General features: G+C 60.4%; 50 protein-coding genes and 3 pseudogenes (2 of these 53 only partly in view). 20 read left to right on the top strand and 33 right to left on the bottom strand.

Going from position 1 to position 57671, the window contains the following annotated elements:
• The 4 genes in view from LQK83_RS10145 to LQK83_RS10130 are tightly spaced (at most 2 nt apart) and all read right to left on the bottom strand, a layout consistent with a single transcriptional unit that may run on beyond the window.
• Positions 1 to 734, bottom strand: partial view of a 4-oxalomesaconate tautomerase gene (locus tag LQK83_RS10145; RefSeq protein ID WP_230837280.1) — the 5' portion only. It extends 325 nt beyond the left edge of the window; only the first 734 of its 1059 coding nucleotides appear in the window; the start codon lies at positions 732 to 734; its stop codon lies off the left edge, out of view.
• Complete coding sequence (locus tag LQK83_RS10140) at positions 727 to 1398, bottom strand: 4-carboxy-4-hydroxy-2-oxoadipate aldolase/oxaloacetate decarboxylase (protein ID WP_230837279.1); 672 nt, start codon at positions 1396 to 1398, stop codon at positions 727 to 729. Before LQK83_RS10140 ends, LQK83_RS10145 begins: the two co-directional genes overlap by 8 nt.
• A 2-nt stretch (positions 1399 to 1400) precedes the next feature.
• Complete coding sequence (locus LQK83_RS10135; protein WP_230837278.1) at positions 1401 to 2366, bottom strand: VOC family protein; 966 nt, start codon at positions 2364 to 2366, stop codon at positions 1401 to 1403.
• Positions 2363 to 3097, bottom strand: coding sequence for a PIG-L deacetylase family protein (locus LQK83_RS10130; protein WP_230837277.1), 735 nt, complete (start codon positions 3095 to 3097; stop codon positions 2363 to 2365). Before LQK83_RS10130 ends, LQK83_RS10135 begins: the two co-directional genes overlap by 4 nt.
• A 162-nt stretch (positions 3098 to 3259) precedes the next feature.
• Here LQK83_RS10130 and LQK83_RS10125 point away from each other — a divergent pair, with 162 nt between their 5' ends.
• The gene (locus LQK83_RS10125) at positions 3260 to 4156 is read left to right on the top strand and encodes an NAD(P)-dependent oxidoreductase (protein WP_230837276.1); all 897 of its coding nucleotides are present in this window, start codon (positions 3260 to 3262) and stop codon (positions 4154 to 4156) included.
• Complete coding sequence (locus LQK83_RS10120; RefSeq protein WP_230837275.1) at positions 4146 to 5306, top strand: LysR family transcriptional regulator; 1161 nt, start codon at positions 4146 to 4148, stop codon at positions 5304 to 5306. The genes LQK83_RS10125 and LQK83_RS10120 overlap by 11 nt, the downstream gene beginning before the upstream one ends.
• A gap of 46 nt (positions 5307 to 5352) precedes the next feature.
• Here the strand turns inward: LQK83_RS10120 and LQK83_RS10115 are convergent, their stop codons facing one another.
• The 6 genes from LQK83_RS10115 to LQK83_RS10090 form a co-directional block, all read right to left on the bottom strand.
• On the bottom strand, positions 5353 to 6756 hold the full coding sequence (locus LQK83_RS10115; protein WP_230837274.1) for a metallophosphoesterase family protein: 1404 nt from the start codon (positions 6754 to 6756) through the stop codon (positions 5353 to 5355).
• On the bottom strand, positions 6756 to 7478 hold the full coding sequence (gene ugpQ / locus LQK83_RS10110; RefSeq protein WP_230837273.1) for a glycerophosphodiester phosphodiesterase: 723 nt from the start codon (positions 7476 to 7478) through the stop codon (positions 6756 to 6758). Before ugpQ ends, LQK83_RS10115 begins: the two co-directional genes overlap by 1 nt.
• Positions 7479 to 7491: 13 nt before the next feature.
• Entirely contained in the window at positions 7492 to 8604 is a 1113-nt protein-coding gene (locus LQK83_RS10105) for an ABC transporter ATP-binding protein (protein ID WP_230837272.1), read from the bottom strand.
• Positions 8605 to 8609: 5 nt separating this feature from the next.
• Complete coding sequence (locus LQK83_RS10100; RefSeq protein ID WP_230837271.1) at positions 8610 to 9674, bottom strand: carbohydrate ABC transporter permease; 1065 nt, start codon at positions 9672 to 9674, stop codon at positions 8610 to 8612.
• Positions 9674 to 10585: a carbohydrate ABC transporter permease gene (locus LQK83_RS10095; RefSeq protein ID WP_230837270.1), complete on the bottom strand. Its 912-nt coding sequence runs from the start codon at positions 10583 to 10585 to the stop codon at positions 9674 to 9676. Before LQK83_RS10095 ends, LQK83_RS10100 begins: the two co-directional genes overlap by 1 nt.
• Positions 10586 to 10681: 96 nt before the next feature.
• Positions 10682 to 12055: an ABC transporter substrate-binding protein gene (locus tag LQK83_RS10090; RefSeq protein WP_230837269.1), complete on the bottom strand. Its 1374-nt coding sequence runs from the start codon at positions 12053 to 12055 to the stop codon at positions 10682 to 10684.
• A gap of 93 nt (positions 12056 to 12148) precedes the next feature.
• Here LQK83_RS10090 and LQK83_RS10085 point away from each other — a divergent pair, with 93 nt between their 5' ends.
• Both LQK83_RS10085 and LQK83_RS10080 read left to right on the top strand, forming a co-directional pair.
• Positions 12149 to 13285: an ROK family transcriptional regulator gene (locus LQK83_RS10085; RefSeq protein ID WP_230837268.1), complete on the top strand. Its 1137-nt coding sequence runs from the start codon at positions 12149 to 12151 to the stop codon at positions 13283 to 13285.
• 188 nt (positions 13286 to 13473) lie between these two features.
• Positions 13474 to 14169: a fumarylacetoacetate hydrolase family protein gene (locus LQK83_RS10080; protein ID WP_230837267.1), complete on the top strand. Its 696-nt coding sequence runs from the start codon at positions 13474 to 13476 to the stop codon at positions 14167 to 14169.
• Between the two features lie 390 nt (positions 14170 to 14559).
• Here the strand turns inward: LQK83_RS10080 and LQK83_RS10075 are convergent, their stop codons facing one another.
• From LQK83_RS10075 to LQK83_RS10055, 5 genes and pseudogenes are all read right to left on the bottom strand, one after another.
• Positions 14560 to 15441 carry an intradiol ring-cleavage dioxygenase gene (locus LQK83_RS10075; RefSeq protein ID WP_230837266.1) on the bottom strand — a complete coding sequence of 294 codons (882 nt, stop codon included), beginning with the start codon at positions 15439 to 15441 and terminating at the stop codon, positions 14560 to 14562.
• Positions 15442 to 15451: 10 nt separating this feature from the next.
• Positions 15452 to 15735, bottom strand: a pseudogene (locus LQK83_RS10070) (aromatic-ring hydroxylase C-terminal domain-containing protein); the annotation flags it as partial.
• A pseudogene (locus LQK83_RS10065) lies at positions 15715 to 15873 on the bottom strand (ABC transporter substrate-binding protein); the annotation flags it as partial. The pseudogenes LQK83_RS10070 and LQK83_RS10065, both read right to left, overlap by 21 nt.
• 44 nt (positions 15874 to 15917) lie before the next feature.
• Entirely contained in the window at positions 15918 to 16979 is a 1062-nt protein-coding gene (locus LQK83_RS10060) for a maleylacetate reductase (protein ID WP_230837265.1), read from the bottom strand.
• Complete coding sequence (locus LQK83_RS10055; RefSeq protein ID WP_230837264.1) at positions 16976 to 17830, bottom strand: dioxygenase family protein; 855 nt, start codon at positions 17828 to 17830, stop codon at positions 16976 to 16978. The genes LQK83_RS10060 and LQK83_RS10055 overlap by 4 nt, the downstream gene beginning before the upstream one ends.
• Positions 17831 to 17931: 101 nt before the next feature.
• Between LQK83_RS10055 and LQK83_RS10050 the strand changes: the two genes are divergently transcribed.
• The 3 genes and pseudogenes from LQK83_RS10050 (at position 17932) to LQK83_RS10045 (ending at position 19822) form a co-directional block, all read left to right on the top strand.
• On the top strand, positions 17932 to 18882 hold the full coding sequence (locus LQK83_RS10050; RefSeq protein WP_230837263.1) for a LysR family transcriptional regulator: 951 nt from the start codon (positions 17932 to 17934) through the stop codon (positions 18880 to 18882).
• A gap of 270 nt (positions 18883 to 19152) precedes the next feature.
• Positions 19153 to 19308, top strand: a pseudogene (locus LQK83_RS21845) (IS6 family transposase); the annotation flags it as partial.
• Between the two features lie 280 nt (positions 19309 to 19588).
• Positions 19589 to 19822: a hypothetical protein gene (locus LQK83_RS10045; protein ID WP_230837262.1), complete on the top strand. Its 234-nt coding sequence runs from the start codon at positions 19589 to 19591 to the stop codon at positions 19820 to 19822.
• A gap of 70 nt (positions 19823 to 19892) precedes the next feature.
• On the opposite strand, the gene LQK83_RS10040 is transcribed toward LQK83_RS10045, so the two are convergent.
• From LQK83_RS10040 to LQK83_RS09995, 10 genes are all read right to left on the bottom strand, one after another.
• Positions 19893 to 21551 (bottom strand): ABC transporter ATP-binding protein, encoded by a 1659-nt coding sequence (locus LQK83_RS10040; protein WP_230837261.1) that lies wholly within the window; start codon positions 21549 to 21551, stop codon positions 19893 to 19895.
• Between the two features lie 17 nt (positions 21552 to 21568).
• A complete protein-coding gene (locus tag LQK83_RS10035; RefSeq protein WP_230837260.1) occupies positions 21569 to 22690 on the bottom strand; it encodes an ABC transporter permease in 1122 nt (373 codons plus the stop codon).
• Positions 22690 to 23697 (bottom strand): ABC transporter permease, encoded by a 1008-nt coding sequence (locus LQK83_RS10030; protein ID WP_230837259.1) that lies wholly within the window; start codon positions 23695 to 23697, stop codon positions 22690 to 22692. Before LQK83_RS10030 ends, LQK83_RS10035 begins: the two co-directional genes overlap by 1 nt.
• A gap of 113 nt (positions 23698 to 23810) precedes the next feature.
• A complete protein-coding gene (locus LQK83_RS10025) occupies positions 23811 to 25892 on the bottom strand; it encodes an ABC transporter substrate-binding protein (protein WP_230837258.1) in 2082 nt (693 codons plus the stop codon).
• Positions 25893 to 26003: 111 nt separating this feature from the next.
• A complete protein-coding gene (locus tag LQK83_RS10020) occupies positions 26004 to 27455 on the bottom strand; it encodes an alpha-glucosidase/alpha-galactosidase (RefSeq protein WP_230837257.1) in 1452 nt (483 codons plus the stop codon).
• 1611 nt (positions 27456 to 29066) lie between these two features.
• Complete coding sequence (gene repB, locus LQK83_RS10015; protein WP_230837256.1) at positions 29067 to 30041, bottom strand: plasmid partitioning protein RepB; 975 nt, start codon at positions 30039 to 30041, stop codon at positions 29067 to 29069.
• A 63-nt stretch (positions 30042 to 30104) separates the two neighbouring features.
• On the bottom strand, positions 30105 to 31316 hold the full coding sequence (repA, locus tag LQK83_RS10010; protein ID WP_230837255.1) for a plasmid partitioning protein RepA: 1212 nt from the start codon (positions 31314 to 31316) through the stop codon (positions 30105 to 30107).
• A gap of 197 nt (positions 31317 to 31513) precedes the next feature.
• Positions 31514 to 31942 carry an RbsD/FucU family protein gene (locus LQK83_RS10005; protein WP_230837254.1) on the bottom strand — a complete coding sequence of 143 codons (429 nt, stop codon included), beginning with the start codon at positions 31940 to 31942 and terminating at the stop codon, positions 31514 to 31516.
• Positions 31932 to 32984, bottom strand: coding sequence for an aldo/keto reductase (locus LQK83_RS10000; protein ID WP_230837253.1), 1053 nt, complete (start codon positions 32982 to 32984; stop codon positions 31932 to 31934). The genes LQK83_RS10005 and LQK83_RS10000 overlap by 11 nt, the downstream gene beginning before the upstream one ends.
• Before the next feature lie 32 nt (positions 32985 to 33016).
• Positions 33017 to 33733 (bottom strand): GntR family transcriptional regulator, encoded by a 717-nt coding sequence (locus LQK83_RS09995; protein WP_269065426.1) that lies wholly within the window; start codon positions 33731 to 33733, stop codon positions 33017 to 33019.
• A 142-nt stretch (positions 33734 to 33875) separates the two neighbouring features.
• Here LQK83_RS09995 and LQK83_RS09990 point away from each other — a divergent pair, with 142 nt between their 5' ends.
• From LQK83_RS09990 to LQK83_RS09965, 6 genes are all read left to right on the top strand, one after another.
• Positions 33876 to 35399 carry a UxaA family hydrolase gene (locus LQK83_RS09990; RefSeq protein ID WP_230837251.1) on the top strand — a complete coding sequence of 508 codons (1524 nt, stop codon included), beginning with the start codon at positions 33876 to 33878 and terminating at the stop codon, positions 35397 to 35399.
• 68 nt (positions 35400 to 35467) lie between these two features.
• Positions 35468 to 36217, top strand: coding sequence for an SDR family oxidoreductase (locus LQK83_RS09985; RefSeq protein WP_230837250.1), 750 nt, complete (start codon positions 35468 to 35470; stop codon positions 36215 to 36217).
• Between the two features lie 34 nt (positions 36218 to 36251).
• On the top strand, positions 36252 to 37793 hold the full coding sequence (locus LQK83_RS09980; protein WP_230837249.1) for a sugar ABC transporter ATP-binding protein: 1542 nt from the start codon (positions 36252 to 36254) through the stop codon (positions 37791 to 37793).
• Positions 37794 to 37816: 23 nt separating this feature from the next.
• A complete protein-coding gene (locus LQK83_RS09975) occupies positions 37817 to 38797 on the top strand; it encodes an ABC transporter permease (protein ID WP_230837324.1) in 981 nt (326 codons plus the stop codon).
• 85 nt (positions 38798 to 38882) lie between these two features.
• A complete protein-coding gene (locus LQK83_RS09970; protein ID WP_230837248.1) occupies positions 38883 to 39830 on the top strand; it encodes an ABC transporter substrate-binding protein in 948 nt (315 codons plus the stop codon).
• Between the two features lie 76 nt (positions 39831 to 39906).
• Positions 39907 to 40758, top strand: a complete 852-nt coding sequence (locus LQK83_RS09965) for a fumarylacetoacetate hydrolase family protein (protein WP_230837247.1) — start codon at positions 39907 to 39909, stop codon at positions 40756 to 40758.
• Between the two features lie 71 nt (positions 40759 to 40829).
• Here LQK83_RS09965 and repC read toward each other — a convergent pair whose 3' ends face one another.
• From repC to LQK83_RS09930, 7 genes are all read right to left on the bottom strand, one after another.
• Positions 40830 to 42122: a plasmid replication protein RepC gene (gene repC, locus LQK83_RS09960; protein ID WP_230837323.1), complete on the bottom strand. Its 1293-nt coding sequence runs from the start codon at positions 42120 to 42122 to the stop codon at positions 40830 to 40832.
• A 171-nt stretch (positions 42123 to 42293) separates the two neighbouring features.
• On the bottom strand, positions 42294 to 43313 hold the full coding sequence (gene repB / locus LQK83_RS09955; RefSeq protein WP_230837246.1) for a plasmid partitioning protein RepB: 1020 nt from the start codon (positions 43311 to 43313) through the stop codon (positions 42294 to 42296).
• 495 nt (positions 43314 to 43808) lie between these two features.
• Complete coding sequence (locus LQK83_RS09950) at positions 43809 to 44435, bottom strand: isochorismatase family protein (protein ID WP_230837245.1); 627 nt, start codon at positions 44433 to 44435, stop codon at positions 43809 to 43811.
• Positions 44436 to 44445: 10 nt separating this feature from the next.
• On the bottom strand, positions 44446 to 45786 hold the full coding sequence (locus LQK83_RS09945) for an amidase (protein WP_230837244.1): 1341 nt from the start codon (positions 45784 to 45786) through the stop codon (positions 44446 to 44448).
• Between the two features lie 10 nt (positions 45787 to 45796).
• Positions 45797 to 47341, bottom strand: coding sequence for an amidase (locus LQK83_RS09940; protein WP_230837243.1), 1545 nt, complete (start codon positions 47339 to 47341; stop codon positions 45797 to 45799).
• Between the two features lie 3 nt (positions 47342 to 47344).
• Positions 47345 to 48427, bottom strand: coding sequence for a pyrimidine utilization protein A (gene rutA, locus LQK83_RS09935; protein ID WP_230837242.1), 1083 nt, complete (start codon positions 48425 to 48427; stop codon positions 47345 to 47347).
• A 230-nt stretch (positions 48428 to 48657) separates the two neighbouring features.
• The gene (locus LQK83_RS09930; RefSeq protein WP_230837241.1) at positions 48658 to 49455 is read right to left on the bottom strand and encodes a GntR family transcriptional regulator; all 798 of its coding nucleotides are present in this window, start codon (positions 49453 to 49455) and stop codon (positions 48658 to 48660) included.
• A 147-nt stretch (positions 49456 to 49602) separates the two neighbouring features.
• On the opposite strand from LQK83_RS09930, the gene LQK83_RS09925 reads away from it, so the two are divergent.
• From LQK83_RS09925 to LQK83_RS09895, 7 genes are all read left to right on the top strand, one after another.
• Entirely contained in the window at positions 49603 to 50835 is a 1233-nt protein-coding gene (locus LQK83_RS09925) for an MFS transporter (RefSeq protein ID WP_230837240.1), read from the top strand.
• Between the two features lie 292 nt (positions 50836 to 51127).
• Positions 51128 to 52228 (top strand): sugar ABC transporter substrate-binding protein, encoded by a 1101-nt coding sequence (locus LQK83_RS09920; protein ID WP_230837239.1) that lies wholly within the window; start codon positions 51128 to 51130, stop codon positions 52226 to 52228.
• A 34-nt stretch (positions 52229 to 52262) separates the two neighbouring features.
• Complete coding sequence (locus LQK83_RS09915; RefSeq protein WP_230837238.1) at positions 52263 to 53825, top strand: sugar ABC transporter ATP-binding protein; 1563 nt, start codon at positions 52263 to 52265, stop codon at positions 53823 to 53825.
• A complete protein-coding gene (locus LQK83_RS09910; protein WP_230837237.1) occupies positions 53822 to 54832 on the top strand; it encodes an ABC transporter permease in 1011 nt (336 codons plus the stop codon). Before LQK83_RS09915 ends, LQK83_RS09910 begins: the two co-directional genes overlap by 4 nt.
• Positions 54832 to 55038: a hypothetical protein gene (locus LQK83_RS09905; protein ID WP_230837236.1), complete on the top strand. Its 207-nt coding sequence runs from the start codon at positions 54832 to 54834 to the stop codon at positions 55036 to 55038. Before LQK83_RS09910 ends, LQK83_RS09905 begins: the two co-directional genes overlap by 1 nt.
• Complete coding sequence (locus LQK83_RS09900) at positions 55035 to 56456, top strand: amidase (protein ID WP_230837235.1); 1422 nt, start codon at positions 55035 to 55037, stop codon at positions 56454 to 56456. Before LQK83_RS09905 ends, LQK83_RS09900 begins: the two co-directional genes overlap by 4 nt.
• 15 nt (positions 56457 to 56471) lie before the next feature.
• Positions 56472 to 57017 carry a flavin reductase gene (locus LQK83_RS09895; RefSeq protein ID WP_442966731.1) on the top strand — a complete coding sequence of 182 codons (546 nt, stop codon included), beginning with the start codon at positions 56472 to 56474 and terminating at the stop codon, positions 57015 to 57017.
• Between the two features lie 400 nt (positions 57018 to 57417).
• Here the strand turns inward: LQK83_RS09895 and LQK83_RS09890 are convergent, their stop codons facing one another.
• A protein-coding gene (locus LQK83_RS09890; RefSeq protein ID WP_230837233.1) for an SDR family oxidoreductase crosses the window boundary here: on the bottom strand, positions 57418 to 57671 show its 3' portion. Its footprint extends 607 nt past the window's final position; 254 of the gene's 861 nt are visible here — the last part of the coding sequence; its start codon lies beyond the right edge, outside the window; the stop codon is at positions 57418 to 57420.

The following is a 57671-nucleotide window of genomic DNA, read 5'->3' as shown; positions in this document are numbered from 1 at the left end:
ACATCGCCGAGGTTCATCATCGGCGCCGCCCGGAGACGGATGGCTTCGACCCGCGCTTTCAGGTCAGCGTTCGCCTCTAGGTCATCGCGGGTTTCGTTGCCCGAAACTTCGAAATCGGAGGCCCGCAGGATCACGCATGGCATGCCGTTATCGATCAGCGTCGCCTCAATGCCATCGATCACGTCCACGGCATTGCCCGTCGGCAGGAGCGCGCCGCACATCGAACCCGCTATGTTGGCAAAGAGCAGTGGCACGGCGGCATGTTTGCCCGGGACACCGGCAATCTCCGTCTCGCCGCGATAGGTCACGCGTCCGTCCGGTGTCGCCACGCGGGCCACCGCGACCTCGCCCGTGTTGACCATATTGATGCGAACCTCGGTCTCGCCATCTCGCGCAGTCACAAGCCCGCGCTCGATGGCCGCGGGGCCGACGCCGGCAAGAATATTGCCGCAGCCCTGCGCATCGCTCACCAGAGCCCGGTCCACGAAGACCTGCAGGAAGAGATAGTCCACATCCGCATCCGCGCGGCTGGATTTCGAGAGGATCGCGACCTTGGAGGTCAGCGGATCGGCTCCGCCGATGCCGTCGATCTGGCGCGGATCGGGTGAGCCCATGATGGAGAGCAATAGCCGGTCGCGCTCGCTCGGGTCCGCCGGCAGGTCCTCGGCCAGAAAGTACGCGCCCTTCGATGTGCCACCGCGCATCCAGAGGCAGGGAATGCCCGCTTCATACATATTTCAGTCCCTTGGCCGCGAGCGCGCCGCGCATGTCGTACATGTCGAGACCCAGTTCACCCGAAGCCAGCCGTTTGCGCTTCATTTCCTCGTTCGCCAACCGTTTTTCGGCGGCGTTCAGCACCAGTTCGACCTCGGCGTAGCGAACGACGCAGACGCCATCATCATCGGCGACGATCACATCGCCCGCCTCGACCAGCGCGCCGGCGCAGACAATCGGCACATTGACCGAGCCCAGCGTTTCCTTGACCGTGCCCTGCGCCGAGATCGCCTTGGCCCAGACCGGAAAGCCCATGGCAGTCAGATCGCGGATATCGCGCACGCCGGCATCTATGATCAGCCCGCGGCAACCCCGCGCCTTGGCGGATGTCGCAAGCAGGTCGCCGAAATAGCCGTTGTCGCAGGGCGAAGTCGGGGCGAGAACCAGAAGATCACCTTTGCGCACCTGTTCGATCGCCACATGCAGCATCCAGTTATCGCCGGGCGGCGCGGAGATGGTGACGGCAGAACCCGCGACGGACGCGCCGGCATAGATCGGCCGCATGTAGCTCGCCAGCATGCCCTTCCGCCCCTGCGCCTCATGCACCGTGGCGACACCGGCACGGGCAAGACCTTCGATCACCGCCGGATCGGCGCGGGGAATGTCCTGTACCACAACGCCCATGATCAATGATCCTTCTTCGCGGCCGGTGGCGTACCATGGGTGTGGAAGGTCTCGATTGTCTTCAGGCCCCAGGCCTGACCCTTCTTGCGCTCGGTTTCCGTCCAGCAGACGGGTTTCCAGTCGGGCGCAAGAATGAGACGCGCGCCGGAATTGGCGAGCTCGACGCGGTTTCCTGCCGGTTCCCAGACATAAAGGAAGAACGTGCCCTGGATCGCATGCTTGTGCGGTCCGGTTTCGATATGGACGCCGTTTTCCAGGAAGATGTCGGCAGCACGCAGAATGTCCTCTCGGGTGTCGGTCGCGTAGGTCACATGATGCAGCCGGCCCGAAGCCCCGCCATGCTCTTCCGTGCAGGCGAGATCATAGGTCTTGTTGTTGACGGTGAACCAGCAGCCGCCGATGCGGCCATTGTCGAGCTGGATATATTCGGTCACGCGAGACCCAAGACATGTGATCATGAAATCGCGAAATTTGCTGACGTCTTCGGCCAGAAGGTTGAGATGATCGAGACGGCGCGGATTGGCGCCCCGCCCGTGATAGCGCTGCGCAATGTTCTTCAGCGCCGGACGCTCTCCCTCAGGCGCTTCGTAGCGCACCGTGTCCCAATAGATCTCGAAAACATGGCCGAACGGGTCCTCGAACCGGAAAGCCCGGTCATGGCCCTTGTCGCCTTCCACCCATCCGAGCACCTTGTAACCGCTCGCCTCGATCGCCTTTACCCGCCGCTCCAGCGCTTCCGGTGAGGAGGCGCGATAGGCGATATGGCCGACACCGGTCGTGTGATGGCGGGTGAGTTTCAGCGTGTGGTACTCGTAGTCGTCATAGGCACGCAGATAGGCCGATGTCTCGTCCTGACCGGACACGGTGAGCCCATAGACGTTGACGAAGAAAGCCAGGCTTTCCTCGAATTTGTCGGTGTACATCTCGACATGGGCGAGATGGGCGATATCGAAACAGGGTTCGGTCATAGCGTATCCACCGTGCGCGGGAAAACGGATTGGAAGCCTTCGGCATATTGCGCGGCGCGCCCGCCCGACTGGCCGCCGGAATTGCGCTGGAAATGGTTGGCGCGGTTCTCCGCGACGCGGGTGTAGAAATCCCACAGATGCTCCTGCCCTTCCATGCATTCGATCGCCGCACGCTTCTTGTCCCAGACCGAGGTGATGTCGAGGAACACATCCGGCTTCCAGCCCATCTGCTCCGTCTGATGCGGCTCGAAGAGATAGAGCTGTGGCGCACCCAGCACCTTTTCGCCCGGCTTGTGGCCCCAGGCTTGCGCGATCATCCGCGCCTCCAGCGCCACCTGCGTCGCATACATGTGGTCGGTATTGTAGGGGTCGTATTGGGAATGGCTCATCATGAAGGCCGGTTGCACGGCGCGGATGACATCGACCAGCCGGAACTTGTCCTCGTCGCTCAGCCGCAGCGGATAGTCGCCGAGATCGAACGAGATGAGATCGTGGACGCAGAGCGCCTCGGCAGCCCTCTCAGCCTCGGCGCGGCGCGCGGCCTTGACGCGCTCGAGCGTCATATCCTTCTGCTTCCAGAGCTTGGCGGATTCGCCGCGCTCGCCGAAGGAGAGGCATACGACTGTCACTTCGTAGCCTTGAGCGGCATGAAGCGCGATCGCCCCGCCGCAGCGCCAGACGAAATCGGCGGCGTGCGCGCTGATCACCAGCGCGGTTTTCTTCTCTCCCATCAAGTCCTCCCGAAACTGCATGTCGGTCCTCAATGTCCGCCCGAACGCCGCCCATGCCAATTTCAAAGCGCGTGAAGCTTCATAAGTTTTTGCTATAGCCACTGGATTTACAGCACCAACCGGCGCATGCTCGACAGCAGAAAACGCGAGGTTGGAGGAAACATGCGGACCAACCATTTCAAGCTTGCGGTCATAGGCTTCGGCGAGGCTGGCCGCGCCTTTGCCACGGGCTGGGTGAGGTCTGAGGCGATGGCACTCGTCGCGTATGATCCCAAGGCCAACGAGGCGGCGACTCGTTCTGCTTTCGAGGCCGCTGCAGGCTCAGCCAACGTGACGCTCGCCGCGTCCAACGGGGGCGCGATCGAGGGTGCGGAAGCCATCTTCAGCCTCGTCACCGCTGACCGCGCGCATGAGGCGGCGCGAGAGAGTGCCGACCATATTGCGCCGGGTTCTTTCTTCTTCGACTGCAATTCCTGTTCGCCGGCCACCAAGACTGCTTCAGCGGCGGTCATAAAGGCGGCCGGCGGACGCTATGTCGATGTCGCCGTCATGGCTCCTGTCCATCAGAAACGACATGAGACGCCGATCCTGTTGAGCGGATCGGAGGCGGAAGCCGCTATTCCCTTCCTCACGCGTCTCGGCATGCAGCCGCGCGTGGCCGGCCTGCGCGTTGGCGAAGCATCGTCCATCAAGATGCTGCGCTCGGTGATGATCAAGGGACTGGAAGCGCTGACGGCGGAAGCGATGTTGGCCGCGCGCAAGGCCGGTGTCGAAGCTGCGGTGATCGCTTCGCTGCAAGCCTCCGACCCCGGCATCGATTGGGAGAAGCGCAGCGCCTACAATCTCGAGCGCATGATGGTGCACGGTGAACGCCGCGCCGCCGAAATGCGCGAAGTGGCAGCCACCTTGCGCGAACTCGGTTTGCCGGACCGGATGTCGGACGCCATCACCGACTGGCAAGCGGAGATCGCCGCGCTGAGGCTCGAGGGCGGCGAGGCGTCCCTGTCCGGCCGCGCCGACCGAATCCTGACCGCCATGAACCTATCAGATGCGCCATAATCTGCGGCATCTGCGGGTCTTTCTGGCCGTTGCCGAAACGACCTCCGTAACTCGCGCTGCCGAGGCCGTGCGGCTCTCGCAGCCAGCGGTCACACAGGCGCTGGCGCGGCTGGAAACGGCCTTCGGCACGCCGCTCTTTTTTCGCAGGCAACACGGTCTCTATCTCAACCCGGCAGGCGAGATCGTCCGGCTTAGGGTGTCCCGCGCCCTCGCCCTCCTCGATCCCGCACTGACCAGCATTGCACCCAGGCTCACGCTGACTGCCACGGCGGCACAGATCGAGGCTCTGATTGCGGTCTGCGACGAGGAGAATTTCACCTTGGCCGCCCGCCGCCTCGGCCTCGCCCAGCCGACTGTTCATCGCGCGGTGGCGCAACTGGGAAAAGAAGCCGGCCAGCCGCTGTTCGAGCGGAATGCCTATGGCACGGTTCCCACGCGGCTCAGTCAGGCCCTCGCCCAGGCGGCGCGTCTCGCATTTTCCGAACTGACACAGGCTGAGGCGGAGCTTGCAGACGCGCGCGCCGAAACAGCAGGCACGATCGTCATCGGCGCGATGCCGCTGTCGCGCTCACAGATCCTGCCCTCGGCCATCGTCAAGCTTCAGCAGGAAAGATCAACCCAGACGATCCGCGTGACGGAAGGTCCTTATGCGGAGCTTCTGGCAGGCTTACGGCGCGGCGATATCGATTTTCTCATCGGCGCGCTGCGCCTTCCCGCGCCAATCGACGACATCGAGCAGCGGCTCCTGTTTCACGACACCGCAGCGATCGTGGCCCGGCCCGATCATCCCGTCTTCCAGCGACCCACGCTGAAGCTGCAGGATCTTGCTCAGTATCCCTGGGTCGTCAGCGCCCCGTCAACGCCGATCCGAAAGCATTTCGACCGGTTGTTCAACGAGCACCGCCTGCTGCCCAAGCAACTTGTGCAATCCGGTTCTCTGATTCTGATGCGGGAGATCCTGAGCCAGACAGACTATCTAGGTTTCGCCTCGGGTGGGCAGGTCAGCGCCGAACTTGCGCGCGGTCTTTTGAAACGCGTCGATTTCGATCTGACCGAGACCCAACGCCCCATTGGCCTGACCATACGCAGAGGATGGCTGCCGACACCGGTGCAACGGCGGCTGATTCAGATCATCGAAAACCTGGAATGAGAGACATATGGCCTATATAGAACATTTTAAGGCCAATTAGCATCGATTATTGGATATCCCAGACCGGCCCGCCTCGCGCACGCCGTAAATAGTAGTCCTCAAGCACGGCGCGTAAAGGCAGCGAGGGACGGTTCTGCCATGCTGCCAGCATCGGGCCAAACCTTCCATCCTTCTGCCAGAATGCGCCGATGGGCTCGTCGAGATGCGGAACGAGCTCCGGCCAGTCTTCGGGGACATGCCGCGTGGCGACCAGCTGCCGCAGATGCGCCTCCAGAAAGTCCGCATAGGATGTGGTCGCAAGAATCGGATGGAGCTGATCGCGGCCTTCGATCTGGGCCTCATAGGCGCTGAAGGCGAGGTCGAAACCCGGCGCGTCCGCAAGCGCGATCGTCTGGACATCGACAGCGCTGCCGTCAATCTCGACGACCACATAGCCACCCGGATAGGCAACAGGCGAAGGCACCGCGACATTCGTCAGCCCATCCAGTTCCACACGACCCGCGACATGCATATGGCCGCTGAAATGCCATGTCAGACCGACTCCGGCCAGTCGCCGCCCTGTGTCAAGCGACGGCATGCGGGCCAGCCGGTCCGGTGTGCCGGCGGCGCGGCAGTCAGCTCCCTCACCCGTGATCGTCAGCGGCAGAACGGGATAATGCGAAAAGGCGAGAAGAACCTTACCGAGACGGGCTGCACGCGCCGCCACGTCGGTAAGCCAGGGGAGGAAATACGGCCGGCGCGCCAGCACATGATCCCAGGCGGCGTCATCCTCCACCTTCCAGACCCCGTCCTTCAGGGAGAAAACATTGGCGTCCAGAACCAACAGCCAAAGTCCCTCCTGCGGCTCCACCAGATAGGAGGCATCCAGCGCGAGGGGATCGCCGCCCGGCGGAAAGCGCTCCACAAGCGTCTCGCGGGAGCCGAACGGCGTTTCCCAGTGAAAAACGCCTTCGGGCCGGGCGAAACCGAAACGCGCCATCTGCTGCATGGCTTCCGCAGTAGACATGCCGCGCATGTCCTGGCTGACGACATCTGCTTCCGGCGCGGCGGGATCGCTGGCAACGAGAAATTGCTCCCCGCCGACGCCCGTGGTGAGCGCCTTTACATGATGACGAGGCGCCGGCCCATAGGCATCGTGGTTGCCGAGCGTCGTAAAGAAGCGCAGGCAGTGCCGGCTCTCGTAGAAGGACAAGACCTGCTTGAGCGCGTCCACCGCGCCCGGTTGCCCGTCGTCGGAATAGTCCCCCAGGAACACGACATCGCGAATGCCGCGCCGGGCGATATCGTCCAGCGTCGCAATCACCGCCGGGCAGCTCTCGTTGAAAACGCGGGTCGAAGCGATCGTATCTTCAAAGGTGCGCAGCGCCAGGGCCTCGCCGTCCTTGTCGATGAGCCCATAGCCCCCATGGAGATCATGCAGATGGATATCGGCGACGACGGCAATCTTCATCAGGCGGCTACTCCCCTGAAGGCACGGCGCACCGGCTCAAAAAGATCAGGACGATCGAGATTGACGTAGTCGACACCAGCCTCGGCAATCTCGCGATGGACGGCTACGTCATTGCCGCCATAATAGACCATCACCTCAAGACCCGCCTTGCGGCTCGCCTCGATCACGCCCGGTTGACGCATCTGCTCGACGCTCATTTCGATGATCGAGGCGTGATGCACTGCACCGACCAGCGAGGGCGACCGCGCGATGTTGAGGGTAATCATCTTGCGGAATTCGGGCGCGATGACGATCAAGCCGCGCCGCATCTCTTCGGAGAACGAGAAATAGAACGTGTCGCGGACCATGCCGAGATCGCGCACCAGGGCCACGATCTTGGCTGGATCGCAATATTTCAGCTCGAGGTAGACGCCGGCACGACCGCGCAGATGTTCGAGATAGGCATCAAGCCGCGGCACGACGGCACCGGCAAATTTCGTATCGAACCAGCTGCCGGCATCAAGCGCGTCGATGTCACGCGCAAGCGTATGGCCGATCGGGCCGTGACCATTGGTGGTCCGGTCCAGCGTTTCATCGTGGAGAACATAGAGTACGCCATCGGCGCTTTCGCGCACGTCAAGCTCAATATAGTCCGCACCCTGTTCTATGGCGAGATCGGCGGCTGCAAAGGTGTTCTCGGGCGCAAAATTGTTCGCGCCGCGATGAGAGACGATTTTGGTCAAGGCGAATATCCTGTCAATTTGCGAAAGCGAGCTGATCGGCTGCCGCTTCGGCGGGATGGGGGAGATGGGCATGAAGGTCGGCAATACGGTTGCCATCCCGATCAAAAAGGAGCGACAGGCCCTGCTTGCAGGCGAGCCCCACCTGATCGCCCGGCTGATGGCGCACAAGCTCGCCATGTTCCAGCGCATGCACCAGGCCGGCCGGGGTATTGATCGTGTAAAATACCTCGCGGCCCATGGGCTCCACAGCGACAATTGCGCCCGCAAGCACACATCCTGAAGGTTCGGCGAGAACCATATCTTCCGGCCTCAGACCCAGCGTTACCGGACCGGCATGCCAGGCTGTCAGATCGAGGCAGGCCTGACCAAGACGCAGCTGCGGGCCAGAAGCCTCGCCCTTCAGGAGGTTCATTGGCGGGGTGCCGATGAAGCCGGCAACGAAAAGATTGTTCGGACGCCGATAGAGATCATCCGGTGTGCCGATCTGAGCAATCTCGCCATTGTTCATGCAGATGATGCGATCGGCCATGGTGATCGCCTCGATCTGGTCATGCGTGACGATCAGCGTGGTGAAGCCGAGACGTTTCTGGATGGCTTTCAGCTCCGAACGCATCGCGATGCGCAAGGTGGCATCGAGATTGGAGAGCGGTTCATCGAGAAGCAGGATGTTGGGCTCCTTCACCAGCGCGCGGGCGAGCGCCACGCGCTGCTGCTGGCCGCCGGACAGCTGCGAGGGTCGCCGGTCGAGCAGCGCGCCGATCTGCACCAGCGCTGCTGCCTCTTCGACGCGCCGCGCCGTCTCCTGCTTGTCCATCGTCTTGAAACGCAGCGGGAAGGCAATGTTTTCGCGCACCGTCAGGTTCGGATAAAGCGCATAGGACTGAAAGACGATGCCAACATTGCGGTCGCGCGCATCCACTCGGCTCACATTGTGCCCGTCGAAGGCGATCTCACCGGCACTCGGCGCGTAGAGACCGGCCAGCAGAAACAGGGTGGTGGACTTGCCGCAGCCGGAGGGGCCGAGAACCGCCACGAATTCCCCGTTATCGATAGTAAGGCTCATGGGCTTCAAAACCTGGGTTTCACCCCAGCTCTTGGCGACATTGTTAAGTGTGATCTGGGCCATGGTGATTATCCCTTGATGCCGCCGAAACTCATCTGCGTGATGTATTTCTGCGTGAAGGCGTAGAGGATGAGGACGGGCAGGAGATAAACGACGCCCACAGCGGCCACCATTCCGTAGTCCACGCCCATGTTGTCGTGCGAGACGAAGAACAGGTAGAGGCTCATCGTCATCCGGCTTTTGTCGATGAGAAGCGTCTGGACGAAAACATATTCCTCCCAGCCCCGGAGAAATGTGAAGGTCGCCACCGCAATCAGCCCCGCGCGCACCTGCGGCAGCACGACCATGCGAAATGCCTGTGCCCGTGTCGCGCCGTCGGTGACGGCACTCATCTCGATGTCCCACGGCACATTGTCGAAGAAGCCCTTGAGCACGAAAATGGCGTAAGGCAATTCCAGCGCGCTCAACACAAGCACGACACCAACAAGACTGTTGAGCATCCCCATGTAGTAAAGCTGCACGAAAACCGCGACCGTGAGGGCCAGCGCCGGAAAAGCATGCAGGATCAGAAGAGCACGCAGAAAAGTCTCGCGGCCGGCAAAGGCAAAACGGGACAGGGCATAGGCCGCCGGCGTGGCCACCAGTGTCACGATGGTCGTCTGCGTCACAGCAAAGGCCAGCGATGTCGCAAGCGCCGACCAGACGGATGGCGTTAGTTCGGATCGGTTAGTCCCGGTCCCGCCGATGTCGGCATTCCACAAAAAGCGATAGTTCGCCAAGGTCATGTAGGGCAACACCAAAATTGCCGCCAGGATGACCACGACGCCCGCAAGGACGCTCCAGGCCAGCCAGGGCCGCTGCATGCGTGTTGCCAGGAAGCTCAGGCCAAGAGCGCCCGCATAGGCAACGGCAGCAATGGCGGCACTGCGCCACAGCACCATGTGACTGATCGCATCGTCAGACAGCGTCAGCGATTTTACCATCAGCCACAGATAGGGCAGAAGAACGGGAATGGAGACCAGCGTGAGGAAAGCCAGAACGAAGGCGGTGAACCCCGCCCGGTTGAGCATGCCGCGGCGTTCAAGTCGCGCCCAGTCGGTGCCGGCATTGACGGTCGTGTCAGCGATGGTCATCAGAGCACCTCGATCCGGGGCGCAGCAAAGGTGGACCGCATGTCGGTGATCCGCCATTGCACGAGGGTAAAGACCACGCCGATAACCATCAGCCCCAGCGCCAGCGCGGCACCATAGGCGTAAGCACCGTTCTCGAAAGCGCGACGGTAGATGTAGAGCGCATAGGGCGTGGAATCGTAGACGGGACCGCCGCCGGTGATCAGCAGAATGTATTCGTAGGTCGTCATCAGCGAAAGCGCCTGGTAGATGGTGATGAACCGGATCGGCTGCGACAGCGCCGGCGCCACGACATGGCGCAAGACGCCCCATTCGCTCGCGCCGTCCACACGCGCCGCATTCGAAAGATGCGCCGGGATCGAGCGTACCGCCGAGGTCAGGATGACCATGGCGAAGGAGGCGCCAACGATCCCGTTTGCCAGAATGATCAGGAACAGCGGATAGTCGTTACGCAGATTGAGAGCGGGCAGACCGAAGACGGAGGTGACCTGGGCCAGGAGACCGGAAGGCGTTGGATCGGCAATCCAGATCCAGAGAATTCCATAAAGAACCGCCGGGCTCATGCGCGGCAGCAGCCACAGACCGCGGAAGAACCCGCCCAGGCGCGGCGGAATGGCCGTCGTCGCCATGGCCAGCAGCGCACCAAGACCGACATTGAAGAAGAAGAGTGTGGCACTGACATAGATCAGCGTCGTCAGAAGTACGCCCGGAATGCGCGCGTCCCGCTGGAGGATACGCTCGAAGTTCAGGAGCGTGAACTTACCGACCCGAAGGTTCTCTCCCATATCAGTGAAGGCAATCACGCCATTGACGATGATCGGCCCCAGAAAAAAGATGGTCAGCAGGCCAATGGCAGGTAGCAGATAGAGCAACGGCCGCGCTGGGCGGCGAGCCCGAAGGTTCGAATGGGGCATGAAAGAAGCATCCATCGAGCGGCCAAGTGGCCGGATTTCCTGGAAAGAAGGCCGAAAGCCTCAAGGAAGCTTCCGGCGGGGTCCTTATCAATCGCCTCAGTTGCTCACGGCATCGCGGATTTCGACGTCGGAGCCGAATTGCAGGCTCAGTTCATCGGCGATGAAATCCACCGCCTGCTTGGCCGTCATCTTGCCCGTTTCGACAGCCTGCAGGCCGCTGAACAGGACCTTGTTGTAGCTGCCAAACTGCGTGTGGTTCGGCACGAACTGTGCGTGCGCCATCATCGGGGATGCGGCGGAAAGAACCCAGTTCTCCTTGTATTTCGGCATGGCGGTCTGCCCGTTGCTGATCGCCGTGTGATAGGAGTTCACATCATGCTCGGTGTTGAAATAAGGCAGCGTTGCCAGTGCCACGAGGTCGGCGGCAAGGTCGGCATTCTTGCTCTTGGCGTTGACCGTATAAAGAAGCGGATGGGAAAGATTGGCCGGTTTGCCGCCCCGCTCCGCAGCCGGAGCCGGAATCCAACCGATCTTGTGGAAATATGCGTCCTTGTCGGTCGGCCAATTGGCGCCCATTTTGTCGCCAAGCTGCCAAGCGACAGCCCAGACACCCTGATGGAAGATAAAGGCCTTCTCCTGCTTGAAGGCGCCCTGGATCGCGTCCCAGCTCATGGCGGTATTGTCGGCCGGCGTCACGCCTTCACGCGCATTGCGCTCATACCAACCCAGCGCCTTCGCCATTTCCGCCTTGGGGAACATGAGCTTGCCAGTCTTGTCGTCCATGAATTTCACGCCGTAGGACTGGAAAACCATGAGATAGTCGATGCCGACATTGGGACGATGCAGCATGCCATATTGCGCAACCTTGGCATCGACGACCTGCTTCGACAGCGCCGACAGATCATCGAGCGTGAACTCGCCGGCTTCTACCTTGGCCGGCAGGCTGTCGATAAAGGCCTCGTCCTTGCCGATCTTGCGCAGCATATCCTTGTTGTAGAAGAACATGCGGATTTCGGCGTCCTGCGGGATGCCATAGATCTTGCCGTCCTTTGCCTTGGCGGCCGTCCACAGGACGGGAAGAATATCGGCATAGGCCCACGGATTGGCTGCGATCTTCGCGTCCATCGGCAGGGCGTTACCGTCTTCTGCAAACTTGCCGATCCACTCATGCGGCAGGACATAGATGTCGGGCCCCTGCCCGACCGAAAATGCCTTCATGTCTTCCAGAGCCAGATCGTCCCAGCCCTTGGCCGCACTGACATTCGTTTCGACAACGATATGCTTGTCGACACCGGCAGCCTTGAACTGTTCGTTCATGATCGCGGCGGCCGCTTCTATGTTCGTGACACGCGCCGGCGCGGTCTTGTCCACCAGCGTCGAGAGCTTGATCTTGATGTCTTCGGCATGCGCCATGCCGGCAAGGACAGCCGATAGCGAAACGGTTGCGAAAAGAGCGAGGGTCTTGTGCATGAGGTCTTGATCCGGTTGATGGTTTTTCTTTAATTAAGTTGCTTAAATAAAACTTTTATGACATCCGCTTCGAAAAAGCATTGGAGTACCCGCATGCTGACAAGACAGCGGCCGTTTGAAGGAATTGGCCGAACCCAGGTCGAAGTGCTTCGCCATCTGCGTAAAAAGGGTTCCGCATCCCGCGGAGATCTGGCCGATGCCTGCGGCGTGACTGCCGCGGCGATCAGCATGATGGCTCGCGACCTGATCGAGCGGGGGATCGTCATTGAAGGAGAACGCCGCGTGGGTGCGCGTGGCGCGCCGCATGTCGATCTCATGCTGGTCGACACAGTCGGCTACACGCTCGGAATCCACGCCAATCGTTTCACCGCCTCGTTGGTGCTGCTCGATTTCCGGGGCAGGCGCGTCGACGAGCGGCAAAGGAACGGCCCTTTCGACAACGTGACGGATCTGGCGAAAACGATCGGGGCGCTCAAGACAGAACTTCTCACTTCCAACGTCATTGAAGACCGATTGCTCATTGGCGCAGGTATTGCCATGCCAACGCGCTTCCGGTGGGGGCAGGGCCTGCTCGATCTCGCGGAAGAGGTGATCGGCTGGGCCGAGGCCGATCTTCATCTCGCCCTGCAGCAGAGCCTCAACTGTCCGATCGTCATCGAGAATGACGCAAATGCCGCGGCCATGGGCGAAGTGGCGCTCGGCAATTCGTCCGATCATGCCAATTTCGTTTATCTTTATCTGTCGGAAGGTATCGGCAGCGGCGTGATCATCAACAAGGAGCTTTATCGTGGACACACCGGCAACGCCGGCGAAGTCGGCGCACTACGCGCGCGCGGTCTCCCGCGTCCGTCTTTCGAAGATCTGGCAAACTGGTGCCTTGCTCGCATCGGCCAGATCCCCGACGGCCGCTCGGGCGAGGAATGGACTACCTTTCTGGAAAACCATGGCTCCGTGCTGAATGAATGGGTGAAGCGTGCCGGGCCGGAAACGGCAGCCCTCGCCTTTATGGCGACAGCAATTCTGGCGCCCTCGGCGATTTATCTCGGCGGCACACTCCCGTGGATCGTTCGGACACGCCTTGCCGAATGGCTCGACTTCCGCAAATCCGATCCTTTTTCCGGCGCGCGCGTGCTGCAACCGGATATCATCGTGCCGGAACAACCCGTGACGGATGCCGTCGCTTTCGGGGCAGCGGCAATGATCCTGCATGATCTGCCGGGATCGCTTTAGGATCAAAGCGCGACGGCATAAAGCCACGCGGGTCCGAACGAACCGAAACGCATCCATCAGGCCTTGAAAAGGAACCGATCTGGCGAAAGTGTAACCATCGCCGCCGGTTTAACCACTGCGACCGCGGCAATCGAAATTTCGGGCCTATGTTTGAAACAGCGGCCGTCGCTCACCAGAAAGAAGGCACCATGAACCTCGTTCTCCCCGCGCCGCCGATCCCGACCGTTGCCGTCGAGGGTACGGACGCGCGCTTCCCCGTCCGGCGGATTTTCTGCGTTGGCCGCAATTATGCGGCCCACGCCCGGGAAATGGGCCGGGATCCCGATCGCGAGCCCCCCTTCTTCTTCTCAAAGCCAGCGGACGCCGTCGTCGACTCCGGCGAAACGATCCCCTACCCGCCGCAAACCGAAAACCTCCATTATGAAGGCGAACTGGTCTTGGCGATCGGCAAAGGCGGACGCGACATTGGGGAGACCGAGGCGCTGAACCACATCTGGGGCTATGCCATTGGCAACGATCTGACACGGCGTGACCTGCAACTGGCAGCGCGTGAGCTGGGCCGCCCCTGGGACTTCGGCAAGGCCTTCGACCATTCCGCCATCATCGGACCCGTTCATCCTGTCGAGAAGATCGGACACCCGGCAAAGGGCGCTATCCGTCTGTCGGTGAACGGGACGATCAAGCAGGACGCCGATATTGCGGACCTCATCTGGTCGATTCCGGAAGTGGTGTCGTTCCTGTCCCGCTCGATCGCACTGGCCCCGGGCGATCTGATCATGACAGGCACCCCTGCCGGTGTGGGCCCGCTCGTGCCGGGCGACGTCTGCGTCGTATCGATCGATGGCCTCGGCGACATCGCCACCTCTATCGGCGCGCGGTCCTGACCCGTTTCTCAAAATTCCGGTCCGGTATTGTCATATGGCAAAGGACGCCGGGCCGGCCGATAGCTTTTGTGTCCATCGATGTGTTGCGCTTGAACTCTGATACGGCCTTTGAACCCCTCAAGGAAAAAGCATCATGTCGCACCGGCAGGGCGGCATCGTTGAGGCATGTCAGCTCAGCCCCCTTCAATGCGGGCGCAAACGGCATTATATTCTGAATATACTGCCATATGGAACAAGTTAGTTGGCAGAGGCGGTCGCCCGAGAGTGCAGGCTTCTGTGCCCCATTTGCGCAAGACCTCGGAAAAGAGATCCCCAAACAGGTGGCGCGCGACCATCTAAGGCGACGATGGCGCACAAAATTCGCTGGCTTAGGCCGAGCGCCAGACGGTCTCAGTGCTTCTCGGCCAGCACGAAATCGTGCTTCACATCCCAGAATTCACCCTCGAAACCATAGTTCTTTGCCCTTGTCGGATCGTTCGTCTTGTCGAACTTCGCCAGCAGGCTTTCCTTGACGCCGAACACGGCATCCGAGTTGATATATGGATCCTCCGGATCGAAGATATGCGTCGTCAGCGTCTCGAAACCGTCCGCCTCGATGATGTAGTGCAGATGCGCCGGCCGATAGGGATGGCGGCCGAGTGCCACCAGCAGCTGGCCAACCGGACCGTCATTGGGGATCGGATAGAATTTCGGTTTCACGGCCCGGAACCAGTAGCGGCCGTCCGCACCCGTCGTGAACATGCCGCGCAGGTTGAATTCGGGCTGCAGGCCCTTCTGCTGGACGTCGTAAAAGCCTTCGTCATTGGCCTGCCAGACATCAATGACCGCCCCTGCGATCGGGTTGCCGTGCGTGTCGAGGATGCGGCCTTCGATGTACATGTCCTCGCCCTTCTGGTCGAGGCAGATATTGGCGCCCATCTCCATCATGGGCGCACCATCGACGTGGAAGGGACCGAGCACAGTCGATTCCGAAGCGCCCGACGGCTTGCGGTTGTTGATCGCATCCACCAGCATTGAAACGCCGAGAATGTCGGACAGGAGGATGTATTCCTGTCGCCACTCGTTGCAAATCTGGCCGGTCTTGGTCAGGAACATGATCGCTTCGAACCATTCGTCCTGGGTCGGCTCCAGTTCCTTGACCGCCTCGTGCAGCTTGCGGGTGACGACCTCCATGATCTGGACGAGACGCGGGTTTTCAGCCTTCGCGTTTCGCCCCGTCACGACCTCGACAGAGTTCTCTTCGGAAAAAAAGCCTTTCTCATGCGCTTCCATCGTTGTCTCCTTACCTGGACAAAACAGTTTTCAACACGCGGCGCAGTTCCGCGGCCGGATCGGCCGCGCCATTTGCCGAGCGCCATGCGACATGGTGGTCAGGACGCACCAGAAGCGCGCCGCTATCGGAAATCTCGCTGATCCGCGCCCGGTCGCCGGCGAAGTCCTGCCATGGCCGCAGAGATCAAGCGTCGATGCCTTGCCGCCAGCGTCCGAGAAGAGCCAGGCATGGGGAATGCGCGCGCCCGGCCAGCTCGTCTGCTGGAAACGCAGGTCCGCATTTTCAGTGAACGCCAGCGGGCCGGTCTGCGGGCTCACATAGCCCGGCTTGATCTTTCCGCCCTTTGCGAGAGCCGGCATTGCCAGTCCTGCGCTGCCCGCCAAAGCGCCGGCGCCGGCTGTGGTCTTCAGAAAAACGCGTCTCCTAAACATGCATCTCACTCCCTGGTGCATGATTTGAGTGTCATTCCGTCTGCTCAAGTCTCCGGCCGGACGCCCTCCCAGGCGGCCTGCAGGAGTGCCCGGATCGACGCGCGGTCGATGGGCCGGGGATTCCAGTACGGGTTTTCCGCCGCGATATCGGCGGCCCGATCGAGATTGGCTTCCTCGAAGCCGATGTCCTTCAGCGACAGCGGCGCGCCCAGCGAGCGCGAGAAATCATGCAGTGCCGCGCCGGGTGCAGCCCCGAAAATCTCTGCGATCGGCGCCAGCAGCTCCGGCACCGCAACGGCGTTGTAGGCCGTCGTGTAGGGCAGCATGATCGCATGCGTTTCGGCATGCGGCGTGTCGAAACTGCCGCCCAGCGTGTGGCAGATCTTGTGATGCAGCGCCATGCCGACCGTGCCGAGCACCGTGCCGGCGAGCCAGCAGGCATATTGCGCTTCGGCGCGTAGATCGAGATCGCCGGGTTTTTCGATGAGACCCGGCAGCGATGCCTTGAAACTGCGGAAGGATTCGACCGCCATCATGGTCGAGATCGGATTGCGATCCTTCGCGTAAAGACCTTCCATAGCGTGCGCCAGCGCATTGAGCGCGCTGACGATCGTCATCTGCTTCGCAAGACCCACCGTCAGTTCGGGATCGTAGATGACCACATCTGGCAGGATGGCAACGTCGCGGATCGTGGTCTTGCGGCCGTTTTCGGTCTGGCCGAGGATCGGTGTGACTTCCGATCCGGCATAGGTCGTCGGGATGGTGATCTGCGGCACACCGGTGCGCAGCGCGATCGCCTTGCCCAACCCCGTGGTGGAACCACCGCCAAAGGAGATCACGCAATCCGCGCCGGCGCGCTGAAGTGCTGCGACAGCGTCTTCCGTCACATTGACCGGCGTGTGCATGACGGCGCCTGTAAAGGTTCCGGCGCTCAAAGCCCCAAGCTCATTTGCAAGATGCTCTGCATCCTGCGCCTGGTGCGGCGTGGACAGCACCATCGCACGCTTTTTTCCTAGCTTTGCAACCCATTCGCCTGCGTCGCGGCGCTTGCCCGCACCGAAGACAACCGTGGCCCGATTGGCCTGATAGACGAAATCGCGGCTCATCGCAGTCCCTCCTGTCGCATGCGTACCATCACGAAGGTGCAATCCAGTTCGCACTGTCCGGAGCCTGTCCGGAAGCGCTTGATCAGTTCCGGCTTCACCGCAAAAAGCGGATCGGAGCCAAGGGCGGGATCATCGGCATCAAAGATGTGCGTGGTGATGGTCTCGAAGCCCTCGGCGGCGATATGAAACTGTAGATGGGCCGGTCGGCGCGGCGGGAAACCGGCGCGCTTGAGCAGCGCCCCCGCCGGTCCGTCCAGCGGCACCGGGTAGCCTGCCGGTATGACGGTCTTGTAGTGGAAGCGTCCCGCCTCATCCGTGGTGAAGCGTCCGCGCAGGTTGAATTCGGGCTGGTGATCGGGCTGCTGGTTTTCGTAGCAGCCTTGGGAATTGGCCTGCCAGGTCGTCACCCGCGCACCGCGGACCGGCTGACCGTCGAGATCCAGCACCCGGCCGGATACGCCGAGCGGCTCGCCCTTGCCATCGAGACTGATATTCGCTCCGAGCGGACGCTCCGGCGTATCGTCGCGATAGAAGGGTCCGCGTGACGTATTCGGCGTTGCGTCCGGTGGACGGCAATGATTGAGCTCTTCGACAAGCGCAGAAATACCGAACAGGTCGGAAATGAGCATCCACTCATCCCGTCGGGTGTCGCTGTAGTCGCCGATGTCGATCAGGAGGTTCAGGAAGGCGCGCCATTCATCGCGCGAGGGGCGCAACTCGATGACCAGAGCATGCAGATGTGATGCGAACGAGATGAGCGTCGCCGGCAGCTTGTCGGTCCGCCGGTCGCCGAACCGTTCGGCGAACAGGTCCGATGCAACAGACTTTCCGGTGCTTGCTTTGCTGGCCATGATCGCCACGGATGTTCCTCCCAGACCCTCTCCTCTTTGCAAGTTACCAGAACCAAAAGAGTGTTTGATCATTTCTTTGCGAAATAATATAAGATTTTGGTATGAAGATTGATGAAAAACATCTGGTCCAGTTGGCGGCGGTGGTGGCGGCGGGTGGCGTTGTCGAAGGCGCATCCATGCTGGGCCTGACCCAACCGGCAGTCTCCCGGACGCTCGCGCTTCTGGAAAAACGTGTGGGCGAACCGCTTTTCGTCAGGGGCAGACGTCCCCTGCAACCGACGCCATTGGGCCGGGATCTCGCGCAGCATGGAATGGCCGTCATCGCCGCTTCCCGGAAGGCGGCAGAAGCCATCGACAGTTTCCGTCTGGGACGCAGCGGCGTGGTTCGCGTCGGGGGCACGCCCTATTTCATGGATGGGCTGATCGCGGGAATGGCAGCCGACTTCCAGACTACGCATGCCGATGTGCGGATCGAGCAGAGCTACGGATATATTGGCGAACTCAAGTCGGGGCTGACGACCGGACTGCTTGATCTGGCGATCTGTCCGATCGCACTTCTTGACGAGGGGTCTGGCCTGATTGCACAGGAAATCCTGCCCGGGCGCAACGTAGTCGCCTGCAGGCTCACCCATCCGCTCCTCATGAGCCGGAAGCTGCGGCCCGCATCATTGCTCGACTATCCGTGGATAGCGCCGCCGCCAACCAGCCCGCTCTTGGCAGACCTGCACAGTCTTCTTCTCTCTCTGGGCGCGACTGAAGCCAAGATACGCTATTCGGGCGGCTCCCTGATGAGTGTGGTGAATTACCTCAAGGGATCGGATGCTTTGACCATTCTGCCGCATTCCACGGTGTTTTCACAGCGCAACGAAAGGTCGATTACAGCGCTGCCAGTGCCTATCCCCCATCCTGAACGTGCATTGGTTCTACTCAGACAGAAGGATGCCCCGAGCATGCCGGCCGTCGAGAACTTCGCAAAACATATCGCCCGCCGCTTCGAGGAACTCAGACATCTGATCGAGCGTCACGAACAGGCGGTCATCTGGGGCGGATAGAGCAAGTCCCGTCGCCCATGGCATCTGCGGATACATTGAAGCTACGCTGTCGATCCATGAACAAGTTTCGCAGCGATGCGAAGCCGCTCGCGTATCCATACCAATGCGGGATCGCATGTGCGGTAGCCGTGCCACTGCAGGGACTGCTCAAGAGCCGGAATGGCAAGCACTGGCTCCATGATGCGTATACCGCCAAGACCCGGCATGCTGTCGGCAAGACTTCGCTGGACAGGCGCGATCCGCGAAGAGTGTCGCACCGGAAACGAAAGAGTCAGCTTACGCGACGTCGAAGATCTGTTCACCGAGCGCGGCATTGACGTCTCATTTTGGACCGTCGCGAAGTGGGCGGCGAAATTCGGCCTTAAGTTCGCTCGGCAACTGCTTCGGCGCTCGCGTGGCCGCTTTATCGACAAGTGCCAGCCCGATGCGGAGCCGGTCCCGGCAAGGATGAACTCTCACCGGCCGATGCGACTTGCGGTCGCGCGTCTCCTGCGGAGCCTTGCCTTCCTCCCCGCGCCGGGGGCATAAGTGCCCGTAACCTGTCGTCCGCAGTTTCCGCTTCGATCAAGGTGCATTCCCTGCCACCAATTCAACAGCGAAAGCGCGGACCGCTTTCGCTGTTGAATGGTTTTAGAGCGAGTCATGAGAATACGTGCCGCGAAGCGATATTCGCGGCACGTGTTCTATTCAGGAAAGGTTCAAAACGATGAACTGGGTCCCCGTCGTCTTCATTATCTTCAAGGTCGGAGTCTTGTTTATCGGCATGTTCTTCTCGATAAAATGGCACTACGATCAAAGAAAATCGTCAGAGCCTATCAACATCAAGAGGATATCACTGGAATTCTTTCTGTATGCGGCGGGCGCGCTCACCATCTTTGGTCTGATGTACGCCTTGTTCCGCTATCTCCACATGCTTCCCGCCGGGTTTGACTTCATCTGAGAAAGATGGACGAAATCGTTTCATCATGTCACTCTGACGCGGAGGCGATCCCTCGGGTTCCGACCCGGTCTCAGGCCGCCACGTCGAAGGCGGCCTTCACGAGCTTCTGGGTGTAATCGCTTTGCGGGCGGCTTAGGATTTCCTCGACAGGCCCCTGCTCGACAATCTTGCCATGCTGCATGACGATGACGCGGTGGCACAGCGCGCGCACCACCTTCAGATCGTGCGAGATGAACAGATAGCTCAGGCCGCGCTCGTCCTGAAGCTTGCGCAACAGATCGATGATCTGCGCCTGAACCGAAAGATCGAGCGCCGAGGTCGGCTCGTCCAGAAGCAGAAATTCTGGCTCGAGCGCGATGGCGCGCGCAATGGCGATGCGCTGCCGCTGGCCGCCGGAAAACTCATGCGGGAAGCGGCCGGTGATATTGTCGGGCAGACCGGCATCCCGGAGCGCCGCGCGCACCCGGTCCTGCCGCTCGGCGCTCGAGACCCCGATCCCGTTGACCACCAGCCCCTCGCCGATGATCTGGCCAATGGTCATGCGCGGGTTGAGCGACGAGAACGGGTCCTGAAACACGATCTGCATGCGTGAGCGCAACGGCCGCATTTCCTCGCGGCTCTTGTCCTGAATGGGAACGCCGTCGAAGAGGATCTCGCCGCCGTCCTGGTCGATCAGCCGCGCCAGCGCCTGCCCGAACGTCGTCTTGCCCGAGCCGGACTCGCCGACGAGCCCCAGCGTCTCATGGCGGCGAAGGCTCAGCGACAGGCTGTCGACCGCGACCAGTTCGTGATAGCTCGGCCGGAAGAAGCCGCCGCCGCGCAGCGCGAAGGCGACACGGACATCGCGCCCTTCGAGCAGGATGGCCTCTCCATCGCCAAGCGGCCTTGCCCTGCCCTTCGGTTCGGAGCCGAGAAGGTGGCGCGTATAGGGATGTTTCGGCGCTTCGAAAAGCGCAGCCGTCGTATTGTGTTCCTGAAGCGCGCCCTTCTGCATCACATAGACATAGTCGGAGAATTTGCGCACCACGGTCAGATCGTGGGTGATAAGGACCACGGCCATGCCGTGCTTCTTCTGCAGGTCGCGGATCAGGTTCAGGATCTGCGCCTGCACGGTCACGTCCAGCGCGGTGGTCGGCTCGTCGGCGATCAGCACATCAGGATTATTGGCAAGCGCCATGGCGATCATCACGCGCTGGCGCTGCCCACCGGACAGCTGATGCGGATATTGATCGATCCGCAGCTCGGGATTGGGGATACGGACTTCGTCCAGAAGCGCGATCGCCCGGCGGCGCGCCTCCGCACGGCCGACGCGACGATGCGCGCGGATCGCCTCGGCGATCTGGTTGCCCACCGTGTAGAGCGGGTTCAGCGAGCTCATCGGCTCCTGAAAGATCATCGAAATGCGGCTGCCGCGCAGCTGCCGGCGCTTCTCGCCTGAATATTTCAGGATATCCTTGCCATCGAAGAGCACGCGGGCATTCGGGCTTACGCGGGCGCGCTTGGAAAGCAGCCCCATGATCAGCCGCGCCGTCACCGACTTGCCGGAGCCGGATTCGCCCACCACGGCGATCGTTTCGCCGCGATAGAGCTGCAGCGAGATATCGCGCACGGCCTGCACCTCGCCATGCTCCGTCCAGAAATGAACGCCGGCATTACGCACGTCGAGCAGCGGCTGGTCCTCATGCAGGGCAGCATCCAGTCGAAGATCGGGAATGAGATTGTCGGGCATGATGGGCTCCTCCCCGCTCAATATGGATCGATGGCGTCGCGCAGACCGTCACCCAGCGCATTAAAGGCGAAGACGGTGACCAGCACGAAGCCGACGGGAGCCAGGATCCAGGGATAGGACCCGATGACGGAATAATTGGCAGTGTCCTGCAGCATCAGCCCCCAGGAGATCAGCGGCGGCTTCACGGCAAAGCCAAGGAAGCCGAGGAAGGATTCCAAAAGCACGATATTCGGGATGTTGAGCGTCACCGCGACGATCACATGGCTCATCACGTTCGGGAAGATATGCTGGAAGATGATGCGCCGGTCGGTTGCGCCGATGGCGATCGCCGCCTTCACGTATTCGATCCGCGCCAGCGCCAGCGTCTTGCCGCGCACCTCGCGCGACATCTGCGCCCAGCCGAGCGCCGACATGACGAGGATGACGAAGGCCAGAAACACATTGGTCGGCGCGGTCACCGGGATCAGCGAGGTCAGCGCCAGATAGAGCGGCAATTGCGGAAAGGCTAGCACCAGTTCGACGAAGCGCTGCACCCATGTGTCGAAGGCGCCGCCGCGATAGCCGGACACCATACCGACGGTCGCGCCGATCACGGTGACGATCGTCACCACGGTGAGCGCAATCATCAGCGAGACGCGCGAACCGTAAATGGCGCGCGAGAGAATGTCGCGGCCGAGCTTGTCGGTACCGAGGAAATGCACCGGCTTGCCGTCGGTCGAGCCAAAGAAATGCCCCGACACTGGCAGGATGCCGAGAAGCCTGTATTCGAAGCCGGAGACGAAGAAGCCGAGCTTGCGCGGATTGTCGTAATCCGGACCGCTGATCGGCTGGAATGTCACCGGATCGAGCTTGTCGGAATCGACCAGCGGATAGATGCGCGGCGACACCAGCGCCCCATCCTTGTCGTGAATGGAGATCACCTCCGGCGGCATGAAAGAGGCATCGGACTGCGTCGGATCCACCGGGGCGACGAAGCCGGCAAAGACCGCCATGACGAGCAGCAGGCAGACGAGCACGAGCCCGAGCATGCCGGTGAACGACCGCCTGAGCCGCCGCCAGACCAGCGCCTGATAGCTCTCGTTGCCTGCGGGCGCGGATTTGGCAGTCGGTTCGATTGTGGTTTCGGCTGGCACCAGCATCAATGCGCCCCTCCCAGTCTGACCCGCGGATCAAGCGCTGCCAGCAGCATGTCCGCGATGATATTGCCGATGATCAGCGTGGCGGCGAGCACAAGCATGAAGGTGGCCGTGACATAGACGTCACCGACATGCATGGAGCCGACGATTGCGGGGCCGACGGTCGGCAGCGCGAAGATGATCGCCACCTCGATTTCGCCGGTCAGCATGTAGGGCAGCACGACGCCCTGATACATGATGAGCGGATGCAGCGCATTCGGCACCGCGTGGCGCATGATCACCGCGCCTTCGCGCAAGCCCTTGGCGCGGGCGGTTTCGATGTACTGGGCGTTGAGCGTGTCGAGCAGATTGCCGCGCATCACCCGCATGTTGTAGGCGAGCCCACCGAAGGTCGCGATGGCGACCACCGGCCAGACATGCTTGACGAGGTCGACGAACTTGTCCCACGACCACGGCGCACCGCCATAGCGGGAGGAGAAGAAATTGCCGATGTCGCTCATGTTGAAGTGGAAGACAAGCAGATAGACCATGATCAGCGCCATCAGGAAGCGCGGCACGGTCATGCCTAGAAAGGCGATGCCGGACAGAAAGGTGTCGACCCAGCTATATTGCCGCGTGGCAGCCAGCACGCCGAAGGTGATGCCGAGCACGGAAGCGAAGATGTGGCAGACGAGTGCGAGGAGAAGCGTACGCGGCAGGCGCTCGGCGACGATCTCGCCGACAGGCCTGTTGTAATACATGCTGTAGCCAAAATCACCCTTTGTCACCATGGCGCCGATCCAGTTGAAATACTGGACGACCATCGGCTTGTCGAGACCGTGAGCGGCCGCATAGGCCTTGGCCTGGGCATCGGCCTGCTCATAGGAGGCCCCACCGAGATTGATGAGCTGCGAACGGATATAGTCGGCATAGTTGCCGGGCGGCGCCTGAATGATCGCAAAGGTGACGACGCTGAGGATCAGCAGCACCGGGATGGCAGACAGAAGGCGGGTGACCAGAAACCTCAACATGATACTTTCTCCTCAGAAGGTCGGTGGCGGCTCGCGGCTTGCACACCTCAAACCGCCACCTTTTGCGTTCCGCGCGCCGACTGGAGACAGGCGCGCGGATCCGGGAGGATCGCTTACTTCTGCGGACCATCACCGCCCGGCTTGCCCGGCAGCGCGTCCTTGAAGAGTTGGTAATCGCCCTGATCGGCGGTCGGCACATAGAGCCGTTCGCGGATGACCGAATCTTCAGCCCAGTTGAACATGTAGATCGGCGTTCCGGGCGGCACGTTCCTGAAGCGCTTGTTGATGATCAGAGCACCGGGATATTCCACGAGACCCACCGTGTTGACGTTGGTCGTATAGATCTTCTGGTACTGCTTCATCAGCTCGGCCTGTTCCTTCGGATCGCTCGCGACGATGAACTTGTTGACCGTGTCGGCAAGCTCCTTCTCGAACGGCATCAGGTCGAGTTCGTTCTTGTTGTTGGCGCGATGGAACCAGCTGGTGCGCGGACCGGTCGCGGCAAGCTGCGGCGTGTTCTGCACGACGGAAGCAAGCTCCGCCGAGGTGCGCAGGATCATCCAGTCGAACTTGCCGGCGCCAGCCGCATTGTCGCGATCCTTGATGGCCTGGGCATTCAGAACGACACGAATGCCGAGCTTCTGCATCTGGGCAACCACGCCTTCCGCCAGCGTCTTGTCGGTCGAATAGTCGTTCGTCATCAGCATCGAGACTTCGACATCCTTGCCACCATTGACCCCGGCCGGGAAGTTCACGATGCCGTCGCCGTCCGTGTCCTTCAGACCTGCGGCCGCCAATTCCTTCTTCGCTCCTTCGAGGTCGAAGGGATAATACATGGTCGACTGGCGATCATAAAAGTTCGAGCCCGAGAGAATGCCGCCGGGATAGGTGGCGACGAAGGGTCCCTTGACGAGGGAGTCGCCCAGCTCCTTGCGGTTCAGCGCCATGGTCACGGCCTTGCGGAAGTGCTCATTGCGGTTCAGCTCACGAACCGCCTGCGCCCGTGCGTCCGGATCGCCCCAGCCATTGGCCGAGAAGTTCATGTTGATGTTATAGCCGATGAGGCGCGAACCGAAAGCGAGACGGGCCGGCGCATCCTTCTGCGCGGCGCGCTTCAGCGATTCCACGAAGTTTTCCGGCTGCTCAAGGTTCGAGAAGTCGCCCGAACCGGCAACGGCCTGCACATCGCGATCAGCCCAGGTCGAGAGCTTGTAATGCATCTCGTCCAGGTAAGGCAGCTGGTTGCCCTTTTCATCGACCTTCCAGTAGTACGGATTGCGGCGCAGGACGATAATGTCATCCGGACGGTAGGCCACCGGCACCCAGGCGCCCATGACGGGGAAGTTCATGTAGGATGGCGGGAAGGCGTTCTTGTACTGGTCGTAGGTGTTCTTGGAATATTTCGGGTGCTGCGGCTTGAGCATATGCGCCGGACCCGGGCAGAACGTGCCATAGGCCATGTTGTAGATGAACTGCTTCGGAAACGCGTCCTTGAAGGTCCATTCGACCGTATACTTGTCGAGCGCCTTGAGGGTCGTGCCGACACCGAAGGTCTCGGGCGAGGCGCCGTTCAGCGGCTTGACATTCGGATCGAGCACATTGTCGTTCCAGTAGAACATCAGGTCGTCGGAGGTGAAATCGACACCGTCGGACCATTTGGCGCCCTCGATGAGGTGCATGGTCAACGTATGGCCATCCTTCGACCATTCCCAGCTCTTGGCGAGGTTCGGCAGCGGCTGAAGATCATCCGCCTTGACCTGGAACAGCGGGCCGGTGCGCGTCAGGCATTCGTAGAGACCGATATCGATGCCGCCCCAGCCCTGGTTCTGGCCGGCCCAATAGTTCCAGCCTTCGGGTCGGCCGCCGATGACATGGCGCATCGTGTCGCCATAGACGCCGATGCCGTCCACCATGTTGCCGGTCTTGTAGACCATAGGCTCCTTGGGTAGGCGATCCTTGACGGGCGGCAGCTTGCCCTTGTCTACGAAATCCTTCGTGACCCAGGCGGGCTCATGATATTCGGGCAGCGCCTTGTATTCGAGGATGTCCTTGCCATCCACATACTGCACCTTGGTCTGCGCCGGAAAATCCGGCGGCTGCGGCACGACCGTCAGGTCGGATGCCACGGCGCCCGCTGCCAGTGCCGACACGCCGACAAGAAGGGCGGCCGTACGCAAAAGATATCGATTTGTCATCTCACTCCCCTTTTAAGCGCGGGCTCCTGTCCCGCCTTTTAGCTGATGAACCCGGGCCTCCCGCCCGGTCTGTCGGCGGCCATGGGGGCCGCCGGATTGGATGTCGCGCTATCAGCTCGCCTGTTTGACGATGCGCAGTTCCTCGATGGAGCGCACCTCGCGGCGAGCCGAGCCCTGCCAGTCGCGCGTCTTTACTGTCGATGTCTTCAGACGCTCGCGCGCCCCCGGAATCGCCTCGGCATATTGCGGCAGCCATTCGGCCTGCGCCACCAGCATCTCGTCCACCATCTGCCACACCTCCTCCGGTGTGCAGATCGCACCGACCAGCGGGTCGTGCATCATCGCCTGCTTCAGAAGATCGACATCGCCGGTAACAGCCGCATGAACCGACATGCGCTGCACGTTGATGGAGGCGATGCAGGTCGCAGCGGCGGCTTCCGGAAGCGTTATGCCGGCGGCCATGTTGATGCCGAAGCGATCGACGAAGCCGGGCGATTCTATGATCGCATCCGACGGCAAATTGGTGATGACACCGTTGTTCTTCTGGTTGAAGTGACCGCGATAGACGCGACCGGTCTCGATGGCTTCGAGAATGTAGCTCGCATGTTCGCTGGAGCGCTTGTAGGCGGAAAGCGGCCGCTTGGCGCGCTCGAGCACGGTGGGGAATTCGGTCTCGAACCAGTTGCGGTTCTCGGTCGTGTAGCGCAGATAGCCGCCGGTTTCCCCGTGGATCCAGTCCGACATGTCGATCCACTTGACGATCTCATCCGCCCGCTTGCGATACCAGGGCAGATACTCGGACAGATGCCCGTTGCTCTCCGTCGAATAGACGCCGAAGCGCTTCAGAACGTCGATGCGGACCTTTTCCTGCTGGCTGATGACCGGGTGACGTTCGAAGGCGGCGATCAGCTCGTCCTTGCCGATTTTCCGGCCCTTGACGCGCACATCGACATACCAGGTCTGGTGATTGATGCCCGAGCAGATGAAATCGAGGTCTTCATGGGCCACGCCCAGAACCTCAGCGATCTGCTCGCCGCCATGCTGCACGCCGTGGCAGAGGCCGATCGTGTCGACCTTGCCGTAATCGATCGCGGCCCAGGTGTTCATCGCCATGGGGTTGGCATAGTTCAGGAACTTCGCACCCGTTTCGGCGACTTCACGAATGTCCTTGCAGAAATCGAGAATGACCGGAATGTTGCGCTGGCCATAGAAAATGCCGCCCGCGCAGATCGTGTCGCCGACGCATTGGTCGACGCCATACTTGAGCGGAATGCGGATATCGTCGGCATAGGCTTCCAGTCCACCGACGCGGACGCAGGAGACGACATAGCGCGCGCCCGCAACCGCCCTGCGTCGATCCGTGGTGGCGCTGATGCGAACCTTCAGCCCGTTGGCTTCCTTGATCGTATTCAGAACTTTCTCAATAAGGGAGAGATTGTGCTCAGACGTATCGGTAAGCGCGAATTCGACATCCTCGAATTCGGCGACCTTTAGAATGTCCGAGAAAAGCTTGCGCGTGAATTCGACACTGCCGGCGCCAATGATGGCAATCTTGAAACTCATAGTTCTCTCCCTTGCATCTCAGGCTTCAGCTACATGTTCCCCGCGACAGCAGTCGCCGCTCGCATCGACGTAACCGGGTTTGCCCTTTGCGATCTCGCTCCGTTGGACCAACGAGTAGCCCGACCGGCACCTGCCTGAAAAGAGAAGCGTTATGCTATCTAGGGTAAAATTGTGCTCATAATCGCATTGCAAATTCACACCCGGCTGCGGTCTCCGGCGAAGCGGGCACGGAGCCCGCGGACGGCCCCTAAAGCCCTGGGGAGAAAGGGATGGCGGCCGCAGCGCGCGCACCGGCACGGACAACGAATCTGCCCCACGTACCCACCCCCACATACCATGAGGTGCAGCATGCCGCGCCTCTAGCTCATTAGAAACATGAGCCTACCTTCTCAAATGAAAGCAAAATGAGCTTATATTTTCTCTACATATACTAAAAGCCGCGTGTAACATCTTGTCGGACCTAGCCATGGGAAAGCAACCTTAAGCACCACCTTCGCTCCCCCGAGCTGCATCAGTGACGCTTTTTGCTCGAACCACGTCCATTGACCCGGAGCACTTTGGCTTGGGATATCCTCCTCGCCTCATCTGAGCAGCAGAGATGTCATCTGCGTGAGGCCCTACCCTTGCCGAAGGAAGACGCACAGGGGCGCCACGCAAGCGCCAAACCTTGCCGAACACACAGAGGGAAGATCGGGCCCATCGCCATCAAATCGCGTCTTCGTGGCTAGGTCTTATACGGGAACCCACACTGCCGGCAGGGCTCATTTGGCAGATTGAGAATCCCGGTGGATGGCGGGGTTATCGTTGGGCGCACCGCACCAGCGACGCGGGAAGCGACGCCCCGCCCGCCATAGTCCAGCCCCTCTGAGCTCCCCATACTGCACGAAGCGGCCACATGGAGCAGGAGGTGGCTGAGCGGCCTCATGGCAGGGCTCGAAGGCTGCACATCATGAAACCGCCGTAGCAAATTCAGCGAGCGCCCCTAGATCGGCGCCTAGCAGCGCGCCGGCGAGTGGTAACACTCAAATATCTCCGGGAACGCAGTCCTGTACCCGGCCAAGCACCTGCTTGGCCCGCAGACCGCCATAGATGACCAAGGAGAGACTACAGGAGCAGCCGAGCCCACACGCCGCGTTCGCACCAACTTACCCCCCCATAGCCCCGACTGACGCAATTCGGTCGCAACATTTCGCGCTCGACCAGAACGACTCCTCTGCTACCGTCGCGAAAGATACCGCACACGACGTGGTGGGGCTGCCTGGGGCGGGTCGACAAATCTGGGAAGCCGTTCTCAAGGGGGCGACCACAACCCAAAGGGCCTTGGGCGCCGTCAAGCACCTCGATGACACGAAGCGATTCGCGTTGCTTGAACAAGCAGCGATCGTCCGGCTTGCGCTTCGAGGGCACGCCCTCGCCCGCCCCACTCGGTTGATTTGGCCAATTGCCAACGCTGCCCGCCGGCACTCTCGCGCCGCTCCCATAAAAAAAATAGTCCGCATCGGGATCAAAACCGATGCGGACTCTTGACGCCTATTCGAGGACGTGGCACCCATAAGCTGCGACACTTAGAGAGGGGCTTCCACGACGGCGACGTCTGGGGGCCTTTCTTTTTTAGCGCCCCTTCTTTTCCAACAGATATTCACCGTAAAGCCTGTCCAGGTTTTCTTTCAGGAAGCGACCAAAGGCGGGCGCATCCTTCGCCTTCAATGTCACGGAGAACGACGTGGTCGACTGCGAGAACTGCGCAGAGACGAGCTTGTCGCCCGCCTGCCATGTTTCCACACTGGCCGCCGGCTTCGTCTTCTTGACCGGCTTCCCTCCCTGCTTCAGCGCAAGATAGAGCCCGTTGAAACGTTCATCACTCGACTGCCCCCGGAAAGACGGATCGGACACGATGGAATCGATGCGGTCCGCGTTCGATTCCTTGCCGGCTAACAAAGACAATTCCACCCACCGTTCACGGCCCACACCACGCGCCGGACCGATAGCTGAAAGAACATTCTCCGAGATGCGGGACGTGACAGACACCATCTTGGACAAAGCTGCCGCATTGGCCGCAAGCGCTGAGCCGATGACCTCTCGTCCATAACCGAGATCTTCCAACCGTTTTGCGAAGAGCGCGCGCTCGATGAAACTCAGATTGGCGCGCGCTGAATTTTCCTGGCCTTGGGCAATGACATGAGAGCGATCGTCAATCGCCTTCACTACAGCCCGGACCTGGCGCCCGAGTTCGCGGGCGGCGCGGACACGACGATGGCCGAAGACAATCTGGTAGCGTCCCTGGCGCTCGGGATGCGGACGAAGCAGGACAGGCGAATCCTGCCCACGCTCAGCAATCGCATCCTTCAGCGCCGCAAACTGCGCCTCATCATCCTCCAGCCGGTCAGAAACGAACGAACCGTCAATATCCGAGGGATCGATCTCGATAACAGCTTCGCCTTCCAGAAACTTGTCAGCCTGCCTGGCCAGCTCGTCAAGCGAGCGGATCATTGTCTTCGACGCGCCGCGCATGGGGTAGGCGGCCGCAGAGGCCGGCTGCACTTCGTCCGCATTCGCCAAACCCGCGAGAAGATTCTTACGCGCCATTGCCATCCACCTCTATGCCACTGGAAATATTGCGTATTTCCCTGTTTTTGTCAGCCGACAACTTCACCGGCCCCACGCCTCATGAATGAGTTGCGTGATTTCCGCATTGACGGATCCCAAAGCCTCCATGGCGCGGTCATAGGTTGACCGGGTCATCTGCGTCCGCTCCACTTCATAGAGTGTCTGCTTGGTAATGCCCGCATCGGAAATCGCCGTCGATTTCAGCATCTGGTTTTTCAGCATGAACTCGTTGAACAGCGTCTGCATGAAACCAACCATCTGCGCCTGCGGCACATCGGTCGGCTCGTAACGCGTCACAAGATAACGGTACCAGGACAGATTGACCTCCGCGCCCGCCTGACGGATCGGCTTCAGAATACCGCCCAGCATCAACAGGAACTGACCCATCGACATCACATCCAGCATCTGCGGATGGATGGTGATCAGCACGCTAGTCGCAGCAACAAGCGCCGTAATGGTCAGATAGCCGAGTTGCGGAGGGCAATCGATGACAACGACGTCATACTGATCATCGACCTCCGCAAGCGCGCGCGAGATGCGCGTGAAAAAGGTCTTGCCCTCATTCGAATTGCGGTTCGCCATCGCAAGCGGCGTGTCGTATTCGAATTCCTGAAGCTCCAGATTGGCAGGTACGATATCCAGCCCGGGGAAATTTGTCTGCCGGATCACATCTGCAATAGGTCTGCGCTCGTCGTCATAGCGGATGGCCTCATAGAGCGATTGCGTCTGGTCGAGCTCAGGCTGGAAACCGTGAAGCGAGGTGAGGGAGGCCTGCGGGTCCAGGTCGATCGCAAGGACGCGATGACCCGTCAGTGCCAGATGCTGCGCAAGATGCGCGGCCGTCGTGGTCTTGGCAGAACCGCCCTTGAAATTCACGACCGCCACGACCTGAAGCTTGTCGCCGGGACGGCGACGCGGCGAATAATCCTTTACGTCAGAGCGTCCATGCTGGCTCAGATAGTCACGCAACTCCGCCATTTGCTGCGCGGTATAGGAACGGCGCCCGGAAGCCGACGTCTGGGGCAGGGGACCTTTGCCTTCAAGATGGAGCTTCTTCAGCGTGCTTTGCGAAACGCCGAGAAAGTGCGCCACCTCTGCGAGGGAAAAGGCGCGCAAGGTCTTGTGTGCCGTTGGGGGAAAACGCTGCAGGCTCAGCAGATGCAGCTTCTTCGAAATCAGATCGCCCTGCTCGAGAATCTCGTCCTCAAAGTGAAAGGCTGTGCGATCGGTCGCTGTTGAGGTGACGGCGTTCATCGAGTCTGATTTCCAAATAACGATTTTCGGACGGGGTAGAATGAATAATCGTTATTATCGCAGATTCGTCAGATAGCGCAAGGGAACAGGGTTAACGGGCCGTAATGGCCCGCTCCCGGGCCACTTGCTTATCCGGCTCAAGAATATCGATCCGCCTTATGTGCGGAGAGAGGTTCGCCTCCGACCGCAGGCAGGTGCTACTTGATAACGCCCTTCTTCAGGATGATATTGCCATAGAGCCGCCGCTCGCCGGTTTGGACCACGGCGAAGGCATCGCTGGCGCGATCATAGAAGGCAAAGCGCTCGAGACTGCCAATCTTAGCCGGATTATCAGCGACGCGCTCAATAATCGCCTGGAATTCGGAAACAACCTCCGGAACCGCCGACGGGTCGCCCACGACCTGCATCACCAGAGCCGGGTCGGGCACGTAGCTGTCGAGCGGCAAGAGCGCAAGAATCGCTTCCAGCGCATCGGTGGCGGAAATTCCGTCGAGCCGGATGCAGGGAACACCCGAACTCTCGGCCGGATAGTTGGCATCGGCGATGACGATGTCGTCGCCATGGCCCATGGCGGCAAGGGCGTGAAGCAGATCGGGCGACAGAATCGGTGGGATGTTACGCAGCATGTCGGTTATCCTTTGGAACGGGGGCATCTGAGCGGATAAGACCTTCCTCTTTCAAGTCCGTCCAGAGGGCAGGGGGGATATCCACTTCCAGAAGTTTGGCATTGGCCAGAAGCTCGTTCCGGTTCACCGCACCCGGAATCACCGTCTTGACACAAGGGGGTCCGAATACGAACTGAAGCGCTGCTGCAATCAGCGGCGTATCATGCGCACGGCATACGGTTTCGATCTTGCCGACTCGCTCGAGGATTTCCGGCGGAGCCGGCTCGTAATTATACCGCGCGCCTTCGACAGCCCCGGTGGCCAGGATCCCGGAGTTATAGGGACCGCCCAATATGATCCCGACGTCGCGTGTCTCGCAAAGCGGAAGAAAACTTTCCAGCGCCTCCTGTTCCAGAAGCGTATAACGGCCGGCCAGCAGGAAGCAGTCGAAGTCGCCAAGCCCGAGAAGCTTTTCGCAAACCTGCCATTCGTTCACGCCCGCACCAATAGCCGAAATCTGCCCGGCGTCGCGAAGCTCGACCAGGGCCTTGTAGCCGCCGCCATCGAAAAGCTCGCGAACTTTGGCGTCGCTAGCCTCTTGTGACCCTTGCGAAAAAACGCAAACATCGTGCACGAGTAGAATGCTAGCATGGTCAGTCTGAAGCCGGTCCTTGCTGGCCTCATAGCTTCGCATCACCCCGTCATAGGTATAGTCGAAGACGATGCGCTTCTGAGGCACATCGACGAAACTCTCCGGCGTCACCTCGTCCGGCTCGCAGTCGAGCAAGAGCCTTCCAACCTTGGTTGAGAGAACGATGTTTTCTGCACCGAAGGCCTGCATGGCCTTGCCGACACGCTCTTCCGACCGCCCAAGGCCGTATTGCGGCGCCGTGTCGAAGTAACGAATGCCGACGTCATAGGCGGCAAGCAGAGCGGCTTGCGCGTCCTCATCGCTGACCTTGCGGTACAGATTCCCGAGCGGCGCTCCACCGAACCCCATTCGTGTCATGAAAACAGGGTCGCGGGTCCGCTTGTTCAGCAGCATCGTATCGGTCAGCTTCATGCGGACACACTTTCAGAGGAGGGAAGGGCGGTTCAGTGCGACTGCCGCGAACGGAAAAATTCCGGATGCTCCTTCTCGAGCGGATCGAAACGGCTGACCAACTGAGCCAGATGATAACGCATGGCAGAACGCGCCTCGTCCGGATTTCGGTCGCGAATAGCCTCGACTATCGCCAGATGCTCCCGCACCGCGTTGTCGTTCCGTCCGGGTTCAGGCAGAAGGAGCATTCTAGGCCGCTTCAGTTTCAGCGCGATCGTTGAGACGGCAGCCGCGACGCCGGGAAAGCCGGTGAATTCCATCAGCAGCGCATGAAACTCTTCATCCGCCTGATAGAAGCCCGCCGTGTCATGATCCTCGACAAGCATAGCCTGCAACCGAACATTGCGGGCGAGTTTGGCATATTGGTCGGGTGTGTGATCGCGGGCGACCTTTTCGACAGCCGCGACTTCCAGCGCCTCGCGCATGAAAGCGGCCTCGCGAATTTCTTCAATCGAGAAGCGCGCAACGCGCGTTCCGCTCTGGGGGATCACATCCACCAGGCCTTCAGAGGCCAACCGCGTGATCGCTTCCGACACCGGCGAACGTGATACGCCGAGTTCATCGCAGATGGCGCCCTTGCGGATCAAAGTGCCCGGCGGAAACGTCAGGGACATGATCGCCTCCTGCAGCGACTGATACACACGCTGCGCCAGCGACCCCGGTAAATCATCAATCGCAGTTAAAACTCGTGCATTGAAAGCCTGCGTCATCCCCGTCGAATCTCCGTCAAATCATTTCTAACATGTTAGTTGACATTGTGTACTAGTCAAGATAGAACTCTAATTAACATCTGATGTCAGTAGACGCCAGAGGCCCGGAAAACCAAGAATTAACGGGGGAGGATGTACAGGAATGGACCGAGGCGCTAAATTGATTCGCCTGCATTTGAATGACAACGTGGCAATCGCGCTGCGCGATCTGGCTGCGGGCGAGCGCGTCGACGAGATTTCCATGCCCCTTCAGTTTGCAATTCCGCGCGGCCATAAAGTAGCGACCCGGAACATCATGTCGGGCGAGAACATTTATCGATACGGACAGATAATCGGGCAGGCAAAGGCGGATATCCTCGCCGGCGAACATGTCCACGTCCAAAATCTCGGCATGGGTGAGCATCACCAAGATTATGGTCACGCCACACAAAACTTGCCTTTGGAGCGCGCAACCGACCTTCGCACATTCCAGGGTTTTCGTCGCGCGGACGGCAAGGCCGGAACCCGCAACTACATCGGCATCCTGACAACCGTGAACTGTTCCGGCTCGGTAGCGAAATTTATTGCTGAAGCAGCAGAGAAGGCCGGATTCCTCAACCAATACGCGAACATTGACGGGATCGTTCCGATTGTTCATTCGACCGGCTGCGGCATGTCGGGCGAAGGCGAGGGCTATTCCACACTCTTCAGAACCCTCTCCGGCTACGCGCAAAACCCCAATTTTGGCGGTATTCTGCTGCTCGGCCTCGGCTGTGAGGTCATGCAGATCCCCGAACTCGTCGGCGGCCGTAAAATCCGCGCAGACGGGGCTCTGCAATACATGACTATCCAGCAGGAGGGTGGTACCCGCCGGACTATAGAACGTGGCCTGGATGCCCTCAAGGGCGTCGCAGAATACGCAAACCAGGCGGTCCGCGAACCAATTTCTGTTTCTGAGATCACAATTGGGCTGCAATGCGGCGGTTCAGATGGATATTCCGGTATTACGGCGAACCCGGCCCTCGGTTACGCATCCGACCTTCTGGTGCGCCACGGTGGCACCACAATCCTGTCTGAAACCTCTGAAATTTATGGCGCGGAGCACCTGCTGACGCGCCGCGCCAAGAGCGTGGAAATCGGTGAAAAGCTCATCGAACGCATCCGTTGGTGGGAGGATTATACCGCCCGCAACGGCGGCGAGATGGACAACAATCCGTCCCCCGGAAATAAACGCGGCGGATTGACAACGATCCTTGAAAAGTCTCTGGGGGCGGTCGCAAAAGGCGGCACTGCACCCTTGAGCGGCGTTTACAAATTCGGTGAGAAAATCGACGCAAAGGGTTTTGTCTTCATGGATAGTCCCGGTTTCGATCCGTGCTCCGTGACGGGCCAGGTTGCCTCCGGCGCAAACCTCATCGTCTTCACCACGGGTCGTGGTTCCGTCTCGGGATACAAGCCGACTCCCTGCATCAAACTCGCCACCAACTCGGAAATGTACAATAAGTTGTCGGAAGACATGGATCTCAACTGTGGCGACATTGTCTCCGACGGTGTGAGCATCGAGCAGAAGGGCAAGGAGCTTTTTGAGCTGATTATCCGTGTGGCGTCGGGCGAGCGGACTAAGAGCGAAGAACTAGGCTTCGGCGGCGCGGAGTTTGTTCCGTGGCAAATCGGTGCAGTTATGTAACACTCTCGCGTGAGATATTACTTCAGTTTCACGCGATCGTTTAAGTAAGCTCGCGTAGAGGTTTAATAATGCGCCTTAAGGGTATGAATATACTTATAACTGCCGCGGCGCAGGGTATAGGACGCGCATCGGCGCTGGCGGCGGCTGCGGAAGGCGCAGTTGTTCACGCGACCGATATTGATACGGAATCTCTGGCGTCGCTTTATGCTGAAAATTCAAACATTAAGACATATCGTCTTGATGTGACGAAGCAGACACAAATCGATGCTTTGGCGGCCAATCTTCCGAAACTGGACGGGCTTTTCAACTGCGCAGGTGTCGTTCACAACGGCACGGTTCTCGACATCACCGACGCCGACTGGGCGTTTGCCTTCGATCTGAACGTGACGGCCATGATGCGAATGTGCCGGACATTTCTGCCCGGAATGCTTGATCGGGCAGCGGAAACCGGGACCGCTTCGGTCCTCAACATGGCTTCCATGGCCTCTTCCATCAAGGGCTTCGTCAATCGGACATCCTACGGCGCCACAAAGGCCGCCGTCATAGGGCTGTCCAAGTCGATCGCCGCTGATTTCGTCAAGCAGGGGATACGCTGTAACGCCATTTGCCCCGGAACGGTCGACACCCCCTCGTTGCGCGGGCGCATTGCTGCCTCGGCCGACCCGGTTCAGGCGGAGAAGGACTTTATTGCACGGCAGCCGATGGGACGGCTCGCCAGCGTGAGCGACATAACGCCCATGGTGATCTATCTTTTGTCGCCCGAAAGCCGCTTCGTCAGCGGCCAGGCCATGCTGGTGGATGGAGGTGTTACCATCTAGCCTGACGGCATCCAGCGGCTTGGGAGGGCTGCAAATGCAAACAGTGATCGAAATGAGGGGAATCGAGAAACGGTTCCCCGGCGTTCATGCGCTCAAATCGGCCCGCTTCGACCTGCGTCCAGGCGAAGTTCACGCACTGATGGGTGAAAATGGCGCCGGCAAGTCCACCCTGATGAAGATACTGGCCGGCATATACCGCCCGGACGCAGGCGAAATCCTCATAGACGGCAAGACAATCGAGCTTGCCAGTCCACGCAGCGCGCAGGCGGCCGGTATCGGCATCATTCATCAAGAGCTCAGCCTGATGAATGACCTCACAGCCGCGCAAAACATTTTCATCGGTCGCGAGCCCCGCCGCGCCTTCGGTCTCTTGGACGAACGTCTGCTCAATCAGCAGGCCGCCGAGATTTTCAAAACCATGCGGCTCAAGCTCGATCCCCAGGCGACGGTCGGAGGCCTGACGATCGCCAAACAGCAGATGGTCGAAATCGCCAAGGCTCTGTCTTATAATTTTCGAGTCCTGATCATGGACGAACCCACCGCAGCCCTGAACGACGCCGAGATCGCCGATCTGTTCGGCATCATCCGGGATCTGAAGGTGCAGGGTGTCGGCGTGGTCTATATCAGCCACAAGATGGACGAGTTGAAACGCATAGCCGATCGCGTCACGATTATGCGGGACGGCGAGTTTGTCGACACCGTTCCGGCCGCGGACACGCCGATCAACACAATCATTACCAAAATGGTTGGCCGCGAAGTGAAGGATGAACCGCTACAGGTACCCGATACGTCGAAAAACCCGATTGCATTGGAAGTAAAAGGCCTTAGGCGTGGACGTGAAATCAGGGATGTAAGCTTCTCGCTGGCCCGTGGCGAGATCCTGGGCTTCGCCGGCCTCATGGGCGCAGGGCGCACGGAAGTTGCACGCGCCATTTTCGGTGCCGACCCGCTGGAGTCTGGTGAGATTCTGGTTCATGGCAAGCCGCAGACTATCCGCTCGCCCCATGACGCGGTGAAAGCTGGAATCGGCTACCTTTCGGAAGATCGCAAGCATTTTGGCTTGGCACTGTCCATGGACGTGCGCAACAATATCGCCTTGGCGTCGCTCAAGTCTTTCATGAGATTTCCGGGGCGACTCGATGAAAAATCAATGAAAAATACGGCTCACGACTACATTCGAAAGCTTGCCATTCGCACCCCGTCCGACACTCAGGAGGTCAAGCTCCTTTCCGGGGGCAACCAGCAGAAGGTCGTCATCGCCAAGTGGCTACTGAGAAACTGTGACATCCTGATTTTCGACGAACCGACCCGCGGGATCGATGTGGGCGCGAAATCAGAGATATATCAGCTGCTTACCAATCTTTCCAAAAGTGGAAAGGCGATCATCGTCATCAGCTCGGAACTGCCGGAAGTGATGCGGCTTTCGCACCGCATCGCGGTCATGTGCGAAGGACGGCTGACCGGTATCCTGCCGGGCGGCGCGGCCACGGGGCAGGAAGATATCATGCGTCTCGCCACACTGCGAGAATCGATGGTTGTTGAGACCGATACGGAAATGCAGAGGAGGGTAGGGTGACCAACACCGAGATCACGGCCCCTATGGCCGCCGCCGCGTCAAAAGGCCGTTTTTCCGGCGCGCAACAGAAGTTGTTGGCCTTCGGAACACTTATCATTCTCTTGATCGGCTTCAGCCTGGCATCGCCGAACTTCATGCAGACGACTAATATCCTGGCGATTCTGCAGGCAACCAGCGTGAACGGCATCTTGGCCGTTGCGGCGACGCTCGTCATCATTACGGGCGGAATCGACCTGTCGGTCGGTACTTTGATGACCTTCACCGCGGTTATCGCTGGCGTTGTGCTTACCTACTGGGGGATGCCCCTGCCACTTGGCATTCTTGCCGCCATTTTGACCGGGGCCCTGATCGGCTTCACGTCTGGGGCGATCATAGCCAAGATGAAAATCCCGCCTTTTATCGCCACCCTCGGCATGATGCTGATCTTGAAGGGTCTGTCACTGGTGATCTCCGGCACGAAGCCGATCTATTTCAACAACACGCCTTCCTTCCCCGTCATCTCCACAGGTTCGATCACGGGCGATCTCATTCCGGGCCTTCCGGTGCCTAACGGGGTTCTGGTGCTATTTTTGGTTGCGGTCCTTGCTTCTTATATTCTGGGTCGCACCGTTTTGGGTCGATATTGCTTTGCCTTGGGGTCGAATGAGGAAGCCGCACGCCTCTCAGGCGTCAGTGTCGATAACTGGAAAATGGCGATTTACGCCCTCTCCGGAGGCATCTGCGGCATCGCAGGACTGGTCATCGCGTCGCGCCTGAATTCTGCCCAGCCAGCTCTCGGCCAGGGTTACGAACTCGACGCCATCGCGGCGGTCGTCATCGGCGGCACATCTCTTTCCGGCGGACGCGGAACCATTCTCGGCACCCTGATCGGCGCGCTCATCATGTCCGTGTTGCTCAACGGATTGCGCATTCTGTCCATGCCGCAGGAATGGCAGACCGTGGTTACGGGATCCATCATCATCATCGCCGTCTATGCGGACATGATGCGGAGACGGACGGCCTGAAGGTTTCCGTTCCGACCAAAACAGAAGGGCACTGAACGCCCCGTGACTATCACAAAATGAAGTGAACCAACCTGAGGAGGACATCATGTTCACGAGACGTACATTTCTCGGCGCCGTCAGCGCGACCGCCGTGGTCGCAGCGACCGGTGTCGCAAAGGCTGCCGACAAAATTTACATTCCGCTGATTTCGAAGGGCTTCCAGCATCAGTTCTGGCAGGCCGTCAAAGCCGGCGCGGACAAGGCCGCCAAGGAATTTGACCTTCAGGTCACGTTCGAAGGTCCTGATACCGAAGCGCAGGTCGACAAACAGATCGATATGCTGACCGCGGCACTCGCCAAGCATCCGGCCGCCATCGGCTTCGCCGCACTGGACAGCCAGGCCGCCATCCCGCTTCTCAAGAAGGCCCAATCGGAGAAGATCCCGGTTATCGCTTTCGACTCCGGCGTGGATAGCGACATTCCAGTAACAACCTGCTCGACGGACAACGTTGCAGCAGCAGCCCTGGCAGCTGACAAGATGGCAGCTCTAATAGGCAACGAAGGCAAGGTTGCTCTCGTGGTTCACGATCAGACCTCGCGCACCGGCATTGACCGCCGCGACGGCTTTGTCAACCAGATCAAGTCCAAGTATCCGAAAATCCAGATCGTCGACATCCAGTATGGTGCGGGCGACCAGCTTCAATCGACGGAAATCACCAAGTCGATCATCACCGCACATCCAGACATCAAGGGCTTCTTCGGCGCGAACGAAGGTTCGGCCATTGGCGTGGTCAATGGTGTGAAGGAAAGCGGCAAGTCGAAGATCGTCATTATCGGCTACGACTCCGGCAAGGCGCAGAAGCAGGCGATCAACGACGGTGTCATGGCGGGCGCGATTACGCAGAACCCGGTGGGGATCGGTTATGAAACCGTCAAAGCCGCGCTTGCTGCCGTCAAGGGTCAACCGGTTCAGAAGCATATCGACACCGGCTTCTACTGGTACGATAAGTCCAATATCAACGACCCGAAGATCGCCGCAGTTCTCTACGATTGATCAACGCGTTTTCTAATATTTTCCGGCCCGGCACGAATAATGCCGGGCCTATTCCATCCCAACAGGAGACTCCCCTATGAAACTGCTGCGCTATGGTCCTGCCGGACAGGAAAAGCCTGGTCTTCTCGACGAGCAGGGCCGTATTCGTGACCTGTCAGCTGTCATACCGGACGTGGCCGGTGCATCGCTCCTGCCTGACACAATATCCCGGCTCAAGACGTTGGACATCAACAAGCTTCCCTTGGTCCCAGGCGCACCGCAAAAGGAGACGCGGCTCGGTCCCTGTGTCGGCCAGGTCGGAAAATTTATCTGCATCGGTCTCAACTATGCCGACCATGCCGCCGAAACCGGCGCGACCGTGCCTCCGGAGCCGGTTGTCTTCAACAAGTGGACCTCTGCAATTATCGGGCCTGACGACGAGGTCAGAATTCCGCGAGGCTCGGTCAAAACCGACTGGGAAGTCGAGCTCGGCGTCGTCATCGGCAAGGGCGGCGTCTACATTGACGAAGCTGACGCCATGTCGCATGTCGCTGGCTTTTGCGTCATCAACGACGTCTCCGAACGCGAATACCAGATCGAGCGGGCAGGGACCTGGGATAAGGGCAAGGGCTGCGACACATTCGGTCCGCTTGGTCCTTGGCTCGTGACCCCGGATGAAGTCCGCAATCTCGATGACCTGAAGATGTGGCTCGAGGTCGATGGTCACCGCTATCAGAACGGCTCCACCAAAACGATGGTCTACAAGGTGCCCTTCCTGATTTCCTATCTCAGCCGTTTCATGAGCCTGCAGCCCGGCGACGTCATTTCGACGGGCACGCCTCCCGGCGTCGGGATGGGACAGAAGCCGCCAGTCTATCTCAAAGGCGGCGAGGTCATGACGCTCGGGATCGAAGGTCTCGGCGTTCAAACGCAACGCGTCGTGTCCTGACCGGACAGCAGCCGACAGCCGACCCGACACAACAAGCCTCTTCACGCCGCGGTTACCGATCGCGGCGTTTTTCATGCTCGTCTCACGCCCACTTCACCATTGGCGCGCAACTGCGCCATCAGCATCGGGCCCAGCGAAAATTCGCCGCGCTCCGCACGGCGCGTGAGGTCGCGCAGGTAGCCGCCAGCAGAATTGATGTGTCCGGCGCGCTCGAGAATGCAGGCAATCGCGGTCGCGGCATTTTCAGGTCCCATCACCGCACAGGCCTCCTCAAAGGCACTCGGAGAGACACCCAACATCGATCTGACAACGACCGCAGCGCTCAGGAAGTCGCGCCAGCTTCCAATTGTGCCCCCGGGCCCATAATTCAGCATTTCAGGGCAGGCGGACAAAACCATGGCCAGCGGGAACGGTTTCAGTCCGGCACTCTCCAGCACGGGTCCTGCCTGGTAGCTGACAGGCGCTCGGTGCGTTGTCTGTCCCTTCATCATGTCCGGCATTTCCTGATTTGCCACGTCGCGATTTTCACCCGGCTTTGTTTCAAAGCGAGGTTCAAGTTCATATTTGGATTGTGTATTTGAATTCTGTATGTGCCGCTCAGAATGGGCGGGATTGCCGCTATAATTTTCAGTTTTATGGCGATGCGCCAGGTAGTTGGCGAGATTTTCGCGGAGCGCTTCAAGGACCAGGATTATCGCGTCGAGTTCCGACACATCCGGCTTTCGGGGGAGGCCTGCCATCACGTCTCTGTAAAGGCTACGCATGCGTTCGATCTCTTCATCCTCAGCCACGTCAGCTTCGTCGCCAGAGGCGTCCAGCAGTTTCACGATATCGCGCCGGCAGATCGTGAGCCGTTCCCGCAGAGACTGGAAATGAAGCCGCTCTGCGACAACCTCGGCAGCCATGGCCTCCAGTTCTTCCGCGCGCTGCAGAAGCGGCGCCAGCGAGAAACCGAAGGCCTGCCCGATGTCCCCTTCGCTGTCGCGTCTGGCAAACCGCTTCCCGTTGGCGCTGTCGCGTCTGATGAGCAGACCGGCGTCAACCAGCGCTGCAATATGGCGTCGGATCGTCGCCTCTGCCATGCCATGCGCTCTCAGCGACAGCTGCGCATTGGACGGAAAGACAATGAGACTGTCAGATCCCAGCAGCTCGGATTTCGGATAGAAGCTCAGGAGCGCATTCAGAAGTGAAAGCGCGCGATCGGAAACGCCAATCCTGGTCCTGGCCTCACAAAGCCAGCGATATAGCTTCCATTTGTCGACGGAGGCGTTTTCGTCAATTCTTTGAGCTGCGAGCTGATCCGTCAACATCGCATAGGTCATCGGCCGCCGCCCAAAGGGCGTCGTCACATTTCCCGTGTGCATCTTTCTACCTTTCCACAAGGCAAAAGAAACCACCCGCCATGAATGGCGCCAAACACTCTTGACTATGATTCGGGGAAATGCGATTCTCAAGCTGCGACACTTAGAGAGAGGCTTCCACGACGGCGACGTTCTGGGAGCTTTTCTTTTACCGGCTTGTTTTCCTTTCGGTATTTAAACATTCGGCCCGCTAGCGGGCTTATTCCTGTTGCTCTTCCCTGTCATCTGACAGGCCTTCGGTGTCACGATATCCAGCGCGCTAAACTCTTCGATCAAACGCGGCAGCTCGGCTCTGACGAAATCCGCGAAGGCCTGTCCGCGTTCGTTGGCAGCCGTGATACGCAACTGTTTACTCGTATAGCTGATTTCGCCCAAGCCGAAGCCATCGGCTTCGCGCAAAGGCGCATTGCCCGTTCCAGCGGACCGGGATTCGGCGATCAGCTCATAAACCCAGGAGAACCGGGCATCCGACGCCATCTTGCGAATCCGTTCGGACTGCAACATTTCCCGGATGTTCTGAACTGCATTTGTATTTTTTGCAAAGGATTTCGCCATGGCAACCCATCGCGGCCTGCCGATCTTCGGCGCGCGGCCTATGGCCTCGATAATATCCATGGGAACATGACGGCTCACGCCGCGCATACGGGCAAGTTCGGCGTCGTCGATCGAAAGGGCCGTGTAGATATCGCTGGGACGAAATCCCGCCTCATCCATCCTGCGGGCAAACAGAGCTCTCTCGATCCAGGAAAGATCCTGTCTCTCGCTGTTTTCAATGCCTTGAGCAACGGCCAGATCGCGATCGTCGATCTCGACGACATGGGCGTTCACAGGAATCTTGAGCTCTTTGGCCGCGGCCAGTCGCCGATGGCCGTAAACGACCTGATAGCGTCCGGCCATCTCGGGATGGGGGCGAACACGTATCGGCACCTGCTGGCCGTGGTCCGCAACGCTCTTGACGAAAGCTGCAAAGCGTTCGTGATCATCGTCCAGCAGACGGTCAGCAAACGGGGAAGGGTCGATCAGCGCGGTATCGAGCCTGACGAGACCCGTCTGCTCTGTATTGGCAGGGGCACGGGCAGGGGACTGCGCTGCACGCGTCGCTGCCTGCTTCTCAACCGCCTGCTCCGCCTGTTTTGCAGGAGCAGCCTGAGGCACCAGGCTGAAGGTTGAGCCCGCAAGCTTCCGACGGCTCATGACGCACCTCGCGACAACAAGCCCGAAGCAAAGTCAAACCTCAATATTCCATGGTGCAGCGATGCGACCGCTCGAAAGCCCGTCGACGTTGCCTCACGTTTTGATTTGTCACGCGTTCTGCCCAGTGGCTTCATGCATCTTGATCCTGACAGCGCCCAAAAAGGCACAACTATCAGATAGGCCACGATTCTTCTCTCACGTCCAGTGCATTGATAATAAAGAGATGTCGCCTAAGGGCGGCACCGTCGCTGAATAAGAACCGGTCAGATGCCAATGTACGCGCCCTACCGGCTACCAGTCGCGAATTCATCGACGGAGTTTCTCGCTCTGAACAGGTACAAGGCGAGACCGAGGAGATAGGCACATGCAAGACCCGCCCGCGGGGCCTGTTATTCCGGCGCTGTTGCGGGCAAATGGGGCAGGCGGGAGTAGGCGGCATGCACGATGGTGGAATCTGAGACGCAAGCCGGTGATTCCAGCGGCGATCTTGTCGCCTTAAAGGCTTCTAACAAACTCGAGAATTTCCGCTTCGGAGACCACGTCGGCATATTTTGCATTCATGTCGAAGAGATTGGCTTCGTGCGGTGCCGGATGACGGTCGCCGCAAGCGTCGCCAACGACCGTGGTGATGAAGCCGTGCGACATCGCATCGACACAGCTCGCGCGCACACAGCCGCTGGTGGTGAGGCCTGTCAGGATGACATTGTCCACGCCCATGCTGACAAGAAGCGGCGCGAGCGACGTTCCAAAAAACGCGCTCGGATATTGTTTCGTGACCACGAACTCGTCCGCGTAGGGGGCCAGCCCATGCGGCCACGCACCCAAAGGATTATCAGCCGTGAAGCAGGCGAGCGGTTTCGCCTTCTGAAAGAAGCGGCCGCCATCGAGACCTGAGGGGTGCAGAACCACTCCTGTGAGGATCACCGGCATGCCCTTTGCCCGCGCCGCCTCGCGAATGCGAAGCGCAGAGGCGAGCGCCGCATCCACGCCCGCATAAAGGGGGCTGGAGGGTTCGAAATAGGCTTGCACGAAATCGATCAGGATGAGCGCGGGCTTCTTTCCAAAGCCGATCCGATTGTTATAGGCGGCGGCGTAGTTGGCGCTCAGGTCCGTTTCCGTCATTTCATCCTCTTCAGACGTGTGGAGTGGGGGCGCAATCGATCAGCGGCGCGACGAGGCCTGCAGACGCAAGCAGCGCGCAATCGCTGAAGCGAGGTCCCGTCAGTGTGATCCCGATCGGCAGAGGCGCGTCCGGGAGGAATACGGGAATGTTGACGCAAGGCACACCGAGAAGCGTCCACATGGCATTGAAAACCGGATCGCCCGGGTGTCGGCCTTCCGGCGCATAGCCCGGGGCGCTCGGAACGAGGATCGCGTCGAAGTCGCCAGCAAGCGCATCGAACGCAACGCGCGCCTGCGCGGCTGCATCGTAAGCGTGACGCAGTTCGGTCAGGCTGCGCCTGTCGCGGTTTTCGACCCGGTGATGGAAGTCGTCGTGAAGCTCGCCACCAAAGCGGCGGGCGAGATTGCGGAAGGCTGCGGCACCCTCGCGATGCAGGATGGTGCGGTGGTGGCCGTCCAGAGCGTCAAAATCAGCGGGCAGATCGCTCCCGGCCACCTCGTGCCCACCATGGCGAAGACGGTCTGCAGCGACGTTCATGGCATGAAGGGCTTCCGGCTGCAGCCGATCGCAATAAGGACCGAGGCTCATGCAGATCCGCAAGCGTAGGGTGCTAGGCTTTGGTCGGATGGTCTCTGTCAACCCGAACACGTCTGCAAGCAGCGCAAGATCGGCCACCGAGCGGCCGTACCAGCCGACGGTGTCGAGGCTGTTGGCATAGATCTTGAATCCCTCGCGGCTGACCATGCCGAAAGTGGGCTTGAACGCGTATACGCCGCAGAAGGAGGCGGGGCGGATGGTGGAGCCACCGGTCTGCGTACCGATCGAGAGCGGCACGTGGAAGTCTGCGACAGAGGCCGCGGAACCGGCGGAGGAACCACCGGAGGAGAATTGCGTGTCGTGCGGATTGCCTGTGGCGGCATTGCGGCCGGCAGCGGCGAATTCGGTCGTGTCCGTCTTGCCGAGAATAATCGCCCCTTCCGCGCGCAGGAGATCGACGACCGCCGCATCCTGGCCGGGCTGATGGCCTTGGAAATTCGGTGAGTTGAATGTTGTCGGCATGTCCTTGGTCTCGAAGACATCCTTGATACCGATCGGCAGACCATGCAGCTTGCCGCGCTGATCCTTGGGCAGGGCGTCGAGCTTTGCAGCCTGCTCCAGCGCATGGGCGTTGATGTGCAGCCAGGCGCGAACGTCGTGGTTCCGTTCCTCGATCCGCTGCAGGCAGGCTTTGACGAGCTCTATTGCGGAGACGCGGTCCTTTTGCAGCGCCTGCAAAGCCTGCGTTGCGGTCAAGCAGTTCGGCGCGATTGCGGATGGCGGTTCGAAGGCATGCGGTGTTTGCAGGTTCATGGCTTTGCCTTCAGGCTGTGGCTATGCCCGGCGGCACCAGGCGATGATGGGCCATCACGGCTTGAAAGGCCGCGCCGGCGAGAAGGCAAAGCGCCTCTGCATGCGGTCTTCCGACGATCTGCATGCCCGTCGGCAATCCGGTGCGGCCAATTCCCGTGGGCAGCATCAGCGCGGGGAAGCCTGTGAAGTCGAAGATCATGGTGTTCCGGGAAATGAGGTCCTGGAAGCTCATCGGCGTGCCGTTGACATCCACGGTGAGTGTCTCGAGCGAACCCGCTTCGCCGCCGATGCCCGGTGTGATCATGAGATCAACATCTGCCATTGCGCTCAGGAAACTGTCTTGCGCGGTGACTCGCGCCTGAAGTGCACGCGTATAATCCATGGCGCTGAAGGCCATGCCCTTTCGCAGGCGGCCGAGCATGCCGGGATCCATGAGGTCGCTGCGATCTGCCCTGTCCGCATGGAGCGCTGCGAGCTCGCTCTGCAGAACGACCCAGCCTGCCTCGTGAAAAGGGCGGACATCGATAGGCGGCAGATCAATCAGAGTGCCGCCCAGATTTCCCAAGGTTTCCAGCGCGGTCTTCCAGTTCGCCAGGACGGCTTCGTCAACATTCTCGGTGAACCAGCTGGTAGGCACGCCGATGCGCAGGCCGGAAATGTCGAGGTCTCCGAACATAGCGGCGCAGTCTTTGGCGAGTTTCGGATCTGGCGATGCCGTCATGAAGGGCAGGACGCGGGCGATATCCCGGGCGGATCGAGCCATGGGGCCTATATGGTCGAGCGTCCACGAGAGGGACGCGACGCGGTCGCGAGACACTTTCTCTCGGGTCGGCTTGAGGCCCGTCGTTCCGCACCAGCAGGACGGCACGCGGATCGAGCCGCCGGTGTCGGTGCCGAGCGCAAGCGGCATCAGCCGGGCGGCGAGCGCGGCGCCCGAGCCGGTGGAGGAGCCGCCGGTCCAGCGGGTCGCGTCCCACGGATTGGTGACGGCGCCGTAGCGGGGATTGTGCGGGCCGCCGCAGGCAAATTCGCTGGTGGCGGTCATCGCGAACGGTATGGCGCCGGCTGCCCTGAGGCGAGCGACGACGTGAGCATCGGCAGGGGCGATGCGGTGACCGGTAAAGTGCGAGCCGCTTGTCACTTCCGTTCCGGCGACGTCGATAATGTCCTTTATTCCGAAGGGGATGCCTTCCAGCGGGCGAGGTGTGCCGGAGGCCCATCGGGCGGCGCTTTCGATTGCCGCCTCCCGCGCCCCCGGAACAAGACGCAAGACCGCCTCCTGGCCGGAGCGTGTGGCATCAATCGTGGCAGTAAGACGATCCAGAACCGCGACCGGGTCGAAATGACCGTTGGCATAGGCGAAAAGAAGATCGCCTACGCCTGCTTCAGAAATTCCGCTGATGGAGCTTTCGGCGATCGGCATCGCGTCAAGCTCGGTCTCAATGGTCGCGGATGGGGATGGACTCGCGACAAGCCGCGCGTCCGCTTGCCCCGGATCGACAAAGGAGGTCGGCTCCAGCACGTCCTTGTTGGGGAGGGGCTGGAGCACGTTCATCGCTTACTCCGCAGCAATGCTGGTGGCGTTGCGCGAGGCCATGAGCGGCTGGATGCGCTGGCCGAACTGGTCGAGGCCGATCAGGAAGTCGTCGAAGGTCAGCATGATGCCCTTCGTGCCAGGGACGTTGGCGGCTTCATCCAGCATGCGTGCGACGGAGGCGTAGGAGCCGACGATCGTGCCCATGTTGAAGTTGACAGCGCCTTCCGGCAGGTTGATGTGCTTGGCGGTCGAGGAGCTGTCGGCAGAGGCATCCTTGCTGCCCTGGTCCGCCATCCAGGCGAGCGCGTCGACATCGGCGCCAGCGCGATACTTTTCCCACTTGGCCTTGGCCAGTTCGTCGGTCTCGTCGGCAATGACCATGAAGAGGACATAGGCGCCAACGTCGCGGCCGGTCTTGGCCGAAGCCTCGACGAGGCGCACATTGCCTTCGCTGTGCGCGGTCGGCGTGTTGATGCCGGCGCCCATGACGAAGTTGTAGTCGGCATATTCAGCGGCGAATTCCATGCCGCGAGGGCTCTGGCCGGCGGCCACGATCTCGATCTTGTTGGCCGGCATCGGCTTCATCTTGCAGTCATTCATCTGGAAATGCTTGCCGTCGAAGGTGCATTCGCCCTTTGCCCAGAGCTCCTTCATGACGTGCACATATTCGGACGAATAGTCGTAGCGGTAGCCGAAGTAATCGTTGCCCGGCCAGATGCCCATCTGGTCGTATTCGGCCATCTGCCAGCCGGAGACGATGTTGACGCCGAAGCGGCCGGGGGCAACGTTGTCGATCGTCGTCGCCATGCGCGCCACGATGGCCGGGGGGAGCGTCAGCACGGCAGTCGAGGCGAAGAGCTTGATGCGCTCGGTGACGGCAGCGAGGCTCGCCATCAGCGTGAAGGATTCAAGATTGTAGTCCCAGAACTCGGTCTTGCCGCCGAAACCGCGCAGTTTGATCATCGAGAGCGCGAATTCGAGACCGTAGCTCTCTGCCTTCTGGACGATCTTCTTGTTCAGCTCGAAGCTGGGCATGTATTGCGGCGCGGCCTCGGAAATCAGCCAGCCATTGTTGCCGATCGGAATGAAAACGCCAATGTCCATGATGTGCTCCTGTGGTCGGAATGCTTGGAAAGAAATGCAATATGTACGAACTAATGCAAAAATTCCGAAGGCTGTCCAGACAAAAATGCCGCACAAATAGGCGTGCATAAAATAGGTGCAAATCTTCGCGATCTGGGGCGAAAATGACGTGGAAATGGGCGCGTCAGCGCGCCCCCTGCAGCAGGATTGTGCAGTGCGGGATCGTGGTCAGCGATAGGGCTGGGGAGCTCTTAAGTCTCTGCGCGCAGCGTCGTCGTGTAGGTGAAGCGGTCGGCAGGGAGAATCTGGAAGGCGTATTCGAGGAGCCGGCGGCCGGAGCCGTAGTAGCGGCGATTGACGATCAGTGCGAGGTCGCCACCCTTGCCTCCGACCTTTTCGGCAATGTCCGCATCCATGGCGATCGGCCTGACATCCTGCTGGATCTCATGGATCTTTTCGCCAGTGAATTCTTCGATGTAGTGGAAGATGGCACGCCGGGCGACGGTCACGTCCTTGACAGCGGCGGCCACGCGGGAATCGATATAGACCTCGTTCCAGGAAAAGGCCTTGCCACGATTGGCGGGATAACGCACGCCGGTAATATGCAGAAACTTGCGCCCCGGCCGGCAGCCGAGATCCACGGCGAGCTTGCCCTGGGCGGAGACCATTTCGCGGAAGCCGATGACGAATTCCGTTTCTGCCGCGATCTCGAACAGCTCGGAGCGCGAATGGGCTATGAAGCGTGTACTGCCGCTCGTCGGCTCGGTAGACTCCACCCGCGTACCGACACCCTTACGTGCGGAAAGTCGCCCCTTGTTGCGCAGCAGACCGATGGCTTGACGCACGGTCTGACGGCTGACGCCCAACGCCTCGGCAAGCTCGTTTTCGGTCGGCAGGAGGGAGCCGACAGCGAAATCCCCGTTGGTAATGCGCGCGTCCAGGTGATGCGCCACCTGCATATAGAGCGGCGCGGTCGCGATCTCGGGCTTCCAGCTATTCTTGATTTCCTGCGTGCTGCCGGTCATTTCCTCAGAAATCGCATTGCTCATGTGTTCGGGCCTCCCGGCTCATCAATATGTTTTTTCTTATAAAAGCAAACAAATTTCGGCGCTGGAGCAATTTCGGCACCCGTCCTTGCGCCAAAACAAGAAATCAATTAGTACGTACATATACGATTTTTAGGACAGTTGCCTTTCATGTCAGACATCACAGCCGACGACACCTCAGGTTCGGGCGCCCGCAAATCCCATTCCCTAGTGGTTACGTTAAGTGCCGCGACATTGATCCAGATCGTGGCGACGGCCAGCGTGCTGGCGCTGACGGCCATTGCCCCAACCGTGGCGGCTGATCTTGGTATCGGCGCCTATCTCATCGGCTACCAGATCAGTCTGATCTATGCGTCCGGCATGTTTTCCTCCGCTGTCGCGGGAACGCTGGTGAAGCGCCTCGGTCCGGTGCGAGTCGAGCAGCTGGCGCTTGCCTGCTTCCTGCTCGGCTTCGTGGGTATTGCCATGGCGCAAGTCCTGCCGATCATCGTCGCATCCCTCCTCATCGGTATCGGCTATGGCCTCAACAATCCCGCCTCTTCGGAGATGCTGGGACGGATCACGCCGCACGGCAAGCGCAACATCGTGTTTTCCATCAAGCAGTCGGGCGTGCCTTTGGGCGGTATTCTCGCAAGTTTCGCCTTTCCCTTCCTGTCGCGGCAGATGGACTGGCAATATGCACTGCTGATCGGCGCTGCCGCGCCGCTGGCGACCATGGTACTGCTGGCTGCCACGCACGTGACAGAGCCGATCGACCGCAGCGTGCCGATGGGCTCGATGATGAAGGGCTTCCGCGACGAGCAGGGGATCATCTGGAAGAACGGGAAGCTGCGGAGCTTGAGTTTTCTCGGCTTCGCCTATTCGGCGACGCAGCTGTCTCTCTCGGCCTTTGCAGTGGTCACATTGGTTCATGATGGCGGATGGTCGCTGCTGGCGGCCGGATCCGTTGCTGCCATCATGCAGTTTTTCGGCGCCTTCGGCCGTATTTTCTGGGGTGTGGTTGCAGACAGGCTAGGGGGCGGCTTCAAGACGCTGGCGCTGCTCGGTCTCTTGATCGGCGTCGGCTTCGCGTCCCTCTTCTTTGTAGTGCATATGCCGGCCTGGCTGCAGGTGGGCGTCCTCATCATGCTGGGCATGACCACGATCGGCTGGAATGGCGTGCTACTGGCGGAAGTCGCCCACAATGCGCCTGAAGGACGGATTGGCGCGATCACGGGCGGTGTGCTGGTCTACACTTTCATCGGCGTCATCGTCGGACCGTCGAGCTTCGCCAGCCTCTACATGGTTACCGGTCATTACGGTGCGAGCTTCCTGGTCTTCTCGCTGCTCGGGTTCTTTGGAATGATTGCCGCGTGGCGTTCGCACCGAGCTGCCCGAGTCTGATTCCAAAAGTACCGACATACTAACGCGTTGTACGGGGTTGCGGCGTTGCTGCAGCCCCGTTTTGTCGTCTGCTGACGTTAGGTTACGACGATAGAAATCGCTGAAAATGAATAAGAATATTGCACTTTTTTATACACAATCCGGCAATTGCCTCAATATTTTGCACTGCAAAAAATTCTTGCAAAACCGTTGACGGACAACTGAATATGTACGTACATTAAAATGCCTCATCACGGTGAAGATGCGATCACGACCCCGGAAAAGCGGGGCATCCAACAGGGGAATGTCAGATATGCGTGTGCTTCTACTCAGCGCTTTCGTTGCCGTGTCCGCCATTGCTGCAGTGCCGTCCGGCGCGCATGCGGATGCCATGGCCGACGCCAAGACGATCCTTGAACAGCATAAGAAGATGCCCGTCTTCGATCCGCCGGGCGAGCCCTTCGATGCGAAGTCCTGCATGGCCGGCAAGAAGGTGCTGTCGATCCCGATTTCGATGACGATCCCGTTCAATGTCGAGCTGCAGAAGGCCATGTCCACCGCAGCGAAGGAAGTGGGCTTCACCTATACGACCTGGGACAACCAGCTGAAGACGGACCAGTGGATCCAAGGCGTGTCGCAGGCGATCAGCCAGAAATACGACGTGCTGGATCTGGCTGGCGGTCTCAATCCCGAATGGCTGGGTCCGCAGCTCACCGAAGCGCGCAATGCCGGCCTGAAGGTTACGACGACGCATCTTTACGACGTCACGCAGAAATCCGCGCCGACGGTCGACTATTCTTCGCGCGTCGACTTCACCGGCGCCGGCAAGGTGCTCGCCGCTTACGCCTATGTGCAGACCGGCGGCAAGCCCAACGTCCTGATCATCGGCTCGTCCGACGTTCTGCCGTCCATTCCCTTCGTCAAGGCGATCCAGGACGAGCTGAAGGCGCTCTGCCCGGAATGCAAGCAGAAGCATCTCGACGTTCCGGTCTCCGACTGGGCGACGAAGATCCAGCCGGGCACCCAGTCGGCGCTGCTGGCCGATCCGGGCATCAACTACATCATCCCGATCTATGACTCGATGTCGCAATTCGTCGTGCCGGCGCTGCGCATCACCGGCGCTCTCGGCTCGGTCGGCGTTGCCGGCTTCAACGGCACGCCCTTCGTTCTGGATATGCTGCGCGAGGGCCAGGTCAACATGGATATCGGCGAAAGCCTCGGCTGGGCCGGTTATGCGGCGATCGACAACATCATGCGCATGATCTGCGGCAAGCCGGAAGTGGCCAAGCTCAACGTCCCGCTGCTCATCTTCGACAAGGACAACGTGAAGACGGCGGGCATTCCGGCCAACTTCAACGACGGCTATGGCGACGCCCATCTCGACGGCTTCCGCAAGCTCTGGAAGCTGAAGTGATCTGAGCAACGCAGACCGGAACGGGAGCCACGCCATGTCCAACACTGCAACGACCGACAATGCCGTCCTTTTGATGAACGACATCAAGATGAAGTTCGGAAGCAATTATGCGCTCAAGGGCGTCAGCGTTGCAGTTCGCCGTGGCGAGGTCTTCGGTCTGCTCGGGCAGAACGGCTCGGGCAAATCCACCCTCATCAAGGTTCTGGCTGGCTTTCACCAGCCGGAAGAGGGCAGTGAGGTGGTGTTGTGGGGCGAGAAAATGGCCCTGCCGCTCGACCCCATGCTGATCAAGAAACGCGGCGTCGCCTTCGTCCACCAGCATCTCGGCCTCGTGCCGTCACTCACCGTCGCCGAGAACATGCGCGTCACGTCGCTTGGCCAAAAGAACCCATGGTTCGTCTCCTGGCGCAAGGAAGCAGAGCGGCTTTCGGCGCTCTTTGCAGAATTCAATCTCGACATCGACCCGCTGGCGACGGTCGCAAGCCTACCGCCGGTTGAGCGCGCCTTCGTCGCCATCATCCGCGCCTTCGAAGACCTGCGCGCATCCGACGCCGGTTATGGCGGGGAGGGCATTCTCGTGCTCGACGAGCCTACGCCCTTCCTGCCGGGCGAAGACGTGAAGCGCCTCTTTGACCTCGTGCGCTCGATCGTGAAGACCGGAGCGTCCGTCATCATCGTCACCCACGATATCGACGAGGTGCGCGACATTACTGATCGTGTTGCCGTCCTGCGCGACGGGCAACTCGTCGATGTGCTCGATACGAGGGCCTCCAGCCGGCAGGCCATTCTTGACACCATCGTCGGTTCGCGCATCGATGCTTTTGCCAAGCAGCGCATGGCCCTGGGTGCAGCACCTGTTGCTATCCGCGCCGACAACCTGACCGACGGCAAAACGCCGCCTTTCAGCCTGTCCTTGCAGGAGGGCGAAATCCTCGGGGTCACGGGTTTGATCGGGTCCGGCTTCGCCAGCGTGCCTTACACGCTCTACGGCGCGCGGCGTGGCGCGGGCACGCTGACTGTGGCCGACCGGAAGATCGATCTGGCAACGATCACGCCACTCATTGCGCAGCGCATGGGCGTGGCGCTTCTGCCCGGCGACCGGCTGGGCGCGGCCGGCATCGGGTCGCTGGCCGTCACAGATAATATCACGTTGCCGATCCTCGATGAGCTTTCGCATCTCGCAGGCCTCGACCGTGGCGCGATGGTCAGGGAGGCGGGGCGGCTTTCGACCATGCACGATGTGCGGCCGCACAATCCGGCGCTGGCGCTAGGGTCGCTTTCGGGCGGCAACCAGCAGAAGGTGCTGCTCGCCAAATGGCTGCGCATCCAGCCGAAGCTCCTGCTTCTCGACGAGCCGACGCAGGGCGTCGATTTCGGTGCGCGCCAGCAGATTTTCAAGGCGCTGGACGGGGCGGCAAGGGCCGGCACGTCCATCCTCTGCGCTTCCACCGACAATGAACAGCTTGAGCAGATTTGCGACCGCATCCTCGTCTTCTCGCGCGGGCGGCCTGTGGTCGAGCTCAAGGGACACGAGATCAGCCGCAAGGCAATCACCGAAGCCTGCTTCTACAGCACCGATGCGGAGGCCGCAGAATGACGACGATCGACATGCCCATCCAGAAGCCCGTTTCCGCGCTCAAGTCGCGCTTCACGCTGAAGACCGAGGCGGAACGCTTCGCGCTGGTCGCTGCCTGGCTCTTCCTCATCATCCTTTTCGGCATTCTCATGCCTGACAGCTTCCTCAGCTGGCGGAACTTCTCCACCATGTTCGGCTCGCAGGCGGTGCTGGTCGTGCTGACGCTCGGCATCATCATTCCGCTGACGTCTGGTGATTTCGATCTCTCCGGCGCGTCGATCCTGACGATGAGTTCCATGGTGATCGGCGTCTTCAACGCGCAGATGGGCTGGCCGATCCTGCCGGTGCTCGTCATGTCGCTCGCCGTCGGTGCGCTGATCGGGGCAATCAACGCCTTCTTCGTCCTCTACTTCCGCATTCACTCTCTGATCGTGACGCTGGGTGTCGGGACGTTCGTCAACGGCGTCATCCTCTGGATGAGCGGATCGCAGACCATTTCCGGTGTCTCGATGGAGCTGGTCTCCTGGGTGATCATGGGCAGGCTCTGGGGCATTCCGCTGGCCTTCTACTATGCGCTGATCCTCGCGGCCGTCATCTGGTATGCCTTCGAATTCACCATTCCAGGCCGCAAGCTGCTCTTTGTCGGTCGCGGGCGTGAGGTTTCGCGGCTGAACGGCATACCGGTCGAGCGGGTGCGGGCGACCTCCTTCATTCTCTCCGGTCTCATCTCCGCCTTTGCCGGCATCCTCTATTCCGGCATGACCGGTTCGGCCGATCCGCTCTCCGGCCTCAACCTGCTGCTACCGGCTTTCGCCGCCGCTTTCCTCGGCGCCACGACCATTGCGCCCGGCCGCTTCAATGCCTTCGGCGCGGTGATCAGCGTCTACTTTTTGGTGACCGGCATCACCGGTCTCACCATGATGGGCGCGCATGCCTATGTGCAGAACCTGTTCTATGGCGGCGCGCTGGTCATCGCCGTGTCGCTCAGCCAGCTCGTGCGCAATCGCCAGCCGCAGGATTTCAGCTGATGAAGGAGCTCAAGGACATCGCGGATACGCTGGCGCGCCTATATTGGGCGCGCCAGGCGAACGAGGCCGAGATGGTCGCCATGGCCGGCGAAATGCAGCGTGACAGCGCGGCGATTGCTCCGCCGCGTGTGGGGGAGGGGAATGTCTTCTTCTCGATAGAGCCCTCCACCTATTACGCGCTGATGGCGAAGGAGGCTAAGGCATGAGCGAACTCAACCCGAAAAGCTTCGCGGAGGCTGTCACAATGGTCCGCAGCGGTGCTACCAGCTCCGTGGAACTGACCCAAGCCGCCATCGCCCGCGCCAAGGCCGCGCAGCCGCGCATCAATGCCTTCATCGCCATCGAGGAAGAGGCAGCGCTTGCCGCCGCAGAGGCCGCCGACCGATGGCAGGCGGAGGGAAAGCCGCTTGGGGCGCTTCACGGCGTGCCGCTGGCGCACAAGGACATGTATGACCGGAAGGGCATGGTGACCGGTTGCGGCTCGAAAATCCGTGCGGATCATGTCGCAAGCTCGACCTCGACTGTCATGCAGCGGCTGGAGGCAGCCGGCGCGATCTCGATCGGCCGGCTGAACATGAGCGAATTCGCCATGGGGCCCACAGGGCACAACGCCCATCATGGCCGGGCGCGCAACCCGATCGATCCGGAACTTATCACGGGCGGTTCATCCAGCGGTTCGGGCGCAGCCGTAGGGGCAGGGGTCGTGCTGGCGGCACTCGGTTCAGACACGGGGGGCTCCATCCGCTTGCCCGCCGCCTGCTGCGGCGTCGTCGGCATCAAGCCGACGCAGGGGCGCGTCAGCCGTCACGGAGCGATGCCGCTTTCCTTCTCACAGGATTGCGTGGGTCCGCTCGCCGGAAATGTCGAGGATGCCTACCGCATCCTGCAGATCATCAGCGGGGCGGACCCGCTTGACCCGACCTGTGAACGCATACCCCCACCCGGTGACCTTCTTGACGACCTTTCCTCGATACGCCTCGGCGTTTTGGGCGGCTTCTTCGAGAAGGACCTCGCTGCCGTCGTCGGTAACGGCATTTCCACCGCGATGTCATCGCTTGCGCCACATGTCGCGTCCGTTGGGCAGGTCAAGCCCTCCGATCTCTCTACCGTTGCGGAACTCGCCAATGTCGTGGCCATGGCCGAAGCCGGCACCGTGCATTTCGACTGGATGCGCGAGCGCCCGGAAGATTACGGTCCGCAGATCCGCATGCGCCTGTCGCAGTCGCTTGCCATGCCCGCGCCGATCTATATCCGCGCGTTGCAGATGCGGAGCCTGATGCTCGCCGAGTTCCTGGAAACTGCCTTTGCGCACGCCGACGTGCTGATCGCACCGGTCATGCCGTTCCTGCCGCCGCGCTCGGCCGATGTCGATATCGGGGCAAGCCCCGAGATGAACCGCATCGTCAGTGCGATGACATCGTTCACGCGGCCATTCTCCTATCTGGGTCTGCCGGTCGTCACACTGCCGGTTGCCGTCTCGCCCGAAGGTTTGCCCGTCGCCATCCAGATCATCGGCCGGCCCTGGCGGGAAGCGCAGATCTCCTCGGTCGCACGTCGCCTCGAACGCGAACTTTCCCTCAAACCCTTCATGCCGCAAAGCGCGCCGCTGGCGCAGTCGGCATAAGCGCACCTTGAAAGGATGTCTCTGATGACCCTCAACCCGTCTTTCGCCCAAGCCGAAGTTGTCGCGGATGCTGTCTCGCCACAGACCTTTCGCGAGGCCATGTCCAAAATGGGTGCTGCCGTCAACATCGTGACCTCTGATGGCCCAGCCGGCAAGGTGGGCTTCGCGGCAACAGCCGTCTGCAGCGTCACCGACACGCCGCCTACGCTGCTCGTCTGCCTCAACCGCTCGGCCTCGGTCTTCAACGCCGTGATGGAAAACCGTACGCTCTGCGTGAACGTGCTTTCCAGCGCGCATGATCGCCTGTCGAACCTCTTTGGTGGCAAGACGCCCGTGGAGGAGCGCTTTGCGGCGGCGAACTGGCATCGCGGCGTCTCGGGTGCACCCGTGCTCGATGATGCCGTCGTCTCCTTCGACTGCATGGTGACGGAAAGCATGGATGTGGGCACTCATCGTGTCCTCTTCTGCTCCGTGCTGGGGGTTTCCCATGGCGAGGAGGCGGAGGCGCTGATCTATTTCAAGCGCGGCTATCACAGTGTGGGCGTTGGAGTTGCAGGTTAGAGCGCGGATTCGATCAAGCAAGTTCCGCTGTCCATTTCCGATGGCTGACCGACATGATGGGACAGCACGTCCGGTCAAACTTGCCTAAGCCGGACGTTGCGGCATACCCAACCATCTGATTTGGCGTACAGCCGTTTTGCTGCCGAAGCATGAACGGACACGCGCTCGGCGGTTACAGCGCCTTTCTGGACGGGTCGGCAGAATTTGGCACACGCCAGAGGAAGGGAGACTTTACTCGGATTTCGTCGGCGCAATGGTTCCATAAGATATCTTATTGAACCGGAATCAGAATCGCAAAGTTAGAATGTCTGCAGCGCTGGCCGTGGTTAAGATTAGAAACGGCGGGCAACACTGGTCGCCCGCCGGATTTGGGTCGTTGTGAAAAAGCTCCAACGAAGGCCTATATCATCGGCTTTCCGCCGGTCGCGGCAACGGTCGCGCCAGAGACATAGCTGGCCTCGTCACTGGCCAACATGACGTAGATGGGAGCCAGTTCGCGGGGCTGGGCGGGACGTCCCATCGGCGTGTTCGCCCCAAAATGCGCGACCGTTTCGGCCGGCATCGTCGAGGGGATCAGCGGCGTCCAGACGGGACCAGGGGCAACGCAGTTGACTCGAATGTTCTTCTTGCCGAGCAATTGCGCCAGACCGGCCG

This window comes from Rhizobium sp. C1 (genome assembly GCF_021026335.1).
In the GTDB taxonomy this organism is placed as follows: domain Bacteria; phylum Pseudomonadota; class Alphaproteobacteria; order Rhizobiales; family Rhizobiaceae; genus Ensifer_A.
The sequence above is the reverse complement of the archived record's forward strand: the minus strand, read 5'-3'. Positions and strand labels throughout refer to the sequence as shown.

Coding starts and splice junctions, on each gene's coding strand:
- LQK83_RS09905 (WP_230837236.1), top strand. CDS start 54,832: ATGAAGGAGCTCAAGGACATCGCGGATACGCTGGCGCGCCTATATTGG.
- LQK83_RS09915 (WP_230837238.1), top strand. CDS start 52,263: ATGTCCAACACTGCAACGACCGACAATGCCGTCCTTTTGATGAACGAC.
- LQK83_RS10025 (WP_230837258.1), bottom strand. CDS start 25,892: ATGACAAATCGATATCTTTTGCGTACGGCCGCCCTTCTTGTCGGCGTG.
- LQK83_RS10115 (WP_230837274.1), bottom strand. CDS start 6,756: ATGAAGATTGCCGTCGTCGCCGATATCCATCTGCATGATCTCCATGGG.
- LQK83_RS10060 (WP_230837265.1), bottom strand. CDS start 16,979: ATGAGCCGCGATTTCGTCTATCAGGCCAATCGGGCCACGGTTGTCTTC.
- LQK83_RS09920 (WP_230837239.1), top strand. CDS start 51,128: ATGCGTGTGCTTCTACTCAGCGCTTTCGTTGCCGTGTCCGCCATTGCT.
- repC (WP_230837323.1), bottom strand. CDS start 42,122: ATGCACACGGGAAATGTGACGACGCCCTTTGGGCGGCGGCCGATGACC.
- LQK83_RS09940 (WP_230837243.1), bottom strand. CDS start 47,341: ATGAACGTGCTCCAGCCCCTCCCCAACAAGGACGTGCTGGAGCCGACC.
- repB (WP_230837256.1), bottom strand. CDS start 30,041: ATGGCGCGTAAGAATCTTCTCGCGGGTTTGGCGAATGCGGACGAAGTG.
- LQK83_RS09895 (WP_442966731.1), top strand. CDS start 56,472: ATGTCTCTGATGACCCTCAACCCGTCTTTCGCCCAAGCCGAAGTTGTC.
- LQK83_RS09945 (WP_230837244.1), bottom strand. CDS start 45,786: ATGAACCTGCAAACACCGCATGCCTTCGAACCGCCATCCGCAATCGCG.
- LQK83_RS09925 (WP_230837240.1), top strand. CDS start 49,603: ATGTCAGACATCACAGCCGACGACACCTCAGGTTCGGGCGCCCGCAAA.
- LQK83_RS10080 (WP_230837267.1), top strand. CDS start 13,474: ATGAACCTCGTTCTCCCCGCGCCGCCGATCCCGACCGTTGCCGTCGAG.
- repB (WP_230837246.1), bottom strand. CDS start 43,313: ATGAGCCGTCGGAAGCTTGCGGGCTCAACCTTCAGCCTGGTGCCTCAG.
- LQK83_RS10095 (WP_230837270.1), bottom strand. CDS start 10,585: ATGCCCCATTCGAACCTTCGGGCTCGCCGCCCAGCGCGGCCGTTGCTC.
- LQK83_RS09970 (WP_230837248.1), top strand. CDS start 38,883: ATGTTCACGAGACGTACATTTCTCGGCGCCGTCAGCGCGACCGCCGTG.
- LQK83_RS10105 (WP_230837272.1), bottom strand. CDS start 8,604: ATGGCCCAGATCACACTTAACAATGTCGCCAAGAGCTGGGGTGAAACC.
- LQK83_RS09965 (WP_230837247.1), top strand. CDS start 39,907: ATGAAACTGCTGCGCTATGGTCCTGCCGGACAGGAAAAGCCTGGTCTT.
- LQK83_RS09950 (WP_230837245.1), bottom strand. CDS start 44,435: ATGACGGAAACGGACCTGAGCGCCAACTACGCCGCCGCCTATAACAAT.
- repA (WP_230837255.1), bottom strand. CDS start 31,316: ATGAACGCCGTCACCTCAACAGCGACCGATCGCACAGCCTTTCACTTT.
- LQK83_RS10045 (WP_230837262.1), top strand. CDS start 19,589: ATGAACTGGGTCCCCGTCGTCTTCATTATCTTCAAGGTCGGAGTCTTG.
- LQK83_RS09975 (WP_230837324.1), top strand. CDS start 37,817: ATGGCCGCCGCCGCGTCAAAAGGCCGTTTTTCCGGCGCGCAACAGAAG.
- LQK83_RS10050 (WP_230837263.1), top strand. CDS start 17,932: ATGAAGATTGATGAAAAACATCTGGTCCAGTTGGCGGCGGTGGTGGCG.
- rutA (WP_230837242.1), bottom strand. CDS start 48,427: ATGGACATTGGCGTTTTCATTCCGATCGGCAACAATGGCTGGCTGATT.
- LQK83_RS10130 (WP_230837277.1), bottom strand. CDS start 3,097: ATGGGAGAGAAGAAAACCGCGCTGGTGATCAGCGCGCACGCCGCCGAT.
- LQK83_RS10055 (WP_230837264.1), bottom strand. CDS start 17,830: ATGGCCAGCAAAGCAAGCACCGGAAAGTCTGTTGCATCGGACCTGTTC.
- LQK83_RS10005 (WP_230837254.1), bottom strand. CDS start 31,942: ATGCTGCGTAACATCCCACCGATTCTGTCGCCCGATCTGCTTCACGCC.
- LQK83_RS10020 (WP_230837257.1), bottom strand. CDS start 27,455: ATGAGTTTCAAGATTGCCATCATTGGCGCCGGCAGTGTCGAATTCACG.
- LQK83_RS10075 (WP_230837266.1), bottom strand. CDS start 15,441: ATGGAAGCGCATGAGAAAGGCTTTTTTTCCGAAGAGAACTCTGTCGAG.
- LQK83_RS10000 (WP_230837253.1), bottom strand. CDS start 32,984: ATGAAGCTGACCGATACGATGCTGCTGAACAAGCGGACCCGCGACCCT.
- LQK83_RS09980 (WP_230837249.1), top strand. CDS start 36,252: ATGCAAACAGTGATCGAAATGAGGGGAATCGAGAAACGGTTCCCCGGC.
- LQK83_RS09985 (WP_230837250.1), top strand. CDS start 35,468: ATGCGCCTTAAGGGTATGAATATACTTATAACTGCCGCGGCGCAGGGT.
- LQK83_RS09930 (WP_230837241.1), bottom strand. CDS start 49,455: ATGAGCAATGCGATTTCTGAGGAAATGACCGGCAGCACGCAGGAAATC.
- LQK83_RS10125 (WP_230837276.1), top strand. CDS start 3,260: ATGCGGACCAACCATTTCAAGCTTGCGGTCATAGGCTTCGGCGAGGCT.
- LQK83_RS10120 (WP_230837275.1), top strand. CDS start 4,146: ATGCGCCATAATCTGCGGCATCTGCGGGTCTTTCTGGCCGTTGCCGAA.
- LQK83_RS10100 (WP_230837271.1), bottom strand. CDS start 9,674: ATGACCATCGCTGACACGACCGTCAATGCCGGCACCGACTGGGCGCGA.
- LQK83_RS10040 (WP_230837261.1), bottom strand. CDS start 21,551: ATGCCCGACAATCTCATTCCCGATCTTCGACTGGATGCTGCCCTGCAT.
- LQK83_RS10140 (WP_230837279.1), bottom strand. CDS start 1,398: ATGGGCGTTGTGGTACAGGACATTCCCCGCGCCGATCCGGCGGTGATC.
- LQK83_RS10135 (WP_230837278.1), bottom strand. CDS start 2,366: ATGACCGAACCCTGTTTCGATATCGCCCATCTCGCCCATGTCGAGATG.
- LQK83_RS10085 (WP_230837268.1), top strand. CDS start 12,149: ATGCTGACAAGACAGCGGCCGTTTGAAGGAATTGGCCGAACCCAGGTC.
- LQK83_RS09900 (WP_230837235.1), top strand. CDS start 55,035: ATGAGCGAACTCAACCCGAAAAGCTTCGCGGAGGCTGTCACAATGGTC.
- LQK83_RS09910 (WP_230837237.1), top strand. CDS start 53,822: ATGACGACGATCGACATGCCCATCCAGAAGCCCGTTTCCGCGCTCAAG.
- LQK83_RS10035 (WP_230837260.1), bottom strand. CDS start 22,690: ATGCTGGTGCCAGCCGAAACCACAATCGAACCGACTGCCAAATCCGCG.
- LQK83_RS10030 (WP_230837259.1), bottom strand. CDS start 23,697: ATGTTGAGGTTTCTGGTCACCCGCCTTCTGTCTGCCATCCCGGTGCTG.
- LQK83_RS10090 (WP_230837269.1), bottom strand. CDS start 12,055: ATGCACAAGACCCTCGCTCTTTTCGCAACCGTTTCGCTATCGGCTGTC.
- LQK83_RS09995 (WP_269065426.1), bottom strand. CDS start 33,733: ATGACGCAGGCTTTCAATGCACGAGTTTTAACTGCGATTGATGATTTA.
- LQK83_RS09990 (WP_230837251.1), top strand. CDS start 33,876: ATGGACCGAGGCGCTAAATTGATTCGCCTGCATTTGAATGACAACGTG.